Source organism: Microbacterium sp., assembly GCF_047602155.1.
GTDB lineage: Bacteria > Actinomycetota > Actinomycetes > Actinomycetales > Microbacteriaceae > Microbacterium.
The window spans coordinates 1,249,266-1,306,936 of sequence record NZ_JASGHZ010000001.1 but is presented as its reverse complement, the minus strand read 5'-3'; the positions used below and the strand labels follow the sequence as shown (position 1 = coordinate 1,306,936).

Below are 57,671 nucleotides of genomic sequence, written 5' to 3'. Positions count from 1 at the left end.
GGCCGCGGCATCCTCGGCGTCGAGGCTCGCGGCGGGCGCGACCTGCTGCGTGACGGTGAAGGTGTTCTGGCCGCTGTCGCCGAGGAAGTTGGTCTTCATGAGGGGCGCGGCGGCGATCGTGCCGCCGAGGACGAGCACGGCGAGCAGCAGCGTGACCCAGGAGTGCTTGAGGGTCCAGGTGAGGATCGGCAGATACGCGCGCTGCAGACGGCTCGGCGGCGCTGCCGGGTCTTCGGGGTCGATCGCGTCGCCCTCGGCATCGACGATCGGCATGCCCGGCCGCAGGAACCAGTACGCGAGCACCGGCACGATCGTGAGCGCCACGAACAGCGAGGCGCTCATCGCGATGGTGACGGTCATCGCGAACGGGCGGAACAGCTCGCCGGTCATGTCGCCGACGAACGCGATCGGGAGGAACACGGCGACGGTCGTGATGGTCGACGCCGTGATCGCGGCGGCGACCTCGCGCACGGCGAGGAGGATCGAACGGAGCTTGTCGGCATCCCCCACGTAGTGGCGCTTGATGTTCTCGATCACGACGATGGAGTCGTCGACGACGCGGCCGATCGCGATCGTCAGGGCGCCGAGCGTGAGGATGTTGAGCGAGTAACCGAACGCCTGGATGCCGACGAAGGTGATCAGCACGCTCGTCGGGATCGAGATCGCCGTGACGAGCGTCGAACGCACCGACAGCAGGAACACGAGGATCACGAGGACGGCGAACACGAGGCCGAGCAGGCCCTCCTGCGCGAGCGATTCGATGGACTGCTGGATGTAGGGCGCCTGGTCGAACACGACGGTGAAGGTGACGTCTTCGCCGATCGCCTTCTGCAGCTCGGGCAGCAGGGCGGTGACGCCGCGGCTGACGTCGACGGTGTTGGCGGACGGGAGCTTCGTGATCGAGAGGGTCAGGGCGGGTTCGCCGCCTACGCGTGAGATCGACGTGACGGGGTCTTGGCCGAGTGCGACGGTCGCGACGTCGGCGATCGTGAGGGCGCCGGATGCCGCCTGCTCCGGCGTCGACGGCACGAGCGGCAGCGCGGCGATCTCGTCGACCGAGGCGAGCCCCACGCCGGTCTGCACCGTGAGCGACTGGTCGCCCTCGGTCACCGATCCTCCGGGGAAGAGGATGCCGTTCTGTGTCAGCGCATCGGTGATGGCGGCCTGGGTGAAGCCGGCGGCGGCGAGTTTTCCGGCATCCGGGGTGATCGTGACGCGCTGACCCTGACCGCCGACGATCGCGACGGCGCTGACCCCGGCGACGTCCTCGAGGTCGGGTACGACGCTCGCCTCGAGCTGCGCCTGGATCGTCTGCTCGTCGGAGTAGCCGGTGACGGCGAGCGCGATCACCGGGAAGTCGTCGATCGAGAACGAGATGACGTTCGGGTCGACGCCGTCGGGCAGGGTCGACTTGATGCGGTTGATCGCCTGCAGGATCTTCTGCTCGGCCGTCGCGAGGTCGGTGCCGTACGTGAACGACGCCTGGATGATCGAGGCGTTGGTCGTGCTCGTCGCCGTCGTCGACTCGAGCCCCGGGATGCCCTGGATCGACGTCTCGATCGGCGTCGAGACGTCGTTGTTCACGACGTCGGGCGAGGCGCCCGGGTAGGTCGAGACGATCGACAGCTGCGGGAACTCGATCGAGGGGATGAGCTCCTGCTTGAGGCTCGTCAGCGCGAGGCCGCCGAAGACGGCGGCGACGATCGTGATGAGCGCGATGAGCGCACGGTTGCGCAGGCTCAGGACGGCGAGGTTCGACACGGATGACCTCTTGCTGTGTGGTGGATTCGATACAGAGCTGTATCCGGTTCATTGTCGCATGCACCCGCCGGGCCGCCGACAGGGGGATAACCCGACGGTTGCGAATAAGCGGCTCCGCCGATCGGTCGCCTCGCTGATACTCGCGAAGGCGTGCGAAAAGCAGGGCCGATCGACCGAAAGCGGCTCTTCAGAGCGGTCTCAGGCGGTTTCGCCCTGCTTTTGGCACGCGCAACGGGGCAGACGCGGTCCCGGTCGCCCCGTGAGGAGCGAAGCGACGAGACGAGATGCTCTCACGGCTCCGCGCGTTTCGTCTCGCTCCGCTCGCGGGGCGACCGTATCTATCTGCCGAACTTCTATGCTGAGAGTCCACGCGTAGAGAGGCTCGGCCATGTCAGACCCCTCCGTGCCGCCACCGGTGCCCCCGCCGCCTGCGGTACCTCCGCCGTTTGCCGCGCCGCCGCCGGTTGGCGCACCGTTGCCCTCAGCCGCGCCGCCGGCAGCCGCACCGTTGCCCTCGGCCGCACCGTTGCTGTCAGCCGCGCCGCCGTTTGCTCCGCCGAGCACCGCACCCGCCGCTGCGCCGTCGGTCGCTCCGCTGCCCGTGGCCGCACCGGCCGAGCCCCCCGCCGCACCACCGGCCGCCGCCGAACCGCCGGCTCCGCCACGCCGCCGCTCACGCGGGGGCACGGTGGCGATCGTGCTGCTGAGCCTGGCGCTGGCGGGGGCGATCGCGGCATCCATCTGGGTCTTTCTGCAGTTGCAGCAGGCCAACACGACCATCCACGATCGCGAGAGCGAGATCGAGCAGCAGCAGAAGGAGCTCGACGAACAGCGCGACCTCATCGACCGCAAAGACGCGTTCGGTGCGGCGATGGAGGGGCTGCTGGCCGAGACGGCGGCGTACGAGGGCGTGCCGCTGCCGTCGCTCGTGCCGTGGGACAGCTACGACTCGTTCGCGTGGCAGGCCTGGTCGCAGCGATGGGATGCCGACGGCCTCGATGAGACGACGGCATCCGTCATCGCGGCGCGCGATCACCTCGCCGCGCAGCGCGAGGCCGCGCAGGCCCGGGTCGCGTCGGGCGCGACGGGCGGGGTCTACGACCGGGTGATCGATGAGCTCGGCTACGGGTACGTGACGTGGCAGCTCGACGACGCCGACGCGCTCTGCCAGAACGACGTGCTGGCGTGCGTGCGCGGCGACGATCCGCTGGTCGTGCACATCGACGCCACCGACGACACCCTGCCCTACATGACCGACTGGATTCGCACCGGGATCGCGTACCACGAGTTCGCGCACGTGCTGCAGTACGCCGATCCGGTCGCGGCCGAGGAGGCGGCGGTCGTCTTCGGCGGCGACTGGGAGACGATGGCCGACTGCTTCGCCCTCACCTACCTCGACGGCTGGACGCTCGACCACCGTGTCTGGGTGAGCGACTACGAGTACTGGGACGTGAACGTCGGGTACGGCTACGCGTGCGACGACTCTCAGAAGCAGACGATCCGCGACTGGCGCGATAGCCTCGCCATCCACCAGCGCCGGCTCGGCCCGGGCGTCGACGGCTGACGTCGGGTTCAGCGCGGGAAGAGCCCGCCGAGCAGGATCCCGAGCGCGGCGGCGACGACGCACACGACGAGCGTGCCGAGCAGGTTCAGCCACGCCCACTCGCGGCGGCCACGCTGCGCGAGCAGCACCGTCTCGGCCGAGACCGTGCTGAACGTCGTGAAGCCGCCGAGCATCCCGACGCCGAGAATCGCCAGCCACTCCGGCGCGACCGTCGTGCCGAACCCGGTCAGCAGGCCGAGGAGGAACGACCCGGTCGCGTTCACGACGAGGATGCCCAGGGGAAACGCCCCGCGCCTCCCCTTCATGACGAATCCGTCGAGCAGATAGCGCCCGCCCGCGCCCAGCCCGCCGGCCACGACGAGGAGGGTCCACTCGAGCGGGCTCACTCGGCATCCTCCGCGGGTTCGACCTCGCCCTGCCGGCCGGTGAACCGTCGCCCGATGCCGAGCCCGATCGCCGCGCACAGCACCCCGCCGAACAGCGACGCCGCGATGAGCGCGAGGCCGACGAACGGCGACGCGGTCGAGACCGTCACGACGTGCACGGCGAACGCGCTGTACGTCGTGAAGCCGCCCATCATTCCCGTGCCGAGGAAGGTGCGCGCGAGCGGATGCCGGTCGTCCAGCCACCCGACGATCACCCCCAGCGCCAGCGACCCGAGCAGGTTGATGCCGACGGTCGTCGCCGGGACCACCAGCGGATGCGGGTCGGTGGCCAGCGGAAGCGTGATCGCGGCGCGGGCCGCGACGCCGGCCGCGCCGCCCAGGAACACCAGGACGAGTGCACCCGGGCTGAACCACCGCGCACGTGTCACGACGGCAGGTTAGTGCACGCCGCGCTCCGCCCGGTCCGCGAACCGCTGCGTTCCCCCCGAGCCGCCGGGTTTCGCGCGGTCGCACCAGGGCGGCTCGGGCGGAAGCCTCCCGGCCGGAGGCCGGCGAGCGCGTCGCGCACGAGTAGTGCCCCGCGAAACCTCACAGATGTCCGCTTCGTGCGGCCCTGTTGCGGCGTGTCGCATACATCTGCGAGGTCTCGCGAAACCTCGCGAATGTCCGTCTCGGCACGGCGTGTCGCGGCGTGTCGCGGACATTTGTGAGGTTTCGCGGGGAGGGGAGGGGCGAGAGGGGAAGGGAGAGGAGAGGGGAAGGGAGAGGAGAGGGGAAGGGAGAGGAGAGGGGAAGGGAGAGGAGAGGGGAAGGGAGAGGAGAGGGGCGCACTCGCGATATATCGTGTTATGGTGGTGGAACGCGATATATCTTGAGTCGCGGCATCCATCGCAAGGCACAGGCCGGGAGAAGAACAATGACCCTCGAGAAATGGCTCATCAAGCCGGGCGAGACCCGCGTGATCGACCTCGAAGACATCCGCAAGCTCAAGATCGGGCTCATCGGCGGCCAGATCGACGTCGTCGCGCACGACGAGCCGGGCGTGCGCATCGAGGTGCACGCCGTCACCATCAAAGACCTGCGCATCGAAGCCTCCGGCGACGTCGTGGAGATCGACCACCCGCAGCTGCGCTGGGACAACTTCCTCGAAGTGTTCCGCAACTTCGGCACCGCCGGCCCGAAGGCCGAGATCAGCGTCGCCGTCCCACGCGGCATCGCCCTCACCCTCGGCGTGGTCAGCGCGAGCGCGCTCGTATCGGGCCTCGTCAGCGGCGCCCGCCTGAACACCGTCTCGGGCGACATCATCGTCGACGGTCTCGCCGGCGACCTGACCGTCAACGCCGTCTCGGGCGACGTGCAGATGCGCGGCCTCGACGGCACGTTCAGCGCCAACTCGGTCTCGGGCGAGGTCGCTGCGACCGGCAGCATCCGGAAGGCGACGATCGACACCGTCTCGGGCGCCATGCTCGTCGACTCGGCCGGGCGGGTGGATGCCGTCAGCCTCAACACCGTCTCGGGCGATGCGACCGTGCGCATCGACGAGGGCCACCCCGCCAACTACGTGCTGCGCAGCGTCAGCGGGCGCATCATGGTCGACGGCGTCAAGCGGTCACAGTCGGGTCCGTCCGCCTACGTCGACTCGTTCGGCGAGCTCAGCGGCAGCTTCGTCGACGTGCGCGCCAACTCGGTCTCGGGCGACATCACGGTGCTGCGCCGCGCGGCTGCTGCGGCATCCGAGGAGTTCTGACATGGCCCCCGTCTTCTCACACGGCGACCTGCGCCTGTACCTGCTGAACCTGCTCGACGAGTCGCCGCGCCACGGCTACGACCTCATGCAGGCCCTGTCCGACCGCACCGGCGGCACCTATACGCCCAGCGCCGGCACGATCTACCCGCGTCTGGCGAAGCTCGAAGAAGAGGGGCTCGTCACCAAGGTCGTCGACGGTCGCAAGACGATCTACGAGATCACGGATGCCGGCCGAGGCGAAGTCCGTGACCGCGCCGGCGACCTGGAGGGCATCGAGGCGGGCCTCGCCGACAGCATCCGGCTCATCGCCGACGAGGTGCGCGGCAGCGTGCGCGAGGCGATGAAGAGCCTGCGCGCAGACCTCGCCGCGTCGGCGCGCGCCGACCGCGACTCGGCCGACGTGCCGGGTTCGTCGAACGCCACGACGGGATACGACGACGCCCGGGCGCTCGCCCGCGAGCAGCTGCGGCGGGCCGAGGCGCTGGTGTCGGAGTTTCGCGGCAACATCCGGGCCGACCTGCGCACGCACCTCGCCCACGGCGGAAACCTGGCGGCATCCGTCGTCGACGACCTCGGCCGCGCCCTCGACGAGGCCTCGGCCGCGCTCACCCGGGCTCTCCGCGGCTGAGCCGTTTCGTCTCGCGGCGACGCCGCTCGCTCAACGACCGGTGGCCGATCCCGGTCGTTGAGCGAGCGCAGCGAGACGAAAAAGCGCAACCCCGACCAGTGGACCGGACTGCGCTTAGCCCTCGGGGCCCTCGGGCCAGAGGGGCTCGTCGTCGGCGGCGGGCTCCTGCAGAGGGACGACGAGGATCGGCCGCGACTGGCGGTGCGCCAGTCGCGCCGCCACCGACCCGGTGAAGAACTCCCGGATCGACTCGCCGAACCCGCGCCGGCGCGTGCCGACGACGATGAGCTGGGCCTGCGCCTGCTGGGCGAGCTGCTTGATCGCGATCGCCGGGTCGCCCACGAGCTGCCGCACCGACCACGCGACGCCGCTGCCCGCGAGGGCGGCTTCGGCGGCATCCGTCACGACCTTCAGCTGGGCCTCGCCGATCGCGATGTCGATGTCGATCGGCGCGGAATGGACGTAGCCGTCGGGGTCTTCGTACGTCACGAAACGGGAGACGTCGACGTGCGTCACGATCAGCGGGGCGCCGAACAGCTTCGCGTAGCGCGCGGCCTCTCTGAGCACACGCGCCGGCTGATCGGGGACCACCCCGACGATCACCGCGTGCTGCGGAACGGGTACATCGTGGTCGTCGGCCATGGCATCCTCCCGGTCGCGGGTCACGGACCCGGCGGGGCGGCGTTACCGCGAGGCCATGAGGGCACCGTGATATCCTGAATGCTACTCTTCCCGGCTTCGGGCCGGATCGTGAATGCATCGTGAATGCACCGGGTTGGCGCTCAGGCACTGCGCCCGCCCGTGACTCAGAAATGAGGGGGTCTCGCATGGGGCGTGGCCGTCAGAAGGCGAAGCACACCAAGATCGCTCGCGAACTCAAGTACGACACGTACAACGTGAACTACTCCGCGCTCGAGAAGGAACTCGGACACCACGAAGAAGACGAGTACGTCGACAAGTGGGCCGATCAGTACGCCGACGAAGACGAGGACGAACTCGAAACGGCCTAACCGTTCGATCGTCCACGCGCTCAGGTCCGCCTGAGCGCGTTTCGCGTGGCCGGATGCCGGCTCACCACGCGCCGCGCCGGCGCTCCCACTCGTCTTCGACGGTGCGGGGGTGGGCGACGACGATGGCGGGCGCGATCGCGGCGGCGACGACGACGAGCAGCACGACCAGCGGGATCGTCCACGACCCGGTGAGGTCGTGCACGACCCCGATGCCCACCGGGAACACCGCCACCACGGCGTAGCCGACACTCTGCACGAAGCCGCTCAGCGCGACGGCGCCCTCGTGCGTACGCGCCCGGATGCCGAGGAGCACCAGACTCAGCGGGAACAGCGACCCCGACAGCCCGAACACGCCGACCCAGAGCCAGGGCGCCACGGTGGGCGCGAACAGCAGACCGCCGAGGCCGATGAAGCCGCACGTGATCGCGACGGCGAACACCGCGCGCACGGCGCCGAAGCGCACCACGATCAGCGGCACCAGCATCGAGCCGGGGAGGGAGAGGATCGCGAACAGCGACAGCATCCCGCCCGCCTCGGCGGCCGAGACCCCGGCCACGTCGGTGAGGATGACCGGCAGCCACGCGAACGACGTGTAGGCGAGGACGCCCGACACGGCGAAGCCGATCATGAGCATCCACGCCAGCGGGATGCGCCACATCCGGCCGAGGGCGCCCGCGTCGGTCTCTTCGACCTCGACCGGCGCGGCGGCGCGCTCGCGCACGGCCATGACGACCCACGGCACGATCGCCGCCACGGCGAACACCGCCCACAGGCTCAGCGAGAACCTCCAGCCCGCGGCGTCGGCGATCGGCACGGCGAACAGCGGCGGCAGGAACGTCGCGACGGCCATCGTCGTCGAGTAGAGGGTCATCATGAGCCCGAGCCGGTCGGGGAAGTACTTCTTCACGAGCGGCGGCAGCAGGATGTTGCCGGTGCCGACCGCCGCGAACACGAGGGCCGTCGCCAGCAGCAGCACGAGGGCGTCGGGGGCCAGGCTCCGCGTCAGCAACCCGATCGCGATGACGACCATCGACAGGGTGGCGAGGCGCTCCAGCCCGAAACGGCGCTCGAGCGCGGGCGTGACGATACCGAACACGGCGTAGCACAACGGCGGCGCCGTGCCGATGAGCCCGAGCACGACCGACGACACCGGGAAGTCACGGGCGATGTGGCCGATCAGCGGCGACAGCGACGCGACCGCCGAGCGCAGCGAGAAGGCCACCAGGATGACGCCCACCAGCGCCAGGGCGCGCCCGTGCCACAGCGGGCGGGATGCGGGCGTGCTCACTGGATCAGCCTAGGCCCGCCCCGCGGGCACGCGGCTCGCGCCGCGACCGCCGCGTCGTCGCCGTCGTGTCGTCGCGCCGTCGTGTCGTCGCGCTGTCGTGTCGTCGCGCTGTCGTGTCGTCGACCCGGCCCCTTACGGGCGACCCTGCCGCTTGCGAACGGTTCGTATCCGGCCTGCTCGTGCCCAACCGGCAGGTTCGACGAGACAGGCGGGGCGGGCAGGACGGGCGGGCGGGACGGGCGGGCGGGTGGGGACGGGCGGGTGGGGACGGGCGGACGGGACAAGCGGACGGGCGGGGACGGACAGCCGGAGGCGGGCAGGACGGGCGACGCCGCCGACCGGGGTTTCCACGCGCGCCTCGCGGCGCTCGCTCAACCTTGAGCCGCGGCCGCATCAACGCCGTCGCGCTGTCGACCCGACCCCTTACGGTCGACCCTGCCGCTTGCGAACGGTTCATATCCGGCCTGGTCGTGCCCAACCGGCAGGTTCGACGAGACAGGCGGGGCGGGCGGGCGGGGACGGACAGCCGGAGGCGGGCAGGACGGGCGACGCCGCCGACCGGGGTTTCCACGCGCGCCTCGCGGCGCTCGCTCAACCTTGAGCCGCGGCCGCATCAACGCCGCTGCGCGGCATTGACCCGGCCCGGCTCAACTCTCCTGATGGCCCTCGACCCAGGCGAGGTACTCCTCCGACACCGTCCCGGTGACGTAGCGGCCGTCGAAGCAGCTCATGTCGAGGTCTTCGACGTCGGGCGAGCTCTCCAGGATCGCGGCCTTCAGGTCGGCGATCTCCTGGTAGACCATGTAGTCGGCGCCGAGCTCCTTCGCGATCTCGGGGATGGTGCGTCCGTGGGCGACCAGCTCGTGCCGCGACGGCATGTTGATGCCGTACACGTGCGGATACCGCACGGGAGGCGCGGCGGAGGCGAAGGTGACCGAGAGGGCGCCGGCATCCCGCGCCATCTGGATGATCTCCTTCGAGGTCGTCCCCCGCACGATCGAGTCGTCGATGAGCAGCACGTTCTTGCCCTTGAACTCGCTCGACATGGCGTTGAGCTTCTGTCGCACGCTCTTCTTGCGCACGGCCTGCCCCGGCATGATGAAGGTGCGGCCGACGTAGCGGTTCTTGTAGAAGCCCTCGCGGTATTCCAGGCCGAGCTTGCGCGCCACCTGCATCGCCGCCGGCCGTGACGAGTCGGGAATCGGCATCACGACATCGATGGCCCCCTGCGGCGTGTACTTCGCGATCGTGTCGGCGAGGCGCTCGCCCAGGCGCAGCCGCGCCTCGTACACCGAGATGCCGTTCATGACCGAGTCGGGCCGGGCGAGGTACACGTACTCGAACGAGCACGGGATCAGCTGCGGATGCGCGGCGCACTGGCGCGTGTGCAGCCTGCCGGCGAGGTCGATGAACACGGCTTCGCCGGGTTCGACGTCGCGCACGACCTCGAAGCCGCCGTTTTCCAGCACCAACGACTCGGAGGCGACGATCCACTCGTAGCCGCCGGTGCGCTCGCCCGCGGGAGACAGCACCGGCCGCGTCCCGAGAATGAGAGGACGGATGCCGAAGGGGTCGCGGAACGCGAGCAGTCCGTAGCCGGCGATCAGGGCGATCGCGGCGTACGAGCCCTCGACGCGCTCGTGCACGCGGGTGACCGCCTGGAAGACCTGCTCGGGGTCGAGTTCGGGCCCTGAGATCGATGCCTGCAGCTCGCTCCCGAGCACGTTGACGAGCAGTTCGGTGTCGGAGCTGGTGTTCAGGTGCCGGCGGTCGGTGTGGAAGAGCTCGTCGGTCAGCTCGCGCGTGTTGGTGAGGTTGCCGTTGTGCACGAGCACGATGCCGTACGGCGCGTTGACGTAGAAGGGCTGCGCCTCTTCTTCGCTGGACGCCGTGCCCTTCGTCGCGTAGCGGACGTGCCCCAGCCCGATGTTGCCCAGGAGCGCCCGCATGTCGCGCGTGCGGAACGCCTCGCGCACCTGCCCCTTCGCCTTGAACAGGTGGAAGACGCCGTTGGGCTCGGCGGTCGCGATGCCGGTGGAATCCTGCCCGCGGTGCTGCAGCAGGAGGAGGGAGTCGTAGATCTCCTGGTTGACGGGCCCTGACCGACGACGCCGACGATTCCGCACATGAGGTGTTGCTTATTCCGTTTCTGCGTAGGTGCCCACGAGGCGCACGGCCCCGCCGTCGACGCCCTTGGCGCCCTGCACGAATTCGCCGGCCGGCCGCGTGCCGCCGCCGACGACGCCGACCTGCCAGGTCGCGATGCCCGATGCGGCGAGAACGGATGCCGCCTCCGCCGCCCGCTCGGCCGCGACGACGGCGAAGAAGCCGATGCCGAGGTTCCAGGTGCCCTCGGTCTGCTCCAGCTCGAGCGACCCGATGTCGGCGAGCACCCGGAACACGGGAGCCGGCGACCAGGTGGAGCGGTCGACCTCGACCCACGCGCCCGGCGGCAGCACGCGCGCGAGGTTGGCGGCGATGCCGCCGCCGGTGACGTGGCTGAGGGCGTGCACGGCGCTGTGCGCGCCCTCGCGCACAGCGTCGATCAGGCCCAGCAGCGGCAGGGTGTACAGGCGGGTGGGCTCGAGCAGCTCCTCGCCCCAGGTGCGGCCGAAGTCGGCGGCGTGCGCCGCGTAGTTCAGGCCGGCGCCGGCGACGATGTGGCGGATGAGGGAGTAGCCGTTGGAGTGCGGCCCGCTGGATGCCAGCGCCAGCACGACGTCGCCCGGCTGCACGCGGTCGGCGCCGAGCACGGCATCCGCCTCGACGACGCCGGTGGCCGCGCCCGCGACGTCGTAGTCGTTGATGCCGAGCAGGCCCGGGTGCTCGGCGGTCTCGCCGCCGACGAGGGCGGTGCCGGTCAGTTCGCACCCGGTCGCGATGCCGCGGACGATGTCGGCGATGCGCTCGGGGAACACCTTGCCGCACGCGATGTAGTCGGTCATGAACAGCGGCCTGGCGCCCACCACGACGATGTCGTCGACGACCATGCCGACGAGATCCTGCCCGATCGTGTCGTGCACGTCGAGAGCCTGCGCGATGGCGACCTTCGTGCCCACGCCGTCGGTGCTGGTGGCCAGCAGCGGCTTGGCGTAACGGGTCAGCGCCGAGGCGTCGAACAGGCCGGCGAAGCCGCCGACGCCGCCGAGCACCTCGGGCCCGTGGGTGCGTCGGACGGCCGACTTCATCAGTTCGACGGCGAGGTCTCCCGCCGCGGTGTCGACGCCGGCTTGGGTGTAGGGATCGGGTCGGGCTTCAGCCACGGCACCAGCCTACCCGTCGCGCACGGGGCTCACGCCCGCCCCGAGCGGGCGCGGGTTCTCTAGGATGGGCGCCATGGCAGCCGAGAAGCCGGAGTGGGTCGTGCGCGAAGACGCCGGCCTGCCCGTGCTCGTGGCGCTGTACCTGCGACAGGTGCTCGGCATCCGTGGTCCCGAGGTGCTGCCGCACCTGCGCCAGGTCGCGTCGGCGCCCGCCGAGGCGCCCGCGTCGCTCGGCGCGCAGTGGGACGACTACTGGGGCATGACGGTCGAGCCGCAGCTGCATCCGTCGGGGGTGCCGCTCGACCTGGTCGACGGCTTCGAGACGATCGTGGCGCTGCCGGTCGAGGGATGCGACGAGCTGCGTGCCGCGATTGCGCCGCACGCGAAGGATGCCGTGGCCTTCGCCCGCGCGGCGCACGCGCGCTACCGGGCCGGACTCGGAACCGGGGCGTCGTACCGCGCGTACGCGAGCGCGATCGCCGAGCACGAGCGGTCGGTCGGGCGCCGCGCGCACTCGTTCGAGTTGAACGTGCAGGTGCTGCCGCTCGCGCAGCGCGGCGTGTGGTGGATCGGCACGCTCACCGTCGCGGTGACCGACAGCCTGCGCAGCGACATCGCGGGCTTCGACTCCGCGATCGCCCCGTTCATCGCCGAGCTGGCCTGACGAGCCGGGTGGCCGGGTGACCCCCCGGCATCCGCCGCGTGAATCCGCGCGCGAAAACAGGAGATCACGCCAGAACAGGACGTGGGAACGTGCACACGTCCGGTTTTCGTGATTTCTCCGGTTTTCGCGACGGGCCGGCGGCCCACTCAACGGGCCGCCGCGGATGCCGCGGGCTACTCGGCCGGGTCGGTGACCCGCTCGTGGTCGACGAGGACGTTGCGCGCGCGGCGCGCCAGCATCCGGTCGGCGACGAGCGCCACCCCGCCGCCGAGGGCGAGTCCCACCGGGATGCAGACGAGGCACACGAAGCCGAACACCTGCGACGTGGAGTACTCGACGCCCGTGGTGGCGCTCGGCTCGGCCGTGCCGTCGAACAGGAAGGTCAGCAGCACGGCGACGAGGATGCCGAGGCCTGCGCCCACGAGCAGGAACGCCGCGTAGCGCGGGCTGCGGCGCAGCCGCGCCGTCTCGATGCGGTGCTCGGCGGTCATGCCTCCATTGTCCCACCGCGCGGGAACACCCGCCGCCACGCCCGTACGTTTTCGGACGGATGCCGCGGCTCACTCCGCGCGCACCGTCTCCTCCAGCCGCGCGTACGAGGCCTCCATGCCGTCGGTCATGCCGGTCGCGAGGATCGTGTCGCGCAGCTCGACGGACGGATACTCGATGAGGATCGTCAGCAGGGTCGCGCCGTCCTCTTCATACAGCTGCAGGTCGTTGAGGGTACCGGGGCCTTCCCCGCCGATCATCCGTTCGGTCGTGACCGCCCGGTGGGGCGGCTCGCTGACCAGCGTCTCGCCCTCGAAGCCGAAGCGCGTGGTCTCGTCGTCGCCGCGCTGCCACACGTAGCGGGAGGCGTCGCCGACCTCGCACTCGACCAGCTGCCAGCCGTCGGGGCCGAGCAGCCACTTCTTCAGAAGTTCGGGCTCGTGGTGCGCGCGCCACACGAGGTTGCGCGGGCCGTCGATGAGCCGGGTGATGCGCACGTAGGTGTCGTCGAGGATCTCGGTGCGCGTGCCCTTTCCCTGCGCGTACGCGCGCAGCTCCTGCAGCACGGTGTCGAGCTGGTCGATCGCCATCCGCATCCCCTCGGCCTGGCCCATGGCGAGCACCTGCTCGAGCGCCTCCGCCGTGGGCGATTCCGACACCGCCGTGAAGCGGGATCCCTCCGGAGTGCCCTCGAAGATCAGGCTCATCCGTCCGGTCGGGATGGAGGTGTCGACCTCACCCTGCGCGTCGGCGAACGAGTCGCGCACGACGATGCGATGCGGCTCTTCGACCTCGACGACGTCCCACCGGGCGTGGAACCGCTCGCCCTGGGGGCTCGTCATCCAGTAGTGGCAGACGCCGCCGGGGCGCAGGTCGTAGGTGTCGAACGTCGCCGGGTATCCGGGCGGACCCCAGAAGCGCTCGAGCTGACGCGGGTCGGCAAACGCCTTCCACAGGCGCTCGACCGGCACCGGGAAGTCGGCGACGAGGGTCATCGTGAGCGCCTCGGGGTCGGTGGTGACGGAGGTCACGGGCATCGCTTCTTCTCCTTCAGTCGGCGTGTCGGGCGTTCGGTGTGTCGGCCGCCGAGCTCGGGTCGGTCCCCGAGCTCGGCGAGGGATCGTCGGCAAACAGCGCATCGAGCCGGTCGATGCGGGCGCGCCAGAGTTCTTCGTAGCGGGCGAGCAGGGCGCGGGCGCGGGCGATCATCTCCGGGTCCGCCCGGACGAGGCGTTCGCGCCCCTCAGCGCGCTTGACGATGAGGCCGGCGGCTTCGAGCACGGCGACGTGCTTCTGCACCGCCGCAAACGACATGTCGTAGTCGGCGGCGAGTGCCGACACCGACTGCTCGCGCTCGATCGTGCGGCGCAAGATGTCGCGCCGCGTCGCCGCCGCGAGGGCGTGGAAGACGCGGTCGACCTCCTCGTCGCTCAACTCCATTTGTACAACCATTTGGTTGTGCGCTACGGCGATGGATGCCGTGTGTCACCCATGAATCACCGCTGCGGTGAGAGCGTCTGCACCCGGGCCGTGTCCGCGCTGCGGGAACGCCCTGCCCATCCGAGCAGCCAGATCGCGAGCACCACCTCGCCCACGAAGAGAACCTCCCCCAGCGTGAGCGGCGCGGACGGAGAGATCGCCATGCTGACGGCGTCGATCGCATAGCCCGCGCCCGAGATCAGTACGAGCACGCCCACGAGGGTCGGCAGTGCGGTCGCCCGGATGATCGCCACTCCGACCAGGATGAGGTGCAGGCCGAAGATCAGGAGCGCGGCCTCCCAGATGGCGTGGAATCGATCGACGTCGGCGGGTTCGAAGAGGAATCCCGCCGCGACCGCGAACGCCGCGGCGTACACCACGCGCGTGGCGACAGCGCACTGGGCGGATGCTCGAGCTCGCGGCGTTCTACGTCGAAGCGCCGTCGCACACGTTCGGCGACTCCTTCGAAGTGGGCTTGGACCTCGTGATCGGCGGCCTGGGCCGGCTCGTCGGGACGGACGATCCGACGAGTGAGCCCTGACGCCGCTCTGCAAAATCTCCCTCACGTACTCTGCAATCTCTCCCCTTGAACCGCTGCAGATTGTCGACGCCGTAGATCACGATCCCCGTAATTCCGCGGTTGTGGCCCGACGGCCCGCGCGAATTGCCTGAGTTACGCGGCGGCATCCGTGCGGAGCGCCGCGCGCACCTCCTCGATGGCCGCGTGCGTGCCCGCGAGGGATGCCCCGGCTCACACCCGCGACGCGCAGCCGACGCACATCGTCGCCATGGGCCGCACCTCCAGGCGCGCGGGCGCGATCGGCTCGCCGCAGGCGATGCACGTGCCGTAGGTGCCGGCATCCACCCGCGCGAGCGCTGCCGCGACCTCCGCACGCTCGGCGCGCACCGACCGGCGCAGCGCCTCGAGCCGCTGCCACTCGCCCGACAGCGTCGATCCCTCGGGGTCGTGCTCGTCGTCGGCGGTGGCGTCGGCGCGGTCGGCGCGGACGGCATCCTCGTCGGCGTCGAGGCGCGCCAGCAGGGTGTCGAGCTCGTCCGCGCACGCCCGCAACGCGGCGACGTCGTCGAGCCCGGTCATGGCCCGATCCGAGGCCGGATGCGCGGCGCCGTCAGCCCCGATACCCGATCAGCCAGGTCACCCCGAAGCGGTCGCGCACCTGGCCGTCGTGATCGCCCCACGGCTTGAGCGCGAGCGGGTCGAGGACGTCGCCCGCATCCGCGAGGGCGGCGAACCAGCGCTCGAGCTCGGCCGGCTCGGCGGTGCCGAGGAGCGAGAACAGCACGCCCTCCAGCTGCAGGGTTGCCTCGCCGGGCGCCGCGTCGGCGGCGAACAGTTCGACGGGACCCTGCAGCATGCCGTGTGCGATGCGGTCGCCGGGTCCGTCGGCGCGCCCGAAGTCGGCGTATGTGTGGAGGACGAGCTCGCCGCCGAAGACGTCGCGGTAGCAGGTGAGCGCGGCGCGTGCCGTCCCATCGAAATGCAGGTAGGGCGTGAGGCCGGTCATGTGTCGAGCCTAGGATGCCGCGGGCGCCGCGGCGACTGCGCTGAGCCGCACGGCGGCTGTGACGTCAGCGGTGCGGGCGGCATCCGGCACCGCTGCGAGCCCTACTGCTGCGAGCCCTGCGCCGATCCCGTGACGGTGACGCCTTCGCTGCCGATGACGCACGAGACGAGGCGGTCGTCGATGTTCGTCCAGCTTTCCTCGGTCGGCGAGATGTAGGTGTAGTCCAGCGTGGAGTCGTCGTAAGCACGGCCGACAAACGTCTCGAATGCCGCGTCGCACCGCTCCCACGTGATGTCGGCGACCTGGTCGTCGTCGGGGTACTCGCCGTCGGGGAGCTCGAAGTCGTAGAACACTTCGTAGACGTGCGCCTGATCGCACGGGACGGCTGTGACGGAGGAGAGGACGTCGTCGTCCGAGAGGTCGCCGAAGCAGTCGCCGACGGCGAGCGAGAAGATGTCGAGGTCGCTGCCCTCGGTGGTCGTGTCGTCGTCGAGGTCGCTGCCATCGGGGGTCGCGCTGTCGTCGAGGCGCACGGCGCCGTCGAGGCTGTTTCCGAATGCGGAGCAGCCGGACAGGGCCAGCGACAGGCCGACGACGGATGCCGCCAGCGCCAGGGATCGACGACGGTTCACGAGATGCCCTTCAGTTGAGGAACGCTGTGCGGTCGCTATGAGCGACCACTCTGGCAGTATGCCAGTTCCCCGCACTCGGCGCCGGTCGGGCCGGCCGTCACCAGGGGAAGGGTCGCGTGTCGCGCTCGCCGTCGCGACCGATCTGCTCCAGGGTGCCGCCGCCGGCCCGGACGCAGATCCAGGTGAGTGGCCCGTCGCTGTCGGCCGCGGCGTGCCATGCGCGCCACGTGTCCTGCCCGACCCGCACGAGGGTGCCCGGGCCGACGTCGACGACGTCGTCGTCGAGCGCCATCTGGCCGGTGCCGGTGAGGAAGAGGTAGATCTCCTCGTGCGTCGCGTGCCGATGCCAGAACGGCGCGCTGCCCCCGGGGTCGAGCGAGTTGGCCGACAGGCCCAGGTACTGCAGCGGCAGGGCCGCCTCGGCGAAGCGCTTGCCCGGCGCCACTCCGTCGGCCTGCCCCCACGAGTCGATCGACCCGAGCTCGAGAACGTCGTAGGTGCTCATGATGGCGAGCGTAGTCCGGCATCCGCAGTCGCCGCGATCGCCGCGATCACGCCGCGGAGCATCTCGCCCGGTTCCTACGCTGCCCGGCTCCTACGCCGCCCGACTGCTCCGCCGCCCGGCTGCCGCCCGACTGCTCCGCCGCCCGGCTGCTGCCCCTACCGGTTCCTACGCCGCCCGGCTCCTGCCCGACTGCTCCGCCGCCCGGCTGCTGCCCCTGCCCGGCACCTACGCAGCCGCGGCTGGCGACGGCGCGGCGGCGGGCGACGGTGCGGCAGGCGACGCCACACCGGCAGGCGCGACTGGCGACGGCGCGACAGGCGACGCCACACCGGCAGGCGCGACTGGCGACGGCGCGGCAGGCGGCGCGGCCTCGGGCACGCCGGGCGCGGATCGCCAGCCCACCCGCGGCGGAGGCGGATCCCACATCCACCGCAACGCCGACTTCGATCGGAGCAAGATCGGCGCCTGCACCCCCGCCGCTGCCGGTGCGTGCAGAAGGAACTGTCCGTCGGACCCGGTCGTGATCCGCCAGCCCTGGTTGTGCAGGGTCAGATGGTGGTATCGGCACAGGAGGATCCCCTGGTCGCAGTCGGTCGTGCCACCGCGGGCCCATTCGACACAGTGGTGGGCTTCGCAGTACGAGGGTGGTCGCTCGCATCCGGGCCACATGCATCCGCCGTCCCGGAGGGCGAGCGCCAGTCTCTGGGCCGGAGTGAAGAGGCGTTCTTCGCGCCCGACGTCGAGGGGCCGTCCGCAGGTGTCGACGGTGACCGCGACGGCGCCGCCGACGCACAGCGCGCGCTCCAGGGTCGCGCCGTCGACGGTCGTGGCGCCGTCTTCGGTCCATCCGGTGGCGACGAGCCGGCCGAGCGCGTCACGGTGGGTGGACGCGCCCGTGACGGCGTCCGTCATCGCGACGAGCCGCACGCCCGGTTCGCGCGCACCGAACACGTCCTTCGCCTCGGCGAGCGCCCCCGCCCGCAGCAGGTCGGCGAGGAGGTCGTACGCGAGCTGCTCGTTGCTGCGCGGATCGGCGGCCAGCTCGTCGGCGGCGGCTCGCTCCTCGTCGGTGACGAACCGCGGACCGCCACGACGGGGGCGCAGGGCTGCGTCGAACACGTTCGCGAGCCATTCGCCCATCTCGTCGTCGAAGGTGATGGTGCCGCGCCGCTGCCCGGTGTCGTCGCGCCACATCCGGAACGTCCGCGCCGCGAATCGTGCGCGCAAACGCTCCTGGGCGCCGTCTTCGTCCAGCAGATCACGCAGGGTGCGGGCGTTGTCGCGAAGCTGCTCCACGGTCCAACGGGCGGCATCCCGTGCCAGCTCGTCGGCGGCGAGGCGCCACGCCTCGGCGAACCCCGCGGCGATGGTTGCGGCCTCCGCGGACGGATCGTCGACGGTCGCATCGCCGCCGCCACCGCCGTCGCCGTCATCGTCGCCGTCGCCGTCGCCGTCGCCGTGCGGAGGCTCGCCCAGACCGCTGAAGATCGCGTCGTACTGCGCCTGCGTCAATCGGCCCGCCAGAAGCGCGGTCTGCAAGGGTGCGAACCACGGCGTCTCCTTGGCCGTGGCATCCATCCCCGCACCGCTCTCGGACCCATCGACCCCGTCCGCGGCAGTCGGCACGCTGTCAACCAGCGACGTACCGACCTTGACGGCACGCGCAGCCTCGGCCTTGGTCGTGCCGGTGACGATGCGGATCATCTCGACGGGCGAGCGGAAACCGCCCTTCGCGGCCATGCCCTCGCCGCCGAGGTCGCGACGCGATCGCTGCGCGACGACGCCGGTCAGGACGGTCTGGAGCACCGTCAGCTCATGAATCGCCGAGGACACGTCGCCGAGGAGGTTGCCGACAGAGGCATCGCTGAGCGACGTGACGGAAACGGGCAGATCAGGGGTCGGAACGGCAAGCTCAGAGAACACCGCAAGCCGGCCGACGGCTTCGCGCATATCTCCGATGAAAGTCATATATACAGTGTGACATGACCCTCCGACATGGGAATGAAGATTCCCTCGAATTGTGGACAGATCTGTAAAATCGCCGCCTGTGCAGGAGGTTATGAAGAAGCCATCGGCATCCGCTCGCCGAACCCGGATGCCGCCGCCCACGCCCTGTCAACCCCCCTGTCTTCCGTCGCGTGCCGCACACTCGCCAGACAGCGTTCCCACGAAGAACAGAAGGAGCATCATGTCCGATACCGATCCCGACCCCCGTGGTGGCATGGAGTGGCCGCTCGACCACGCCGCCGACCGCGCCGCCGAAGCCGCAGAGACCGCCCGCGCCGCCGAAGCCGGCGACCGCGACGTCGACGGTGAGATCACGCGCGAGCCGACGACCACCGAGCTCACCGAGCCCAGCACCGAGAAGGATCCCGGCGAAGAGCCGAAGGCCCCCAACCCGGAACAGCCGACGGCTCCGCACCCCGACGTGCCGAGCCACGAGGCCGTCTGTATAGAAGCGTTCACCGACGACACCGAAGCAGCCGGGGCCGCGGATGCCGCCATCCCCGCCTCGACCCTCCCTTCTCCGCGGCTGATCGAGGACACCGCCGGGCACCCATACATGCTGTAGCCAAGGCGCGCTCTTCACGTCAAACACATCAACACATCAGAGGGACTGCCGTGCGGTCACGAACCCCGCTCCACCACGATCCAGCGTCCCGACTTGGTCGATCCTTCGCGTCGCAAGAGTCCGGATGCCTTCAGGGATTGCAACGTGCGGTCGATCGTACGGCTGCTCGTCCCGAGGACATCGGCCAGCTCGACCGCCGTGAGCGTCGGGTCGCCCAGGAGCACCGCGAGAACAGCAGCGTTTCTTCCGCCATTTCTTCCGCCATCCGTGACGGAAGAAATGCTCTGCAGCTCGTACTCGTGAAGCGAGCGCAAGATGATGTCGATCATGTAGGAGATGAACGAGGCGGCGTCGATCTCGGGCACACGCGAGCGTTGCAGTGCGCTGTAGTAGCCTTCCTGACTTCTGCGCACAAGTGTCTCGGTCGGGGTCCATGCGAACAGGGGACGCCACCTGCTGAGGATGAGCGTTTGCCAGAGCCTGCCGATGCGCCCGTTGCCGTCGCGGAAGGGATGGATGTGTTCGATGAGGAAATGCACGGCGCTGGAGACGATGATCGGGTGATCATCCGCCGAGGCAACCCATTCCAGTAGTTCCGAGACGAGGCGCGGCACCTTCTCGTGACGCGACCCCGTGTGCAAAACATCGCCCGCCGGCCCGACAACGTCGACGTCAACAGTCCGGAAGGCGCCCGCCTCCGAGATGAGACCCCTCGTCAAGAGCCCGTGCGCCCGAACGAAGTCGTCGACGTTCCACGGGTCGAGCGTCTCGAGCGCGTCATAAGCAGCGAACGCATTCTCGACCTCTTGGATGTCACGCTGTGGGCCGAACACTGCGCCGCCGCTTGCGATGCGACCGACGGCCGCCAAGCTCAGCGCATTCCCTTCGATCGCCGTCGATGAATGGACCGACCCGATGCGGTTCATGCGACGAAGTTCAAGGCCCCTCTCCGAGAGCGCCTCCAGCGCCGACACTCGCCCCAGCAGCTCGACGATCTGCTCGATCAGCGCGGGCCACTCTTCGCGGTGGGTGTAGAAGTCGGGGATCACACGGACGCCTCGCTCACGTCTCGATCTTCGCACTGCGCGGTCATGGCAAGCCCCCTCGAGATCGGCGCCGCAGTGTCTCTCACCGTAGTCGGGGGCGCGGACACACACGGCGGCCCCGGCATCCGACCCACTCAGGGATTCGGCAGGCGGCATCCGCAGCATGATCGAATGGATGCCGCGACAGAGCCGACCGACCGTCCCGTCCGTCGTCGAGCGGCGACCGTAGGGTTCGTGCTCGGCGCCATCGCCGTCTGCCTCACCGCCATCGGGCTCTTCCTGCTGATGGCGTTGATCGCCGTTTTCAGCGGACCGTTTGCCAGCGTCGATCGCACGCTCGGCCGCCGGATTCTCGCCGTGGGGACCATGGGCAGCAACGCCGTACAGTGCGCGGCGATTCTCCTGGTCGCGGCGCTGGTGTCGCTGGGCATCGTGTGGGCGGGGCGGCGCTGGGGGTCGCTGCGGTGGACGATCGTCGGGGCGTTCAGCACGGTCGTCATGCTCGGGGCGTTCGCGCTGCTGACATCGGTCATGTCCGAAGCGCGATGCAGATCGACATCCGCTACAGCCCGACCCTCCCGATCGAGCGCGCCGACTTCCACGACCGATCGACCATCGACGGCCTCATCCACATCAGCATGGTCGGGCGGTGCGCGATAGCACATCATCCGACACCTGCTACAGTTGTTGCAGTTAAAGCAGATGGGAGTCACCATGACCGACGTCCTGATTCGCGACGCGGATGCGTTACACCGTGCCCTCGACGGCGCCGGCGATGAGGTCGAGGTCAGTGTCTCCCGGCAGACCGCGGAGTGGCTAGCCCGCATCGTGGATGCGCGTTCGCGCGGCCAACGGGTCGTCGTCACACATGGTCATGCTGAGGTCACTCCCTCCGAGGCTGCGGCTCTTCTCGGTGTCTCGCGTCCGCAGGTTCGCAAGTTCATGGATGAGGGCAAGTTGGGCTTCCGCATGGTCGGCACCCACCATCGCATCCCGATCGAGTCGGTCGAGGCGTTCAAGGCATGGACGCGCGGGCGCCACCACAAAGGCATGGAGGAGCTGTCCCGGCTGCAGAACGAGCTGGGCCTGTTCGAGTGACCTCCGCCGAGCGCGAAGAGCGTCCGCCGATCCGCGTCGTCCTCGCGGATGCGAACGTGCTGTACTCCCGCATCCTCCGCGACTACCTCCTCTACGCCGCAATGGGCGAGCTGATTGAGATTCGCTGGAGCTCGGCCATCCTCGCCGAAGTCGTCGAGCACCTCAGCGAGAACATCGCGGGGTTCGATGCTGCGGCTGGCGAGCGGCTTCTGGCTGCCATGAACGGTGCCTTTCCAGAGGCTGAGGTCGAGCCTGGTAGCGATGCCGCCGCTGCCGTCGCAGACATCCCGCTGCCCGACGAAGACGACCGCCACGTGCTCGCCGCCGCAGTGTCTGTCGATGCCGACATACTCTGCACCGACACCCTCAAGGACTTCCCGGCCGACACGATGGGGGAGGTCGGCATCCGGCTCATATCAGCAGACGCTCTGCTGTCGTTGTTGTGCGCGGACTTCCCGCACGGGATGGTCGCCGCTCACCGGCTCGTGGTGTCGCGACTTCCCGGCGCGACAGACGACTCGACGTTCGCCACACTCCGTCGCGCCGGAGCACCGAACGCGGCCGACTCTCTGGCGAGCCTTCTCCGCGGCTGATGGCGGCCCCGGCATTCGATCCCTCAGGGATTCGGCAGGCGGCATCCGCAGAATGATCGAATGGATGCCGCGACACAGCCGATCGACCGTCCCGCCCGTCGTCGAGCGGCGACCGTGGGGTTCGTGCTCGGCGCCATCGTCGTCTGCCTCACCGCCACCGGGCTCTTCCTGCTGACGGCGTTGATCGCCGTCTTCAGCGGACCGTTCGCCAGCGTCGATCGCACGCTCGGCCGCCGGATTCTCGCCGTGGGGACGATGGGCACCAACGCCGTACAGTGCGCGGCGATTCTCCTGGTCGCGGTGCTGGTGTCGCTGGGCATCGTGTGGGCCGGGCGGCGCTGGAAGTCGCTGCGGTGGACGATCGTCGGGGCGTTCAGCACGGTCGTCATGCTCGGGGCGTTCGCGCTGCTGACATCGGTCATGTCCGATCGCATCGGCCACGAAGCCGCCGGGGCCGCGGATGCCGCCGACGCTGCCATCGCCGCCGCGACCGGTCCTGCGGCTTCTCCCGCACCGATCGGACCGGAGCCCGCGCCGACGGCCGACGCGCTCAGCTACGACGAGGCGCGCGCCGAGTTCGACCGGATGCTCGACCTGACGCTGTCGGCCGTGCCCTCGGGGCCTGTCGACGCGGACGGGAGCGTGCTGCTGGCATCCGACATCGACGTCACGGTGGGCGCCTGCAACGAGACGGGCGCGAACAACACTGCGGTCTTCACGCTCGCCGCCCGCAACGGCGACAACGCTGCCGCGCTCACGGCGATCCTCGCCGCGTGGGATGCCGCCGGCTACCTGCCCGACCGCGCGATGCAGACCGACATCCGCTACAGCCCGACGCTCCCGATCGAGCGCGCCGACTTCGTTTCGCTGTCGGTATGTCCCAACTGAATCCGGACCCGATGCAATAGGGATTAAAATCCAGATCAGGCAGTGTGCTCCCCGCGTCCGCGGGGATGATCCCATCGTGCCGGCGATCTCCGACGTCATCGGGTGGTGCTCCCCGCGTCCGCGGGGATGATCCCGAACGCTCGACGATGTCGCAGAACCGTTGTTCGTGCTCCCCGCGTCCGCGGGGATGATCCCGTCGAGAGTGTGACGCCGAGGCTGTGCGGAAGGTGCTCCCCGCGTCCGCGGGGATGATCCCCGCACCACCATTGGCGACTGGGAGGCGGGCCGGTGCTCCCCGCGTCCGCGGGGATGATCCCGCCGCAGCCGAGGAGTCCGAAAAGCGCATCACGTGCTCCCCGCGTCCGCGGGGATGATCCGGCCTCGGCAAGTCCCAGGACGCGCTCAGCGACGTGCTCCCCGCGTCCGCGGGGATGATCCCAACCCATCGAACGTCACGGTCACGATCAGGAAGTGCTCCCCGCGTCCGCGGGGATGATCCCCCGAACTGCTGCAACTGCCCACCACCGGACGAGTGCTCCCCGCGTCCGCGGGGATGATCCCACGACACGCCGCACACAATCCACGTTTGCGTGGTGCTCCCCGCGTCCGCGGGGATGATCCCACGCGGCCCCCGGCCACACCCGACGAGACGCCGTGCTCCCCGCGTCCGCGGGGATGATCCCACGTTCTGGATGTCCATCAGGCTGGGCGGTCGGTGCTCCCCGCGTCCGCGGGGATGATCCCGTACACCTGAACGGCGGGCCGTGGCACGGCAAGTGCTCCCCGCGTCCGCGGGGATGATCCCGAGTCACGCGGCGGCGACACCGAACAGCTCGCGTGCTCCCCGCGTCCGCGGGGATGATCCCAGCGCGGCGGACTGGAACGCGCCCATGGGGACGTGCTCCCCGCGTCCGCGGGGATGATCCCGGTTGATGCTGGTTCCATCGTCACCGGCGCCTGTGCTCCCCGCGTCCGCGGGGATGATCCGGGCTGTGTCAGTTCGGACTTGACGCGTCGATCGTGCTCCCCGCGTCCGCGGGGATGATCCCCACGACGACGATGGGGACGCCCTAGTCGTGGCGTGCTCCCCGCGTCCGCGGGGATGATCCGTCTTCCGGCATATGCCAGGTGGCGTTGATCCCGTGCTCCCCGCGTCCGCGGGGATGATCCCGCTCAAGCGCGGCATGGATCTGGGTGGGACGGTGCTCCCCGCGTCCGCGGGGATGATCCCTACTGTGCGCTCGAAGGGACTCGAACCCCCAAGTGCTCCCCGCGTCCGCGGGGATGATCCCTCGGCGCGTGTCTGGTATGTCGAGGCGATGGGGTGCTCCCCGCGTCCGCGGGGATGATCCCCTCGCGGCCTTCCCGGGTGACACCGCGGAACGGTGCTCCCCGCGTCCGCGGGGATGATCCCAGCGCCGGGTCGATGGCGCCCTGGTGGGGCGCGTGCTCCCCGCGTCCGCGGGGATGATCCCCAGGCGTAGCTCCCGACAACGATGGTGCCCGCGTGCTCCCCGCGTCCGCGGGGATGATCCGCGACCCGGGGGCGCCGCGCGATGACGTGGTCTGTGCTCCCCGCGTCCGCGGGGATGATCCGGTCTGCACGGGAGTCATGCCGTACTCGACGCCGTGCTCCCCGCGTCCGCGGGGATGATCCCACCATGGCTACAGGAGACGCGGCCCTCGCCGCGTGCTCCCCGCGTCCGCGGGGATGATCCGGCGGCGACGATGGCGGGCCACTGCGGGCGCGCGTGCTCCCCGCGTCCGCGGGGATGATCCCTCCGAGCCCTCGCCACCGACCTCGACGGCGCAGTGCTCCCCGCGTCCGCGGGGATGATCCCGCTGTCCCTCGACCGCGACACGGATAGCCGCCGTGCTCCCCGCGTCCGCGGGGATGATCCCCCATCGCGTCCATGCGGCGGGCTTCGACCCTGGTGCTCCCCGCGTCCGCGGGGATGATCCCCCATCACAGACCCGACCGCGACACCGCGGCCCGTGCTCCCCGCGTCCGCGGGGATGATCCCGGCAGCAGTGGTCTACGCCGTCGACGGTGCTGGTGCTCCCCGCGTCCGCGGGGATGATCCCACGCCCCTGGTGCAGGTCGGTGGGGCCATCGCGTGCTCCCCGCGTCCGCGGGGATGATCCCAAGTACAACACTGCGGTCGACGGGGCGACCTCGTGCTCCCCGCGTCCGCGGGGATGATCCCGGGCGCGTGCACGCACCCTCGGACTACAGGGGGTGCTCCCCGCGTCCGCGGGGATGATCCCCCGACCGTGACGGCCCAGTGGTCGCCCGCACGGTGCTCCCCGCGTCCGCGGGGATGATCCCGCCTGGACCGTCACCCTCGCCTTCCGTGAGGTGTGCTCCCCGCGTCCGCGGGGATGATCCGGAGGGCGTGTTCTCGGATGCGATGACGGCGAGGGTGCTCCCCGCGTCCGCGGGGATGATCCCATAGTGCACGAGATCCCCGGGCGACCTGATCCGTGCTCCCCGCGTCCGCGGGGATGATCCCGCCTCAGTGCCCGTCACGGCGGAGTAGATCGAGTGCTCCCCGCGTCCGCGGGGATGATCCGCAGTCTGCATGCTCGCGGTCTTCATCCAAGCGGTGCTCCCCGCGTCCGCGGGGATGATCCCGTCACGGTCACGATCAGGAACCTCCACTGAGGGTGCTCCCCGCGTCCGCGGGGATGATCCCTCGGTGGCGGGTGCGGTGCCCGGCTTGAAGCTGTGCTCCCCGCGTCCGCGGGGATGATCCCTCCAGGTCGTCCACAAGCGCGTTGCGGTCGCCGTGCTCCCCGCGTCCGCGGGGATGATCCCTGGGGCGCGGCACCAGCGATGCAAGCCCGCATGTGCTCCCCGCGTCCGCGGGGATGATCCCTCGTCGATTGCTTTCGTCGCGGTTCCGGCGGCGTGCTCCCCGCGTCCGCGGGGATGATCCCAAGTTCACCGCATCCGCGTACGTGGTCACATCGTGCTCCCCGCGTCCGCGGGGATGATCCCTCGGTGGCGGGTGCGGTGCCCGGCTTGAAGCTGTGCTCCCCGCGTCCGCGGGGATGATCCCAAGTTCACCGCATCCGCGTACGTGGTCACATCGTGCTCCCCGCGTCCGCGGGGATGATCCCGTGACCAGCTCCATGGCGAGCACCGCGTCGACGTGCTCCCCGCGTCCGCGGGGATGATCCCGCGTCCAACGTGCTCATCTCGTCAACCCTCGGGTGCTCCCCGCGTCCGCGGGGATGATCCCGCCTCCAGATACACACGATCCGGCGCCGGGCGGTGCTCCCCGCGTCCGCGGGGATGATCCCACACAGAATCACCGGCTCCCACGTGCTCGCGAGTGCTCCCCGCGTCCGCGGGGATGATCCCATCGATACCATCGCGGAACAGTGGCGGCGGATGTGCTCCCCGCGTCCGCGGGGATGATCCCCTGACACTCAGTCTCCATCCGGTTTGACACTGAGTGCTCCCCGCGTCCGCGGGGATGATCCCCCGCGGAACATGCCCCACTTGTAGAACCGCTCGTGCTCCCCGCGTCCGCGGGGATGATCCCGCCGTAGAGCCAGAGGCGGGCGGAGGGTGAGGGTGCTCCCCGCGTCCGCGGGGATGATCCCTCCGTGCCGGGGTCTGCGATGAGTGCCGGGATGTGCTCCCCGCGTCCGCGGGGATGATCCCAAGGTCTACGGCCTCCAGGACAAGACCATCCGGTGCTCCCCGCGTCCGCGGGGATGATCCCCCGCCTACCACCGCGCCGCCACCACTGCCCACGTGCTCCCCGCGTCCGCGGGGATGATCCCGAGCGAATCGGCGTGCTCGCGACCCGCCTCGAGTGCTCCCCGCGTCCGCGGGGATGATCCTGGGCATGGGGTCACTCCACGGCGAGGGAGGGCGTGCTCCCCGCGTCCGCGGGGATGATCCCCCAGCGAACGCGTTGGCCGCGACCTCTTGGAAGTGCTCCCCGCGTCCGCGGGGATGATCCCGCTCGCCATCGGGCTCGCGCGCACCGCGCCGTGTGCTCCCCGCGTCCGCGGGGATGATCCCGGGACGATCACCAAGACCGGGTTCCAGACGTTGTGCTCCCCGCGTCCGCGGGGATGATCCCTCTCGCCTCGGCTCGCTTCCCTCTCTCTCGAAGTGCTCCCCGCGTCCGCGGGGATGATCCCGACACGCCGAACAACCTTGTAGAAAAGTCACAAGTGCTCCCCGCGTCCGCGGGGATGATCCCCAGGCTCGGGTTCATCGCCCCGATCAGTGATGGTGCTCCCCGCGTCCGCGGGGATGATCCCTCGGCCTGCGACAGTCCCAGTAGGTGGCGTGTGTGCTCCCCGCGTCCGCGGGGATGATCCCGCTGACCGCGTAGCTCCCGAAGACGTCGATCAGTGCTCCCCGCGTCCGCGGGGATGATCCGTTCACGCTCCCGGCGTCGGCCACCGCAGCGTTGTGCTCCCCGCGTCCGCGGGGATGATCCCAAATCAGCCCCTCGGCGCGATGACTGAGGGGCGTGCTCCCCGCGTCCGCGGGGATGATCCCGTCTTGGCGCCTCTGCGGCTCTTGTAGGTCTTGTGCTCCCCGCGTCCGCGGGGATGATCCCGCCGACGTACGCACCGTGCAGCGAGCAATCGGGTGCTCCCCGCGTCCGCGGGGATGATCCCGGGCCTTCGATGGCGTGCAGTACGAGCATGGTGTGCTCCCCGCGTCCGCGGGGATGATCCCGTTTGAATGTTTCCATGAATGCGTTACGAACCGTGCTCCCCGCGTCCGCGGGGATGATCCCAACCATCTCGCGTCGACGCTCGGGCTCTCCGAGTGCTCCCCGCGTCCGCGGGGATGATCCCGGATCGTGGCGCGCAGCGTGAACCGTGGCGAAGTGCTCCCCGCGTCCGCGGGGATGATCCCGCGAACACCGCGGCGGCATCGTTCGAGCTCCCGTGCTCCCCGCGTCCGCGGGGATGATCCCCATGTGCCACTGCCGTTGCCCACCCAAGACCCGTGCTCCCCGCGTCCGCGGGGATGATCCCGTGACCTGGATGCCGACGCGACGGAGCGACGCGTGCTCCCCGCGTCCGCGGGGATGATCCCGCGAGTACTAGCGCGGAGACCGCAACGACACCGTGCTCCCCGCGTCCGCGGGGATGATCCCGCACGATGTCCCCCTCGGATCACAGCAGCGACGTGCTCCCCGCGTCCGCGGGGATGATCCCCCGAATGGTCCGCAGCGCTCGCACAACACGCAGTGCTCCCCGCGTCCGCGGGGATGATCCCAACCTCTAAGGGGAGAACACCATGGCTACAGGGTGCTCCCCGCGTCCGCGGGGATGATCCCTGATAGGCCGAGTCGTCGTACCGGCGCTGGAGGTGCTCCCCGCGTCCGCGGGGATGATCCCTCATTATCAGCGATGAGGCGGCGGAGGCTGAGGTGCTCCCCGCGTCCGCGGGGATGATCCCGACGGGCGCGTCACCGGGATCTCGATCGCCCGGTGCTCCCCGCGTCCGCGGGGATGATCCCTTGAATGAAATGCCCATCACATACATTGATGGGTGCTCCCCGCGTCCGCGGGGATGATCCCGCTTAGGAGAACGCATGTCCACTGATGCTAAGGTGCTCCCCGCGTCCGCGGGGATGATCCCTCGGAGGGCTTCATCGCGGTGGACGACTTGCGGTGCTCCCCGCGTCCGCGGGGATGATCCCGGTGGCGGTAAGACGCTCGCGATGATCGCGACGTGCTCCCCGCGTCCGCGGGGATGATCCCCAATACGAGGCCCACACGATCAGAGCGAAGACGTGCTCCCCGCGTCCGCGGGGATGATCCCGCGCGGCGCGACGCGTTGTGCTGTTCAACGCGGTGCTCCCCGCGTCCGCGGGGATGATCCGGTGGACCCGCGGGTCATCGTGTCGGGCACGGTGTGCTCCCCGCGTCCGCGGGGATGATCCCGTGATTCGCTACCAGGTCGGCTCGGTGCCGGAGTGCTCCCCGCGTCCGCGGGGATGATCCCTGGAGCATCAATCCCGCTTTCGACGCGACCGGGTGCTCCCCGCGTCCGCGGGGATGATCCCGCCGCCAAGAACACCACCAGCGCCACCACCCAGTGCTCCCCGCGTCCGCGAGGATGATCCCTTGAATAAAATGCCCATCACATACATTGATGGCGTGCTCCCCGCGTCCGCGGGGATGATCCCAGGTTCAATCGAACCGCTAAGTTCATTGAGCGGTGCTCCCCGCGTCCGCGGGGATGATCCCGTGTGCATAGAGTTTTGTTCCATCATCTTCCAGGTGCTCCCCGCGTCCGCGGGGATGATCCTACGGTTCGGGCCGCGCCGCAACATACGTGCACGTGCTCCCCGCGTCCGCGGGGATGATCCGTTGCAAGAGGGCGACCGCCCGAAGGGCTGGGCGTGCTCCCCGCGTCCGCGGGGATGATCCCCTGGTAGCGAATGATATCCCGGATAACTCCGTGTGCTCCCCGCGTCCGCGGGGATGATCCCCGAACTCGACGGGATCAACGCCCGCCTCGCGCGTGCTCCCCGCGTCCGCGGGGATGATCCCTGCAGCGTGCCGGCGTCGATGATCACGTGTTCGTGCTCCCCGCGTCCGCGGGGATGATCCCGTTGTGAGGCGGTGCCCGACCCACGCGGTACCGTGCTCCCCGCGTCCGCGGGGATGATCCCGACAGGTTCGCGGCGACGCTGGCGCTGCCGTCGTGCTCCCCGCGTCCGCGGGGATGATCCCTCGCTGAGTCCCACGAGCGCTCCAGTGGCAGAGTGCTCCCCGCGTCCGCGGGGATGATCCCGACTGCTCGGATAGCTCCGTCTTTCTGCGACCGTGCTCCCCGCGTCCGCGGGGATGATCCGCCTTCCCGACGTGAGCGCGCGGATAAGAGCCCAGTGCTCCCCGCGTCCGCGGGGATGATCCCAAGCCCAACCGCTCCGCGCTCGTCACGACGCTGTGCTCCCCGCGTCCGCGGGGATGATCCTGGGACACTCCAGAGCAATGGCCAGCTGTCCGCGTGCTCCCCGCGTCCGCGGGGATGATCCCCCCGACGCGAAAGACGCCCCCATCCCAGAGGGGTGCTCCCCGCGTCCGCGGGGATGATCCGTCCCGGAGCCCCGTCAGCAGGTGCTGCAGGGAGTGCTCCCCGCGTCCGCGGGGATGATCCCGTCCACATTCCCCGCCTCGCGACCGGCACCGTGTGCTCCCCGCGTCCGCGGGGATGATCCCGCACCGAACTTGACCTGGCTGAAGGTCGGGTCGTGCTCCCCGCGTCCGCGGGGATGATCCCGACGTGGCGCCCGTATTCGAGTGCCACACGTCGTGCTCCCCGCGTCCGCGGGGATGATCCCTCGCTGATCCCCTGGAGGGAGCCCCCTTCCGAGTGCTCCCCGCGTCCGCGGGGATGATCCCAGTTCCCAGTCGGCGACCTCAACGACGTTCTCGTGCTCCCCGCGTCCGCGGGGATGATCCCGTGTACTCGATGCGGTGCATGCCGCGCGCGTCGTGCTCCCCGCGTCCGCGGGGATGATCCGTGGCCGTGTGTCTCGGCCCGATCAACCCGGCGGTGCTCCCCGCGTCCGCGGGGATGATCCCTCGGAGAGCCCCTGGAGGGAGCCCCCTTCCGAGTGCTCCCCGCGTCCGCGGGGATGATCCCGCAATCGGCGACCCGACGATCGGGCTGCTGAAGTGCTCCCCGCGTCCGCGGGGATGATCCCGCAATCGGCGACCCGACGATCGGGCTGCTGAAGTGCTCCCCGCGTCCGCGGGGATGATCCCGCGATCTGGTCGGATCCGAACAGCGCCTGGTCGTGCTCCCCGCGTCCGCGGGGATGATCCCACGAGCGCGGAGTACGACGCGACCCGCCTGCGGTGCTCCCCGCGTCCGCGGGGATGATCCGGGGCCGTGGGTCTACGCGTACACGACGTGGAGGTGCTCCCCGCGTCCGCGGGGATGATCCCGCCGTGAGGCGGTGCCCGACCCACGCGGTACCGTGCTCCCCGCGTCCGCGGGGATGATCCCTCTGCTGCGGTCGCCTCGTCCAGCGGGGCGTCGTGCTCCCCGCGTCCGCGGGGATGATCCGCCGCCTCCGACTCCTGCGACCAGGACGCTCGAGTGCTCCCCGCGTCCGCGGGGATGATCCCGCATCTCAACCGACACGAGAGACACGGGCGCGGTGCTCCCCGCGTCCGCGGGGATGATCCCACGGCCCGCATCGGAGCGCCCACACCCGCATCGTGCTCCCCGCGTCCGCGGGGATGATCCCTGTCCGCCACCCGCACCATCACCCGACGCATCGTGCTCCCCGCGTCCGCGGGGATGATCCCGGGAATTTGAAATCGGCGTCGGGTTCGGGGTCGTGCTCCCCGCGTCCGCGGGGATGATCCCCGTTAGACAGCAATGAAAGGAAATTCAAACATGTGCTCCCCGCGTCCGCGGGGATGATCCGGAGTACGCCGCTTGGATGAAGACCGCGAGCATGTGCTCCCCGCGTCCGCGGGGATGATCCCCGTGTCGGCCATCAACCACCGCGACGACACCGGTGCTCCCCGCGTCCGCGGGGATGATCCCAAGAAAAGGGAGGTCGGGTCATGAAGACTCGGGTGCTCCCCGCGTCCGCGGGGATGATCCCTGAGCTTCGCGCAGGATCACGAGACGGCCAGCGTGCTCCCCGCGTCCGCGGGGATGATCCCGTGAGCGCCTCCTTGGCCGCAACGATGACCTTGTGCTCCCCGCGTCCGCGGGGATGATCCAGCGGCGAGCATGAGGTCGGTGGGGTCTGCGGCGTGCTCCCCGCGTCCGCGGGGATGATCCCCGTTCGACGTCGACGACTACATCGCCGACTCGGTGCTCCCCGCGTCCGCGGGGATGATCCCGTGCCGGTCGGAGACGTGATGGTGAGCAGCTTGTGCTCCCCGCGTCCGCGGGGATGATCCCAAGTCAGCCGGATCATCCCCGCGTCACACGGGGTGCTCCCCGCGTCCGCGGGGATGATGACACCTTGTAGGTGACGGAGGCCGGCCCGTCGGGGTGCTCCCCGCGTCCGCGGGGATGATCCCGGGACGATCACCAAGACCGGGTTCCAGACGTTGTGCTCCCCGCGTCCGCGGGGATGATCCGCCCGGTCAGTGCGCCCGACCCGTACCCGTTGCGTGCTCCCCGCGTCCGCGGGGATGATCCCTGTTGCAGCTGCCCACCACCGGACGACAGCTGCGTGCTCCCCGCGTCCGCGGGGATGATCCCAAGCCCAACCGCTCGGCGTTGGTCACCACGCTGTGCTCCCCGCGTCCGCGGGGATGATCCCCCGAAATGGGGTCATGATGTCGGCATGATGAAGTGCTCCCCGCGTCCGCGGGGATGATCCCAGTCCGCGCTGATCGTGCGGGCCATCACGAAGGTGCTCCCCGCGTCCGCGGGGATGATCCCGACGCGCTCCCCGCGACGGGCACGGTGATCGCGTGCTCCCCGCGTCCGCGGGGATGATCCGTACGGGCACGTGGCACTCGCGACCGGCGACGGGTGCTCCCCGCGTCCGCGGGGATGATCCCATGATCGACGGGACCGACGTCATCAGCCGGGAGTGCTCCCCGCGTCCGCGGGGATGATCCCTAGCAAAAATCGGTGGAAACACGCTAACCAATGTGCTCCCCGCGTCCGCGGGGATGATCCCGCGTCCATCCCGCCGGCGATCCTGTCGACGAAGTGCTCCCCGCGTCCGCGGGGATGATCCCCCCCTACCAAATCGGTTATCCACAGGTAGCAGGTGCTCCCCGCGTCCGCGGGGATGATCCCATGCTTAGCTACCTCAGCACGGGAGGGGCGATGTGCTCCCCGCGTCCGCGGGGATGATCCCCACGTCATTGCTTTTCCCCCTTGGCTTGAGCGGTACTCCCCGCGTCCGCGGGGATGATCCCGCGGGCTTCAGCGCGGTGCCGAACCCTCGGAAGTGCTCCCCGCGTCCGCGGGGATGATCCCCATTCCTGAAAAGCGATTCGCTCGCCGGTAGCGTGCTCCCCGCGTCCGCGGGGATGATCCCATTATTGGACACGAGAGGGTGGTAACGGACTTGTGCTCCCCGCGTCCGCGGGGATGATCCCCATGTCATGACAATGGTCCTCCCCTTTGCGATGTGCTCCCCGCGTCCGCGGGGATGATCCCGCCTGCGCTCGAGTCTCTACGATCCGGTCAGCGTGCTCCCCGCGTCCGCGGGGATGATCCCTCGTGCCTCCAGGCCGTGGAGGGCATGCGCGAGTGCTCCCCGCGTCCGCGGGGATGATCCCACCATCTTGAGCACGGGCTCGCCGAAGTTCCTGTGCTCCCCGCGTCCGCGGGGATGATCCCCGTGCCCGGATGCCGCGGACCGCGTCGACGTTGTGCTCCCCGCGTCCGCGGGGATGATCCCAAACCCAACCGCTCGGCTCTTGTCACCACATTGTGCTCCCCGCGTCCGCGGGGATGATCCCTCGGTGAAGCCTGATCAGCAGGCGATGGGTCAGTGCTCCCCGCGTCCGCGGGGATGATTGTCGCGGTCGAGGGACAGCGTTCGGATGGGCGCAGTGCTCCCCGCGTCCGCGGGGATGATCCCCGTGCCCGGATGCCGCGGACCGCGTCGACGTTGTGCTCCCCGCGTCCGCGGGGATGATCCCCCGGATCATAAGCACACGCAGGAAGGCGTCACGTGCTCCCCGCGTCCGCGGGGATGATCCCCCGGCGAACGTGGCCATCCAGTCGGGTGCGGTGTGCTCCCCGCGTCCGCGGGGATGATCCCGTGCCGTATACGCGTCGCCTTACCTTGAGTCAGTGCTCCCCGCGTCCGCGGGGATGATCCCGTGTCGATGGGAGGGATGCCGTAGGCCCCGCAGTGCTCCCCGCGTCCGCGGGGATGATCCCTCCACATTTATCGAGGTGACTGCCTCTGCCTGGTGCTCCCCGCGTCCGCGGGGATGATCCCGACCTCGGCCGTGTGATCAGCTCCAGCACCGTGTGCTCCCCGCGTCCGCGGGGATGATCCCTCACGCGGTTCTACGGTGCAGGTATCGCCCTCGTGCTCCCCGCGTCCGCGGGGATGATCCCATGTTCACAGGTAACAAAGCCTAACGAAAGGAGTGCTCCCCGCGTCCGCGGGGATGATCCCCGTTCTGCCCGCCCACGGCAGGATCGGGAAGGGTGCTCCCCGCGTCCGCGGGGATGATCCCACGCCAGTGTCCAGACCGTTCGTCGCGTCCAGGTGCTCCCCGCGTCCGCGGGGATGATCCCCGTTCTGCCCGCCCACGGCAGGATCGGGAAGGGTGCTCCCCGCGTCCGCGGGGATGATCCCACGCCAGTGTCCAGACCGTTCGTCGCGTCCAGGTGCTCCCCGCGTCCGCGGGGATGATCCCCGTTCTGCCCGCCCACGGCAGGATCGGGAAGGGTGCTCCCCGCGTCCGCGGGGATGATCCGCCCTTGAACTGGAGCAGAGTCGCGTCCAGCGTGGTGCTCCCCGCGTCCGCGGGGATGATCCCGATTACCGGGATATTGTACGTTTCGCCACGAAGTGCTCCCCGCGTCCGCGGGAATGATCCCGCTAGAGATTAACACTAAAAATGCTAGGCGTAGTGCTCCCCGCGTCCGCGGGGATGATCCCTTGTCTACCTCGGCGTTGGCGTCGCGGTAGCCGTGCTCCCCGCGTCCGCGGGGATGATCCCGGCGCCACGCGCGAGGAAGCGCAGGACGCCGTGTGCTCCCCGCGTCCGCGGGGATGATCCCTCGCCATCGAGCGCGACGTCGAGTTCGGCGGGGTGCTCCCCGCGTCCGCGGGGATGATCCCAGGTGGCCCCACAGCGCCAGCGCGGAGAGGCTGTGCTCCCCGCGTCCGCGGGGATGATCCCACGAGCGCAGAGTACGACGCGACCCGGCGGCGGTGCTCCCCGCGTCCGCGGGGATGATCCCGACATCGGACTACCCGACGGCACAGCGAAGCGGTGCTCCCCGCGTCCGCGGGGATGATCCCGAGCGGCGACAGGTTCGATCAAGGGAACGAGCGTGCTCCCCGCGTCCGCGGGGATGATCCCACACGGCCTCCTAGATGAGTGAGTCCGTTTGGCTTGTTTGGCTCTGACGCGGCGTGGACGCTGTTAATGCGAGGCGGAGGGTGTTAACCCCGGTGTGTGAAAACTGAACTCAACACCCTCCTGATCACACTCTACGTCCACCTCGATGACCGGATCCTTCCAGCGATCGGCTTCACCCGGGATCGTTCACCGGGCCGTAAGCCCGCGCTCAACGACGTCGAGCTGTTGTGTCTGCTGGTCGCGCAGCATCTGCTCGGGATTGCGTCGGACCGTAAGTGGATCCGGCACGCACGGAAGCACTTCATCGGGATGTTCCCGAACCTGCCTGGACAGTCCGGATGGGGCAAACGCGTCCGGCAAGCCACTGGGCTGCTGTCGGCGGTGATCACCGAGCTCGCTCGCGACACCCCGTCCTGGGGTGAGATCACCCGGCTGGTCGACTCGACCCCGGTGCCCTGCGCCGCGTCGAGGGAGACCGTGAAACGCTCCGACCTGGCCGGGCATGCCGGCTACGGGTACTGTGCATCCCACTCCCGATACTTCTGGGGGTTCCGGCTCTACCTTGTCTGCACTCCCGACGGGATGCCCGTGATCTGGGGGCTCGCGAACCCGAAGATCGGAGAACGCGAGGTCACCGAGGCACTACTCCGGCACGACCAGCATCTCGTCCGCCCTGGACAGGTGATCGTCGGCGATAAGGGGTTCGCGGGCCGCGAGTTCGAGGCCTTCATCACCGACGAACTCGGCGGACACCTGATCCGTCCCGACCGGAAGGACGAGAACCCCAGGTTCGGGAAGCTCGGCGGCATCCGGCAATGGGTCGAGTCCGTGTTCGACACATTGAAAGGACAACTCACCCTCGAAGACCACGGCGGCAGAACACCCGCAGGGGTCTACTCCCGCGTCGCCGCCCGCCTCCTCGCCCTCGCCGCCGGAATCTGGCACAACTGGCTCACCGACGCCCCCAACAAACGATCCCTCATCGCCTACGACCACTGAAAACGATCGGACTCACCCATCTAGAGGACTGCGACGTCGGCGGTGCTCCCCGCGTCCGCGGGGATGATCCCGCGTTCGCTGGGTTCGGTCCCGCGGGTGCCGTGTGCTCCCCGCGTCCGCGGGGATGATCCCGAGGCCCGCGCCGCTGCCGCAGCGGTCGGCGCGTGCTCCCCGCGTCCGCGGGGATGATCCCCCAACGACGCCGCCGCCGCGGTATACGCGGACGTGCTCCCCGCGTCCGCGGGGATGATCCCTCCCAGTAGGTGTGCATCTTCTCGGCCAGGTCGTGCTCCCCGCGTCCGCGGGGATGATCCCTCCCTCGGGGGTGGTGTCGCGGGGATCTACCAGTGCTCCCCGCGTCCGCGGGGATGATCCCGCGGGATGCGCGACGCGCAGCGCCGCACCGAGGTGCTCCCCGCGTCCGCGGGGATGATCCCAGTCCGCGCTGATCGTGCGGGCCATCACGAAGGTGCTCCCCGCGTCCGCGGGGATGATCCCCCGAAATGGGGTCATGATGTCGGCATGATGAAGTGCTCCCCGCGTCCGCGGGGATGATCCCGCGAAGACAAGACCACGTTCGTGATCCGGTCCGTGCTCCCCGCGTCCGCGGGGATGATCCGGTGGTCTTCCCGCCCTGACGCATCAGCGTCACGTGCTCCCCGCGTCCGCGGGGATGATCCCGATGGGTGAACCAGATACTGGACTTCTTCGACGTGCTCCCCGCGTCCGCGGGGATGATCCCTCTTGGCCGCGGATCATGCGGGCGCACTCACGGTGCTCCCCGCGTCCGCGGGGATGATCCCATCGACGTCACTGCGCTCGCCGACCAGCTGCGGTGCTCCCCGCGTCCGCGGGGATGATCCCGCAATCGGCGACCCGACGATCGGGCTGCTGAAGTGCTCCCCGCGTCCGCGGGGATGATCCCGGTATCCCCCAGTCGTCCGTTATCGCCCATGCGTGCTCCCCGCGTCCGCGGGGATGATCCGAATCTGCAGGAGATCGCCGCCGCGTGGCCGGCGTGCTCCCCGCGTCCGCGGGGATGATCCCCCGCAGTCGGCCCCTGCGCGGTGGCCTCGTCCGTGCTCCCCGCGTCCGCGGGGATGATCCCTTGACCGTCTTGAAGTAGGTGCCGTCGTAGTGGTGCTCCCCGCGTCCGCGGGGATGATCCCGTCATCCGCAACACTTCCGGGTCGGGGGCGACGTGCTCCCCGCGTCCGCGGGGATGATCCCAACGCCATCCTTCCGATCGGCAACGAGCAGCAGTGCTCCCCGCGTCCGCGGGGATGATCCCGGAACCTCTCCATCGGGTGGGTAGTTGACGGGGTGCTCCCCGCGTCCGCGGGGATGATCCCGGCCCGTACGGGGTCGTGACGAAGGAATGGTCGTGCTCCCCGCGTCCGCGGGGATGATCCCGCGTAGCTCCCGAACCAACTTCTTGTTTGAGTGTGCTCCCCGCGTCCGCGGGGATGATCCCGATCCATGTGTTCCACACGTCGGAGATGAACGGTGCTCCCCGCGTCCGCGGGGATGATCCCTCATTGACGAGCCTGAGAGCCTTGTCGACACCGTGCTCCCCGCGTCCGCGGGGATGATCCCAGGTACACCGTAGAGGCATATGAGCCCGGCGTGTGCTCCCCGCGTCCGCGGGGATGATCCCGCATGTCGCGCCGCCGAGGAATGCCAGCCCAGGTGCTCCCCGCGTCCGCGGGGATGATCCCCACGCGCCGAAGATGAAGACCTCTTCGTGCTCGTGCTCCCCGCGTCCGCGGGGATGATCCCCGCCCGACCCTCGTCTCCCACGTGGCCCCGGTGTGCTCCCCGCGTCCGCGGGGATGATCCCACCCTCGCCGACGTGGCGAACGTCGACACGCGCGTGCTCCCCGCGTCCGCGGGGATGATCCCAGCTCGCCTGCATACTGAATGCCCTCGACACTGTGCTCCCCGCGTCCGCGGGGATGATCCCTCCGAGAGCCCCTCCAGGGCACCAGAGGCAGAGTGCTCCCCGCGTCCGCGGGGATGATCCCAGCTGCCACTTCTCGGGGAAGTCGTCCGTCGAGTGCTCCCCGCGTCCGCGGGGATGATCCCGTCGTGAGGCGGTGCCCGACCCACGCGGTACCGTGCTCCCCGCGTCCGCGGGGATGATCCCACGTGGGGTGCTCTGATCCCCATGATCGACGAGTGCTCCCCGCGTCCGCGGGGATGATCCGATCATCCGGTTCCTGACCCGATAGAGCAGGGGGTGCTCCCCGCGTCCGCGGGGATGATCCCCGCCCGACCCTCGTCTCCCACGTGGCCCCGGTGTGCTCCCCGCGTCCGCGGGGATGATCCCCGACGAGCTCGAGCAACGGCTCTGCGGTCAGCGTGCTCCCCGCGTCCGCGGGGATGATCCCTCCCCTGTGCAGAGCACCGGCAGCGACTTTATGTGCTCCCCGCGTCCGCGGGGATGATCCCCGGGCAGGCCCGCCCTCGCGCTTCATCACGCCGTGCTCCCCGCGTCCGCGGGGATGATCCCTTTCTCATGTCTTCCTCTTCCTCCCTAGGAGTGTGCTCCCCGCGTCCGCGGGGATGATCCTGGCATTCCGTTGACATCGCGGTGCTCGACCGGGTGCTCCCCGCGTCCGCGGGGATGATCCCGCCACGATCCAGTACGTCTGCGACAACGCCACGTGCTCCCCGCGTCCGCGGGGATGATCCCTCCTGCGGCGGGGGCCAGCTCCACTCGCCGGTGTGCTCCCCGCGTCCGCGGGGATGATCCCTGGACGAAGTGGTGGCTGTACGTTCATCAGGGGTGCTCCCCGCGTCCGCGGGGATGATCCCGTCGAGACGCTGCTGGGCAGCATCAGCAACGCCATCGGCGACCCGTGCTCCCCGCGTCCGCGGGGATGATCCCACCCTTGCGGCTGCCCGGTCCCGCCAGAACGAGTGCTCCCCGCGTCCGCGGGGATGATCCCCAGCTCTGGAAGCTTCGTGACTTGCTGGTGGCGTGCTCCCCGCGTCCGCGGGGATGATCCCGTGTTTCGTGTGCTTGACCGGGGCAGCCAGTAGTGCTCCCCGCGTCCGCGGGGATGATCCCTGCAAGGGCATGTCCTTGCATTCAGCCGAATAGTGCTCCCCGCGTCCGCGGGGATGATCCCGCCTTCTGCTCCAGATGGCACTCGCAGTTGCAGTGCTCCCCGCGTCCGCGGGGATGATCCCACTTTCTGGAGCTTCGCGGAGACGGCCGCGCCCGTGCTCCCCGCGTCCGCGGGGATGATCCCTGGACTTCCCCGGGCGGTGCCGGCGACGTCGCGTGCTCCCCGCGTCCGCGGGGATGATCCCGCTGCATCCATGACCGGGCCTACTTGCCGTTCGTGCTCCCCGCGTCCGCGGGGATGATCCCCCAAGTGATCCCGACCCACCCGGTTCCTCAGCGTGCTCCCCGCGTCCGCGGGGATGATCCCAGAATGCGCAACGGGGAAGATTGAACGCGGCGGTGCTCCCCGCGTCCGCGGGGATGATCCGATCGGTCGCCGTGATCGCGTACCCGTCATCGCGTGCTCCCCGCGTCCGCGGGGATGATCCGAAGATGAGCGGGTTACTCGCCGTCCCCTTCACGTGCTCCCCGCGTCCGCGGGGATGATCCCTTGCGACACGCCGCGATCAATTCGCCAATTTGGGTGCTCCCCGCGTCCGCGGGGATGATCCCCCTCCGCGTTCAACCGAAGCCGCCACCCATTGGTGCTCCCCGCGTCCGCGGGGATGATCCCGACGAAAGGGACGCGTGCTCGTCGACGCCGTCGTGCTCCCCGCGTCCGCGGGGATGATCCCGGTCACCGCCCATTGTGCACGGTGCGACACGACGTGCTCCCCGCGTCCGCGGGGATGATCCCGTGCCCGCCGACTACGAGTATCGGCAGATCGAGTGCTCCCCGCGTCCGCGGGGATGATCCCCTTGTCTCGGGGGCGGTGTTCACACCCACCGAGTGCTCCCCGCGTCCGCGGGGATGATCCCCTGAACTGCCAGGAACGCGTCACCGGACGGGTGTGCTCCCCGCGTCCGCGGGGATGATCCCGGCAACCCCGCAATCGGGGTCCACTCGTACGAGTGCTCCCCGCGTCCGCGGGGATGATCCCGTCACCGTGACCCCGATCGGCAGGACATCGTCGTGCTCCCCGCGTCCGCGGGGATGATCCCTGGCACATCGCGGTCTGCCCGGCTGTGCCGGCGGTGCTCCCCGCGTCCGCGGGGATGATCCGTTCTTCGTGCAGGAGTGGACGAAGACCGACACGTGCTCCCCGCGTCCGCGGGGATGATCCGTGGTGGCTGTTCGTCCACCAGGGCGCAATGGTGTGCTCCCCGCGTCCGCGGGGATGATCCCCCGCCGAGCGCACTTGGCCCGGCGCCTACCTCGTGCTCCCCGCGTCCGCGGGGATGATCCCCCCGTCAAGTGTTCCTGACGGGGTTCTCGTTGGTGCTCCCCGCGTCCGCGGGGATGATCCCGTCACCACGATCACATCGCCCGCCGCCACCCCGTGCTCCCCGCGTCCGCGGGGATGATCCCTTCCGGCCCGGTCCCGGTTCGCCTGGTCGGCGGTGCTCCCCGCGTCCGCGGGGATGATCCCAGCAGATCGAAGGTGGCGGCGGCGGGTGCGGGGTGCTCCCCGCGTCCGCGGGGATGATCCCCCGCCCACGAGGTTCATGCCCGCGCCACCGATGTGCTCCCCGCGTCCGCGGGGATGATCCCAGTCAGCACGCAGGCGGGCCTCTGATAGTGCTGTGCTCCCCGCGTCCGCGGGGATGATCCGTGCTCGGCACCGGGTACGGGGTAGAAGAACTCGTGCTCCCCGCGTCCGCGGGGATGATCCGGTCGAGCTCATCACCGACCCGATCCCATTCGAGTGCTCCCCGCGTCCGCGGGGATGATCCCGGGCAAGTGACCTCCATCGAATGGGGTCGAAGGTGCTCCCCGCGTCCGCGGGGATGATCCCGTCGTCCAGGGATAGGCGGGCCTCGATGGGAGGTGCTCCCCGCGTCCGCGGGGATGATCCGACCTCCAGGCCGCTACCCGGCACCTGGCACCCGTGCTCCCCGCGTCCGCGGGGATGATCCCGACCATCCCGCAGCACCAGGCCGGCATCATGCGTGCTCCCCGCATCCGCGGGGATGATCCCCGATCCCACATGTCGGACTCGGCGAGATCGTCGTGCTCCCCGCGTCCGCGGGGATGATCCTGGCAGATCACCCAGAAAGACGCCGCAACCGGTGTGCTCCCCGCGTCCGCGGGGATGATCCCACGGCCACGTCCTCGGCGCCGTTGCCCGGCACGTGCTCCCCGCGTCCGCGGGGATGATCCCAGGTACGGTGTGGCACCCAGTCCGTCATCGACGTGCTCCCCGCGTCCGCGGGGATGATCCCGTGCGCGGCCTCGTCGACCGGATCGGAGTCCTGTGCTCCCCGCGTCCGCGGGGATGATCCGTCCACGGATGTGGCGACGATCCCGAAGGCGGTGTGCTCCCCGCGTCCGCGGGGATAATCCCCGGAGGAAGAGGAAGACGACATGGGCGACTTCGTGCTCCCCGCGCCCGCGGGGATGATCCCCCGCCGGTTGGTTGGCTGTGGTCGGACTGTGAGTGCTCCCCGCATCCGCGGGGATGATCCCGCCACCGTGCAGAGCGGCGTGAGCTGGTCGCCGTGCTCCCCGCGTCCGCGGGGATGATCCCCAACCGCCGTACTCGGCCAGGAACACGCTCCGGTGCTCCCCGCGTCCGCGGGGATGATCCCTCGCCCTCCACCGTTGACGGAATTCCGGCGTCCGGTTTACCGGCATCGTGCTCCCCGCGTCCGCGGGGATGATCCCGCAACCGGGGCGTCGTCGGTGACGTCGAGCGTGTGCTCCCCGCGTCCGCGGGGATGATCCCGAGGACTCCGCGACGTTGCGCGCAGTCTGGCTGTGCTCCCCGCGTCCGCGGGGATGATCCCGGCGCGTCCTTCCCCCGGGTGACCGCCTCGAAGTGCTCCCCGCGTCCGCGAGGATGATCCCCCTCCCGCGTACCGGTCGAGGTCGGTGTCGGAGTGCTCCCCGCGTCCGCGGGGATGATCCCGGGTAGAGGCGGACGGCGTTGTCGGCGCCACCGTGCTCCCCGCGTCCGCGGGGATGATCCGTCGTCGCGGGCCTCGCGGAGCTTGTCAGCGCCGTGCTCCCCGCGTCCGCGGAGATGATCCGGACCACACCATGACCAGCCTCACCCTCCCCACGTGCTCCCCGCGTCCGCGGGGATGATCCCTGATCGCCTCGGTGTCGTCGCCGTGCTCGGCAGTGCTCCCCGCGTCCGCGGGGATGATCCCTTCGTTCTTGAGCTGTCTCACTCTCGAACAAGGTGCTCCCCGCGTCCGCGGGGATGATCCGGCCGGCAAAGCGACCGGCGGCAAGGGGCCGATGTGCTCCCCGCGTCCGCGGGGATGATCCCCAGTAGCGGGACGGGGAACGCGGCGCAGGAGCGTGCTCCCCGCGTCCGCGGGGATGATCCCCCGTTCCTCGTCCTCGGCGGTGTCGCCGTCAGGTGCTCCCCGCGTGCGCGGGGATGATCCCACGGTTGCCGGGTTGTACACGCGGAGCATGAGGTGCTCGCCGCCTCCCGTTAACAGCGCCCACGCGAAATCAAAGCCAAACAAGCCAAACGGACTCACTCATCTAGTGTCGCGTTTCTGAAGTTGGTTGACGGTTGGCTTTCGCGAGGATCTGTTCCGGGGTCTTGGTCCAGACGAAAGGATGCTTCCGGTCGTTCCAGCCAGTGATGAATTGTCTGATCTTCGCGTTGAGGTCGTTCACGCTGGTGAAGATTCCGCGGCGGATGGCCTGCTTGTCGATGATTCCGAACCAGACTTCGACGAGATTCAGCCAGGATCCTGATGTCGGTGTGAAATGGACGTGGAAGCGGGGGCGTTGCTCGAGCCAGGCCTTCACTTCCGGGGTCTTGTGGGTGGCGTAGTTGTCCATCACGAGGTGCAGTTCGACGTCGGGGTAGGCGCGGTCGATTTGCCGCAGGAACGCCAGGAACTCCTGCCGGCGGTGCTTCGGCTTGACCGCTCCGGTGACGTGCCCGGTCGCGATCTCCAGCGCGGCGAACAGTGTCGTCGTGCCGTGCCGTTTGTAGTCATGGGTGCGCTTCTCAGCGTCCCCGATGCGCATCGGCAGCATCGGCGCGGTGCGATCCAGCGCCTGGATCTGGCTCTTCTCGTCCACGCACAGCACGATCGCGTTCTCCGGCGGTGCGAGGTACAGACCGACGACGTCCGTGACTTTGCCGACCAGTTCCGGATCGGTGGAGAACTTGAACGTCTCCGACTTCCACGGCTGCACCCCGTACTCTCGCCACGCCCTGGCAACCGTTGCGTTCCCGATTTTCAGATGCCTGGCCAGCAGCCGGGATGACCAGTGCGTTACCCCGTACTTCTTCGGCGGCGAGGTCAACGTCGCAGCGACGATGTCCGCGTGGTCCAGATGACGTGGTCTTCCGGACCGATCCGCGTCGCCCAAACCCGCGATCCCGAGCTCTTCGTACCGGGCCCGCCACTTCAACACCGTCACGACCGACGCATCCGTGAGCTCAGCGATCCGCGTATTCGCGACTCCCTCCGAGGCCAGCAACACGATCCGCGCCCGCTTCGCATCACCCGCACGCACCGTTGTCGACCGGAGCCAGCCACGCAGCATGGACTCGTCGCCATCGAACAGCCGCAGCGCAGGAGCCGGAGAATTCGCCATAGCCAATTCTCCCAACCATCCAACCCTTTAGGAACTAACGACACGCGACACTAGTGTCGCGATTGAGCGAAATCTCCGATGAGCTCCCCGCCACCACGGGGGTGATCCGTTCCGCAAGACACTCCCCAAGCGTCCCGACCGGTTCTCCTTGCTTGCGCGGAGATGATCCTGCGGCGATGAACATCAGCACGATCCCCGCGATCTCCTCCCCGCGCCGCGGGGATGACTCGACCGTCGGAATCCACGGCGACTGAGAGCCAGAGTGGTCCCCGGTCCCGGGGATAAACCATCAATGAGTTCCCAACCTGCGCGTCCAATGTTCAGAGGTCATCGACTCCGGCGACGCGCTGCCTTGCTCCATCCTGTTCGTCGACTGGTGTCGGCCATCCCAGCTGTCTCCGACTCTCGACCACGCTGTTCCGCTGCAGGTCGCAGCATGAGCATGATCCCGTCAACATCCACGGGTTCCCAGTGGTGGCCGTGCACAAGGAACTCAAGGCGTTGTTCATTCCGAGCGGGAAACACCATGATTGCTCGACCCGTGCGCACCATCTCTACGATGCGTTTCCACAGGAGTTCGCGCACGCGCTTGGATACGGCGCCCACGAATACTCCCGCGGATATCTCCAGCAGCCAACGGGTCAGATACCCACGCAATCCGGGGGGACACGCCGAAAGCACGATCACCACCATCAGAACGGTATCTCGTCATAGCTGGTACCGCCGGCGACGGCCCGCCGCGAACCGTCCCAGAGGTACACGACGTTCTCAGCCAGGCCGATGTCAGCATCTTGCTCCGAATCGTCAGGGATGAGCAGCTGGCGAATGTCCCGAACACACCGCTCACGCAACGCTCCGCCATGGAACCGATCACGCAGGGCACGGCGCGCGGCCGCCCCGATGTCGAACGGCGCCTCAGCGGCGAGATCGAAGGCCAACGGAATAGTCAGTTCAGCCTTGTATAGGTCGGCGATGTCGTAGACGAATGACCGCACGTGGCCCGTGTGTACGAACCCGAGGCCCGGCGAACATCCCAACGCGACAATGACCGAGTGCACGACTCCGTAGAGACTCGTGTTCGCCGCAGAGAGCGCTTGATTGACCGGGTCGCTCGCTGCGAAATCCTCGACCTCGTAGTCGCGCCCTGCCCACGGGACGCCCGTGCGACGTGAATGCTCGCGGTACGCGCGTCGGATGCGTGCGCCCTCGCGACCCCGTAGCTGCTGCATCGTCAGGCCAGAAGTATCCTCGCCGGGGAATCGCATGGCGTACATCTCCCGAGCGACACGGAGACGGCTGCTCTGATTTGTCATCAGCTGCGCCTGCGCCTCCAAGAGACGCGAGCTGTGTGCGAGAGAACGCCCGTGCGCGTAATAGCGCACACCTTCCTCACCCACCCAGACCACGGTCGATCCGCTCTCTGCCATGAGCACCATCGCCTGTTGTGTCACGGTGGTACCGGGCCCAAGTAGCAGGGCGCCGAGAGCTGCCGCGGGGATGTGCATCACCCCTCGCTCGTCTGTCGCCGTAATCGCATTCGCGTCACGGTGGAGCTGGCACTTCTCGAGATAAATGAACGTCATTCGATCCTGAGCGCGGACAAGATCCGGCAGATCGGGCGGGCGAGCACCGGGAATCGTCATTTTGGCGGCCTTATCACGCCGGGGCGATGGTCATGAGCCCGCAGCCGTACCCTTTTGCCCGACCGATGCCATGGCAGAGTGCCGAGACGAAGGCGTCACGGTCGATGACCTGCAAAGAGCCTTCGTAGGTGGCAATCCGCAGCGTGACCCGCGTCTCACGGCGGGAGAACGACAAGGTACGCCGATCCTTGATGACGAGCGCGCGCGCTACCTCAGTCTCCTCACTCCGCTCCGCGTGGGGTGCAGCAAGCATATCGACGAGAAATCCCGCATGCTCTTGACGGTCGAGCAACCATCGCTCTTGTTGCGCCACCGTCACATGCCCAAACACCTTGCCGCGCTCGCCCTCGACCGAACGGGTTGTGTGGGTGGGATTGGCAGTCAGCCGGAATGCGTAACGCTGGCCCTTCTCTATGCGGCTCAGCAACGGCGAATACGGTCGCACCAACTGGGTGTCGTCAAGCGAAGGCCACCCAGCCTGCTCAGCGATATGCGTAGAGTCCGGCCGGGTCGGGCTCACGATGTAGACGTGGGTCGCGTGTTGCGCAACGTCAAGGCGCCAAAGAACCCGGCCCTCCGGCCGCGGAGCCGGGTCGGGAAAGGCCGCCTGCACAGCCGCATGCAGCGCGTGTGGCGAAGCAAGAAGCTGCTGAGCGTCACGGCGCGCGGGGTTCAGCTGGATACGGGACAGGTACATCAGACTTCCTCTTCGCTGACAAGCAGCATGGGGTCATGCGGTGAGACGTGTGTGGAGGTGTCGCCCGCAGTCGACAGAGCGGCGACGCCTCGTAGGTCATGAAGTCGCCTTCGCGGATCGAAGCTGCGCGGCACGTCGCGCAGCGTGAAGGCTCCCGTCTCTCCGGGTAGCGCGTCGGCCAGGATCTCTAAGGCGGGCTGCTCGACACTTCGCACGCGTTGGTACCAGGGCGACGCCCGCCACGCCGCTTCCCGGAGAGCCTCCCGCAAAGGACGATCCACGATCTCGGGCATGAGCGGTCGCGCCGGTGGAAAGGCTCGACGCCCCAAATACAGCGGAAACCGAGGGTGGGTCAACGCCTGCCGCAGGCTCTCCAGCATCGCGCGGTCTTCAGTCCCCAACGCTGCAAGGAACACGGCGTCAGCGAGATAGAAACGCTGGGACAGGGGCATCGAGGTCTTGCCATCTAGGGTCCGCGCAGTCTGGAAGTCTCGCTCGATTCGCCCGGGCTGATCGATGCGCACTCCGAACTCCAGCTTGTCGAACCGGTCCAGCGGCTCGGTGCGAGCGAGCCCCAGAGCCGCCGCGACCAGGCCGATCACGCCACTGCGTGTCGGAGCGAGCTCGGTGGCGCGAGTCGCGAAGCGGCTGCGCGAACCCCAGGCCTGCTGCGGTCCGGCGAGTTCGATCAGCAGCGTGCTCACGGTCACTCCTGCGACTGCAGTCGTTCTGCGACGGCCGCCCCGACGCCGGAGACCGCTGCGCCCAACGACACCGGTTGACCGAATACATCCAGCGCTTTCGTGGTGCCGTTGCCACGCACGATCCATGTCTCGACCGGCGTCGTGTCATAGGCGCGGTCGATACCGACTGCATAGTCGGCGAGCCTCTCTGCTGCCTGCGCCAGACGATGTTCCCCGACCACGGCCTCCTCGAACGCACCGACGAGATTCACCGGCTGAGTGTCACGCAGGCTGATCACCACTGCATCCGGCAAGGTGCGGTTCGCGAAGGTGTTCTGCTTGCCGCTCGGCATGCTGGTCACAAAGGCGCGCACGAAGGCCTCGACGGCCAAGCGAGTCGCATCCGCATCGCCCAGATTGCGTGCGAGCAGGTCGACATCGATCGTCGCGTAACGGTAGAGAGTCGAAGCGTTGAACTCGACGGTGCCGATCATTCCGGCGCCGGCGTCTTCTTCGGCGTCCGCATCCTTATGATCATCGACAGCCGTGAAGTAGTCGAACTCCGTCTCCACCGGATGCACACTGACCGCGTGTGCGACCTGGCATGCAGCGTCGACGTTCAGGTCGCTGGCATCGGCGACCATGCGACCGAACAGCGACAAGTCCACGGAATGCGAGCTGTCGAGCGCGTTCTTGACGTCTGCGCCCTTGAGGTGCGCCTTCGGGTCATCGGTATCGTGCGCTTGAGCGCAGAGCTGCGCGAGGTGGTCAAGCTGAAGCGAACTCAAGAACAGCAAGTACCCGGATTCGTGTGGTTGCGGGTTCTCCGCCGTCGAGCGACGGGGGGCCGAGAGCTTGATGCCCGCGGCTGAGAACGCGAAGACTGCCAACTCTTGCGCCCGCTCCACGGGGATGGCCGGGTCTTGCTGGACGATCCGTTCGCCGAGCAGCTCCACGACGCGCTTTGTCCGAGTGCCTAGCGTGGACGAATCCAAGACATCTTTGAAGGCAAGGCGTGTGGCGCGCTTCCATGCCTGGCTGGACACTCGAGCCCGGCGCACGCCGCCGTAGACAGCGGACTTCGGGCTGCCGGTGTCATCGCGATTGAGGTTGCTGGGTGGAACGGTCTGCAGGACGTTGACGTCCACGATGGTGCGGGTCATGTGAGTTCTCCTTGGGTTCGTTCAGGCGTCGTTTGTGGTGTCGTCGGTTTCGGCGACCGTGCCGCCGTCTGACTCGGCATCGTCTTCGGCGTGGCGCACACGATAGAAGTGGCGTCCCCAGACCAGACGAACACGATCCGCCCGATCCTGCGACTGCAGATCAAGAAGGTCACGTGCGAACCGTCCGTAGTCGAGTGGGATGCCGAATGCCCGCAGCTGCTGCACAAGTCCGCGAGCGTGGTGCATAGTCTCGTCCCAGGTGGTCGCTGTGGCCAGAGCGGTGAAGCGTCGGCGTACGGCGTCCTGAGCACCTGAGTGTCGCCCCAGGAGGCGTGCTGATCGCCCGAGCGAGTATCCCGGGCGATGCATGCTCGCACCGCGATGCGACTGCTGGTGCACGGCGAACAGCGTCAGTGCGGCATATGCGGCGCGCTCCGCGGGCTGCACCTCGTCCGGAAGAGCAGCGGGGTTCTCGTAGAGGCCGCCGAGTACCGATCCGGCGAGCGCGGCATCCTCGCCCACACGCTGAGAGACGCCCCGACGCAGGATCGCAAGCTCTGCCACAGCCGTGGAATCGTTGTTCCGATAGCGCGCCTGCAAGGAGGCGGCCTTGGCCGAGACGTGATCGACCAAGCGTTCCCCGAGAGAGGACCGGACAGAAGTGGTCATGCGGCTTCTTCCTTTCTGGCAGCAGCGCCGAAGGTTTTTGCAAGCGAGCTCAGGAACCAGCCCTCGGCGCGCGGCGTTGTGATGAGATCTGTGCGCCCTCCGCGCGACACGTCGCGACCCACCCAAGCCGCCGGTCCGGACGTCTCGATGAGCTCGGTCCCCAGTTCCCGCAAGATGCCGTATGCAGTTCGCTTCCACTCCGAGACGACTTCGACGGGGTCACTCGCGTCTGTGAGGGAGGCCAGCCAACACCGATATGGTGCATCGAAGGCCGCATAGGCGACCTCGCCGGCGCGCACCCGTGCGCCTTCTCCTGTGCCCCCGGCGGCGCGGTCGAGGTTCTCGGCAAGGTGACGCAGGGCGAGAACACCTTCATCCGCCAGCCGAACGGCTTCTTGCGCTTGAGCAGCGAGAGGCCGATTGCGATCGCGGAGCAGGGCCACGGGGATCAGTACCTCGTCATCGATCACTTCGTCCACGACGGAATTGTTGCTGCCATAGACCACACCGATCGCCCGGAGCCGGAACTGGTCTCGTGAGGGGAGTAGATCCGTCTCATCTTCGACGCGTTGCAGCCATCCGACGATGCCCGGTGGCAGACTCGCCGGAATGTCACGCTTGGGGACAGGCACGGCGAGTTCAGGAAGCAGTGCACCGATGCCGCGCCACATCGCACGCCCCTGCTGATGCTCGCGCGGCATATAGGTCGTCTGCTTCGCCGCCTTGGTCTGCGGCTCGCTGAAACGCCAGGCAGACATCGGCTCGTGGGTCTGCTGATTCTGCGGAGTGAGTCTGTCGCCGTTGGTGACGAGGCATCCGGTCACGCGGCTGCCGGATGGGAAGAGCCGGATGCGGCGCGCCTGCCAGGTGTAGAGCCGCACCGGGCCGCGAGGAACGATGCCTTCACGTTCGGCGGCGTCATCTGCTTGCTCTTCCTCCCACGGCGGGACGTCCCACTCGGCGTCGACATCGAGACCATCGTCCGTTGCGACAAGGTTCAGCAGCAGTGTGTCTCGCAGGGTCTGCCCCTGCACATACACGCCGCCGAGAAGACCCGCCCACGCCAATCCGAGTGGGTAGCCCTTGCCACCTTTCACTCGCGGGTCACCGAGAGCACCGCTCTTGATACCACTCGGATCCCAGGCCTGCGCATCGACCAGCCAGCGTGTCGCCTCTGCGAACGACAGTGATGAGGCTCCCGACCCTGCGCGGTTCGTGAATAGCCGGTTGTTGCTGGGCAAGTCCAGGATGAGCGGCGACACATCCTTGTGGTCACCCGATGCGGTTGCGAGGTCTGCGACCTGGAAGAACGGACGTTCAGGGTGGAACAGCTCGAAGCGGTCAGCGTAGAGGTCGAAGTAGTCATCGATATCCCCGTTGGGCAGCCCGTTCTCACGCCAGAATGCCCACACATCGATGGTGAGTTTGTCACCACGCAGCGTGCGATAGAGGATCGCCAGCATCAGTCGCAGGATCGCGAATGCCTGGGTGGGGAGATCACCAGTGATCTCGGCAATCTCGTCGGCCCGGTGAAAAGCGTCACGCAAAGAGACCTCGGCTGCCGATCCGTCAACGAGGCGAACTGCGATCCATGCGTCGTCGAGAACGCTGAACTGCGGATGCACTGCTCCCATGTTCCCCACTCCCCGCAGGTGGTCGGCGGCGTCGCCGATGTCCGAGGTCGATGTCACTCTTGACCCGACAGCATCACGCTACAGACGCATCATCGATACGTCAAGCAAGAAAAATCCTCTCAATTATTACTCTCCAACAATTCAGCATTCATAAAATGAGACGGACCCCTCCGGTATCGGAACAGCCCCGCCAGCGCGGGGAACACTCGAAGGTTTTGCTCTCGAACAATTCAGCGGGATCATCCCCGGAACTCGCAGGGCGACGAAATCCAACCGACTGCCAGGATACGCGCCGAGTCCAGCGTAAACCTTTCATTGACGAACGGGGTCGTACTCGATATGATGACGTTTGAGGTCGCAGATAGCGCGCGAAAGCACGGGATCGCCGACGACGACATGTTCCACGCGATCGACTATGCGGTCCGATACGTCGAGCAGGAATACGACGGGGAGTTGAGAATGCTGGTGATCGGACCGAGTCGAGCCGGCGCGCTCCTTGAGATCGTCCTCGTCCCGGTCGATGAACCGCAACGGATCATCCACGCCGACATCCTCCGACCAGGTCGACGAGGGCTGTTGTAAGAGAAGGATCCTGAATGGGCACCGTCAAAGTCGCGTCAGAGCACGGCATCGAAGACTTCCTCGGGGGCATCGACCCGTCGTCGATGAGAGACGCCGCGCATCTGCGGGAGATCGCCGCCGCTCGACGAGCCCTCGCTGAGGCCGATCAGAGGTTGCGCGACGCCGTTGCGGCAGCACGTGCCGCGGGAGACTCCTGGGCGGCGATCGGCGTCGCACTGCGGACCTCCAAGCAGAACGCCTACCGAAAGTTCGGCGCCGATCAACCGGCCCGGGCGAATGTCAGACCGTCGTCGGGCGTGTAGCGAAGATCGAACTCATTGAGGCGCGCCCTGCCGTCGCCGTCTACCACGAGTACGAGTTCCCCCCTGAGAGCAGGACTCGCGTGCCACTCGGGCAGCTCGAAACCTCGTTCCAGTGTTGCGATATGCCGGTCGATCGCGTTGCCGTGGCACATTCCCGCTGGCAGGCGAAGCGTGCACCCCAGGATGGTGCGCGTCAATGCGCCACGAGGAGCCTCATTCACCGGGATGTCGCGGGGTCCGCCTGCGAGCCACGCCGGCGTCGCGAGCCCCCCGTCAATCCTGCGCTGAAGGACGATGACTTCGAGAGTCTCATCCCCATCACGTACCGTCGCCCGTCCCGGCGGCGTGAGATCTGGATCCACGTCGGGACCGCTGATCCATCCGAGCAGCGTCGACGATCCCTCAGCGACACCCTGCAGACGAAAGCTGTGCGCCTTGTCGCGAAGCCGTTGCTGTTCCCGCTCGTGCTTCCTCGTCGCATCGTCGACCGCATCGCGCCACCCCGTTGGGATGAACGACAAGTCGTGGCTGTAGACCGTCTCCACGAGGTAGGCGATGTCATCCGGAACCGACAACACATCTCGTCCGTGCAGTGCAGCCGTGGTGCGCAGAAGGATTGCTTCGGAGTAGACCCGCGTCGATCCGCGAACGAATTGCGGCGGCTCGGCGTCCCAATTCGTTCCCGTCAACACGAGCCGAGGCTCGCGCAACGGCAAGGGCCGTCCGGCGCGCAGATGGCGATGGAGCCGACCACTGCGCTGCAGAAGCAGATCGATGGGTGCCGTGTCAGTGACCATCAGATCGAAGTCGATATCCAACGATTGCTCGATCACCTGCGTAGCGACGACGATGCTTCGCTTCGGCCGATCCCCCTTCGGGCCATATGCCGACAAGAGCTCGCGATCCTTGCGTGCCCGGTCGAGGCCGAGGAAGCGAGAGTGTGCGAGCGTCACCGGGAGGTCTCCCCCGAAGGCGTCGCGCAACAGTGCAGCCGTCTCTTGTGCTCGGCTGACCGTGTTGCGGATGACAGCAACGTTCCCCCCATCACGAAGAGCGGAGCGGAGCAGATCGATGAGCACAATATGGTCATCCGGGATGCGATCAATATGAAGCCTCCGCGTATCGCTGGCCCCGCCCGGCAAGGTCAGGGCAGGCGGTCTTCTCCACTGCGAGACGGTGATCGCCGGGTACCAGAAATCACCGTCCAGCCTCCGGTATCGAGCTTCCTTCGCCTGCGCGCTCACGGCACGCCGCTCAGCACGTTCCGCGCCCGACATCGAGGGGTCCAGCGGCGGCGCAGGTTCGAGCGCCTCGCGACCGCGATCGTATGCCTCCACAAACGCCCGCCGCTGTGACGATGCCAGAGTGGCCGAGAGCAGGATCACAGGCACTCGATACGCGCCAAGCCACTCGATCACGCGCGTCAGATACTCCTGCATATAAGCGTCGTACGCGTGCACCTCGTCGATGATGACGACCTTGCTCGCGAGAGCGAGATGTCGCAGCATCAGGTATTTGCTCCGCAGCCCGGCGAACAGCGCCTGGTCGACCGTGCCCACGACAAAGTTGGACAGCGGTCCCCTCCGAGGGTCACTGAACCATCGGTGAGCCACGACGAGCGATTCATCGGATTCGCGGCGGGCCGCGTAGTCATCGCCAATCGATCGGAAGTGGGCCTCACGAGACTTTTGCGCGAACTCGGGATTGAGCATCGACTTCCCCCGAGCCAGGAACAGGCTGGCCGGGGTATCGAGATCGAGCCGGTCAGCCCACTGCAAGACTCGCGAGAACATCCCGTCAGTGGTCGCCTGGGTCGGGAGCCCGACGAACACGCCACTCAAGCCGAAGCGGCCGGCGAGGATCTCCGCGGCCAGGAGTGCGGCCTCCGTCTTACCCGACCCCATCTCGGCTTCGAGGATCATCAACTCGGGTCGTTCAACCTGCATCGCCTGTCGTACGAAAGCTTCCTGCGCGGGTCGAGGGGCAGCACCCGCGGGAAGGTCGAACCGCGCCGTCAGCATCGCGGTGACGTCTGTCTGATCGCTTCTCGGTGCCCATGCGCGTGGGAAGTCGAGGTCGGCCCATGCACGCGCGACTCTGTCCTCCGTGGTGTCCCGCGGCGGCTCCCCCAAAGGGGCGGCATCAAACAGATCACTGCTCGCTATCCAATCGGACACGATGACAATCGCGCTGAGCATGACGAGCACAGGCTGCGTGAACTCGGCGGCTCTCCACTGCTCACCTGACCCCACAGATGCGTGATCCCGGTCGGCTGCTGCGAGCAGTTCATTTCGAACGTCGATCCAGGAACCCGATCCGACAAGGTGCGGTCGGGGTTCTGCCTCGGACACCAGTTGCCGCGAGGGCGGCTGTCCGTGATGCGCCGCTGCAACGCTAGCGAGACGACCAGCTGCCAGCTTGGAGAATCCATGGACCAACTGAAGCCAGTCACGGATGGCCAGGTAGCTCACCAACTCGTGGCGGACCTGCCTGCGTTCGTCGCCATCCTTGATCCGTGGATCGATCTCGAGATCTTCGTCTCGCATGACATCGGCAAGGAGCGGCACCTGCACTGCGAATGCGGGCGACGCTTTCCCGACATCATGTGTCCCTGCGAGCCAAACGACGAGGTCGCGTGCGGCGCTCCTTGTGCCGACGGCATCCGTGAGCATCGATTTCAGCGATTCGGGAACCCACTCCTCCCATAACAGCGCGGCCACCGCTGCGGTGTCAGCCAGATGCTGGACCAGTGGCAGCCAGCCTTGCAATGCAAAATCGGGTCCGGGTCCGGTGCGCGTCTTTGCCCAGACGGATCGGGCGCGTCGGCTGAACTCACCGGAAGCCAGGTGTTGGGTCACGGCACCATCCTGCCGCTCCCCGCCGCCACGAACGCACGACGAGCCGCATCCGTTGTCAGCAGTGCGGTTTGACCGGCGCTTCTTACCCGGGATGCCGGCAACCAACCCCCGCCACAGCAACCCCACCCCGCCGATAGACTGATCCCCATCCCCGGCACCCAATTCCAGGAGCTCAGCCGCGTGACCACTCCCGTCGCCGACACCGTCGCGAACGCCATCGCCACCCCGACCAAGGATCAGCCGTACGCGGCGCTGGGCCTCAAGCCCGACGAGTACGAGCAGATCAAGACGATCCTCGGCCGCCGGCCGACCAGCGGCGAGCTGGCGATGTACTCCGTCATGTGGAGCGAGCATTGCTCCTACAAGTCGTCGAAGATCTACCTGCGCAAGTTCGGCACCAAGACGAACGACGAGATGAAGAAGCGCCTCATGGTCGGCATGGGCCAGAACGCCGGCGTCGTCGATGTCGGCGAGGGCTGGGCGGTGACCTTCAAGGTCGAGTCGCACAACCACCCGAGCTACATCGAGCCGTTCCAGGGCGCCGCGACCGGCGTCGGCGGCATCGTGCGCGACATCATCTCGATGGGCGCGCGCCCGGTCGCCGTCATGGACCAGCTGCGCTTCGGCGCGATCGACAACCCCGACACGGCGCGCGTCGTGCACGGCGTGGTGTCGGGCATCAGCTTCTACGGCAACTGCCTGGGCCTGCCCAACATCGGCGGCGAGACGGTGTTCGACGCCGTCTACCAGGGCAACCCCCTCGTCAACGCGCTCGCGGTCGGCGTGCTGCGCCACGAAGACCTCAAGCTCGCCAACGCCTCCGGCGCCGGCAACAAGGTCGTGCTGTTCGGCGCGCGCACGGGCGGCGACGGCATCGGCGGGGCATCCATCCTCGCCTCCGACACGTTCGCCGACGGCGGACCGACCAAGCGCCCCGCCGTGCAGGTCGGCGACCCGTTCGCCGAGAAGGTGCTCATCGAGTGCTGCCTCGAGCTCTACAAGAGCGACCTCGTCGAAGCCATCCAGGACCTCGGCGCCGCCGGCATCTCCTGCGCGACGAGCGAGCTCGCCGCCAACGGCGACAGCGGCATGCGCGTCGACCTCGAAAACGTGCTCCTGCGCGACCCCACGCTCACGCCCGAGGAGATCCTCATGAGCGAGTCGCAGGAGCGGATGATGGCCATCGTCGCGCCCGACAAGCTGGATGCCTTCCTGGAAGTCACCGGCAAGTGGGATGTCGAGACCAGCGTCCTCGGCGAGGTCACCGGCGACGGCCGCCTGCAGATCTTCTGGCACGGCGAGCAGATCGTCGACGTCGACCCGTCGACCGTCGCCGTCGACGGCCCGGTCTACGAGCGGCCGGTCGCCTACCCGACCTGGATCGACGCCCTCCGCGACGACTCGGCATCCGCCCTCCCCCGCAGCAGCGACCCGGCCGACCTCCGTGACCAGTTCCTGCAGCTGCTGACGAGCCCGAACCTCGCCGACACGTCGTGGGTCACCAACCAGTACGACTACTTCGTCTTGGGCAACACGGCCCTGTCGTTCCCCGACGATGCCGGCATGATCCGCGTCGACGAGGAATCGGGCCTGGGCTTTGCGATCGCCACCGACTGCAACGGCCGCTTCTGCCAGCTTGACCCCTACGCCGGCGCACAGCTCGCCCTCGCCGAGGCCTACCGCAACGTCGCCGTCACCGGCGCCGTGCCGACCGCCGTCACCGACTGCCTCAACTTCGGCAGCCCGGAGAACCCCGAGGTCATGTGGCAGTTCGGCCAGGCGGTCGACGGCCTCGCCGAGGCGTGCCTCGAGCTCGGCGTGCCGGTCACCGGCGGCAACGTCAGCTTCTACAACCAGACCGGCGACGTCCCGATCTTCCCGACCCCGGTCGTGGGCGTGCTCGGCATCATCGACGACGTCGCCCGCCGCATTCCGAGCGGGTGGCAGGATGCCGGGGAGAACATCTACCTCCTCGGTGTCACCGCGACCGAGCTCAGCGGCTCGGCGTGGGCCGGCACCGTGCACGGCCACCTCGGCGGGCGGCCGCCGGCGGTCGACCTGGCGCAGGAGAAGCGGCTCGCCGAGCTCATCCACGCGGCATCCCAGCAGGAGCTCGTCTCGTCCGCCCACGACCTCTCGGCCGGCGGGCTCGGCCAGGCCCTCGCCGAGGCGACGGAGCGGTTCGGCGTCGGCGCCCGCGTGTGGCTGCGCGAGATCATGGAGCGCGACGGCGTCGATGCCGCCACCGCCCTGTTCAGCGAGTCGACCGGCCGCGTCATCGTCTCGGTGCCGCGCGAAGAGGACGTCAAGTTCCGTGGACTGTGCGAAGGCCGCGGATACCCGGTGCTCCGCATCGGCGTCACCGACACCGAGCCCACGCTCGAAGTGCAGGACGTCTTCACGATCCCGGTCGCCGAGTTGCGCGCCCTGTCGCAGGCGACGCTGCCGGCCGTTTTCGGGGACACCGTCGCCGAGCCCGTAGGGTTGACCTCATGAGCGACCCGGACGAGTACGAGGGCATGAATGCCGCGCGCACGCGCCGTACCCGCATCGTCGCGTGGGTGACGATCATCGCGCTGATCCTCGTCGGCGGCGGTGCGACCGTGCTCGCGCTGCTCTTCGGCTGACAGTCGCTGCGTTTCGTCTCGGCCCTGCGGGCCTCGCTCAACGACCGGAGGGCTGGCGTTCCGTTGCGGCGTTTCGTCTCGGCCCTGCGGGCCTCGCTCAACGACCGGGGGGCTGCGGCGCGGGGACTCCGGGGGCACGCCGGACGGCGCCCCTCCTCCGGACGTTGAGCGAGCGGCGCAGCCGCGAGACGAAACGCAGCAAGCCGGATGCCGGGAGACAAACCCCGGCGGCTCTCAGGCATGCTGGATAGCATGACGCTGTGGACCTGGCATGGGCAGTCGAGTTCTGGTGGATCGGGCCGATCGTGATCGGCACGGGCACCCTCGGCTGGCTCGGCCTGCGCCACGAACGCGCCGAGCGCCTGCGCCGCGTCGAGCTCGAAGCCGCACGGCAGGAGCTCAAAGCCGCCCGCCGTGACGCGGCGAGCGCCCGCGCCGCCGTGCGCGTCGCACGCACCGAGCTCGTCCGGCTCCAGGCCGAGCGCGCCGCGCACCGCGCCACCCCGGCCGACGTCGCCGGAGCGAGACACGCCCTCGACACCGCCCAGCGCGAGACGCGGGCCGCGAGCGCCACCGTCCGCGCACACCGCGCCCGGGTCTCCGCCGCGCGGGCCGCCCTGCCCGCCGGCGCCGCCGATCCGGCCGCCCTGCCGCTGGCCCGCCTGATGTCCGGCCACGACGCCGTGACGGCCCGCTGGATGGCGTACGAGACCGACCCGGCCCGGCTCATCGCGTTCCCGGCGATGACCGATGCCCGCGTTCCGGCGACGGCGACGTTCCTCGCCGAGCAGCGCACGACGTGGCAGCTGCGCCCGGCATCCGCCCGCGTGCGACTGACGACGGCGCAGTTCGCGGCCTACCGCGACAGCGTCGCGCGTCTCGGCCGCGCGTTCG

The 57,671-nt window shown here is 68.8% G+C and carries 42 protein-coding genes, 1 pseudogene and 2 CRISPR repeat arrays (2 of these 45 cut by a window edge); of the genes and pseudogenes, 16 read left to right on the top strand and 27 right to left on the bottom strand.

All coding sequences use genetic code 11. The features are described 5' to 3' along the window. A protein-coding gene (locus QM720_RS06145; RefSeq protein ID WP_415125261.1) for an efflux RND transporter permease subunit crosses the window boundary here: on the bottom strand, positions 1-1,761 show its 5' portion. 1,437 nt of this gene lie to the left of the window's left edge; the window shows 1,761 of its 3,198 coding nt (coding positions 1-1,761); the start codon lies at positions 1,759-1,761; its stop codon lies off the left edge, out of view. A gap of 688 nt (positions 1,762-2,449) precedes the next feature. Between QM720_RS06145 and QM720_RS06140 the strand changes: the two genes are divergently transcribed. Beyond that, a complete protein-coding gene (locus QM720_RS06140) occupies positions 2,450-3,325 on the top strand; it encodes a hypothetical protein (protein WP_415125260.1) in 876 nt (291 codons plus the stop codon). Between the two features lie 8 nt (positions 3,326-3,333). Here QM720_RS06140 and crcB read toward each other — a convergent pair whose 3' ends face one another. After that, positions 3,334-3,711 (bottom strand): fluoride efflux transporter CrcB, encoded by a 378-nt coding sequence (gene crcB / locus QM720_RS06135; RefSeq protein WP_415125259.1) that lies wholly within the window; start codon positions 3,709-3,711, stop codon positions 3,334-3,336. Further along, positions 3,708-4,139 (bottom strand): fluoride efflux transporter FluC, encoded by a 432-nt coding sequence (locus QM720_RS06130; protein ID WP_415125258.1) that lies wholly within the window; start codon positions 4,137-4,139, stop codon positions 3,708-3,710. The genes crcB and QM720_RS06130 overlap by 4 nt, the downstream gene beginning before the upstream one ends. A 488-nt stretch (positions 4,140-4,627) precedes the next feature. Here QM720_RS06130 and QM720_RS06125 point away from each other — a divergent pair, with 488 nt between their 5' ends. Both QM720_RS06125 and QM720_RS06120 read left to right on the top strand, forming a co-directional pair. Further along, positions 4,628-5,458, top strand: coding sequence for a DUF4097 family beta strand repeat-containing protein (locus QM720_RS06125; RefSeq protein ID WP_415125257.1), 831 nt, complete (start codon positions 4,628-4,630; stop codon positions 5,456-5,458). A gap of 1 nt (position 5,459) precedes the next feature. Next, complete coding sequence (locus QM720_RS06120) at positions 5,460-6,086, top strand: PadR family transcriptional regulator (protein ID WP_415125256.1); 627 nt, start codon at positions 5,460-5,462, stop codon at positions 6,084-6,086. Between the two features lie 114 nt (positions 6,087-6,200). On the opposite strand, the gene QM720_RS06115 is transcribed toward QM720_RS06120, so the two are convergent. Continuing rightward, positions 6,201-6,728, bottom strand: a complete 528-nt coding sequence (locus tag QM720_RS06115; protein WP_415125255.1) for a universal stress protein — start codon at positions 6,726-6,728, stop codon at positions 6,201-6,203. A 185-nt stretch (positions 6,729-6,913) separates the two neighbouring features. Here QM720_RS06115 and QM720_RS06110 point away from each other — a divergent pair, with 185 nt between their 5' ends. Further along, entirely contained in the window at positions 6,914-7,096 is a 183-nt protein-coding gene (locus QM720_RS06110) for a DUF3073 domain-containing protein (RefSeq protein WP_415125254.1), read from the top strand. Positions 7,097-7,157: 61 nt separating this feature from the next. On the opposite strand, the gene QM720_RS06105 is transcribed toward QM720_RS06110, so the two are convergent. The 3 genes and pseudogenes from QM720_RS06105 to purM all read right to left on the bottom strand — a co-directional run bounded on the left by QM720_RS06105 (position 7,158) and on the right by purM (position 11,647). Then, positions 7,158-8,384 carry a CynX/NimT family MFS transporter gene (locus QM720_RS06105; RefSeq protein WP_415125253.1) on the bottom strand — a complete coding sequence of 409 codons (1,227 nt, stop codon included), beginning with the start codon at positions 8,382-8,384 and terminating at the stop codon, positions 7,158-7,160. Positions 8,385-9,031: 647 nt separating this feature from the next. After that, a pseudogene (gene purF, locus QM720_RS06100) lies at positions 9,032-10,512 on the bottom strand (amidophosphoribosyltransferase). Between the two features lie 10 nt (positions 10,513-10,522). Then, entirely contained in the window at positions 10,523-11,647 is a 1,125-nt protein-coding gene (purM, locus tag QM720_RS06095) for a phosphoribosylformylglycinamidine cyclo-ligase (protein ID WP_415125252.1), read from the bottom strand. Positions 11,648-11,720: 73 nt separating this feature from the next. Here purM and QM720_RS06090 point away from each other — a divergent pair, with 73 nt between their 5' ends. Beyond that, positions 11,721-12,311 (top strand): zinc-binding alcohol dehydrogenase, encoded by a 591-nt coding sequence (locus QM720_RS06090; protein WP_415125251.1) that lies wholly within the window; start codon positions 11,721-11,723, stop codon positions 12,309-12,311. A 173-nt stretch (positions 12,312-12,484) separates the two neighbouring features. On the opposite strand, the gene QM720_RS06085 is transcribed toward QM720_RS06090, so the two are convergent. The 4 genes from QM720_RS06085 to QM720_RS06070 all read right to left on the bottom strand — a co-directional run bounded on the left by QM720_RS06085 (position 12,485) and on the right by QM720_RS06070 (position 14,659). Further along, a complete protein-coding gene (locus QM720_RS06085; protein WP_415125250.1) occupies positions 12,485-12,802 on the bottom strand; it encodes a potassium transporter Trk in 318 nt (105 codons plus the stop codon). A gap of 69 nt (positions 12,803-12,871) precedes the next feature. After that, positions 12,872-13,837 (bottom strand): SRPBCC family protein, encoded by a 966-nt coding sequence (locus tag QM720_RS06080; RefSeq protein WP_415125249.1) that lies wholly within the window; start codon positions 13,835-13,837, stop codon positions 12,872-12,874. A gap of 13 nt (positions 13,838-13,850) precedes the next feature. Then, positions 13,851-14,252 carry an ArsR/SmtB family transcription factor gene (locus QM720_RS06075; protein ID WP_415125248.1) on the bottom strand — a complete coding sequence of 134 codons (402 nt, stop codon included), beginning with the start codon at positions 14,250-14,252 and terminating at the stop codon, positions 13,851-13,853. 44 nt (positions 14,253-14,296) lie between these two features. Then, the gene (locus tag QM720_RS06070) at positions 14,297-14,659 is read right to left on the bottom strand and encodes a DUF4386 family protein (protein WP_415125247.1); all 363 of its coding nucleotides are present in this window, start codon (positions 14,657-14,659) and stop codon (positions 14,297-14,299) included. 26 nt (positions 14,660-14,685) lie between these two features. Here QM720_RS06070 and QM720_RS06065 point away from each other — a divergent pair, with 26 nt between their 5' ends. Then, positions 14,686-14,820, top strand: a complete 135-nt coding sequence (locus QM720_RS06065; RefSeq protein ID WP_415125246.1) for a hypothetical protein — start codon at positions 14,686-14,688, stop codon at positions 14,818-14,820. 210 nt (positions 14,821-15,030) lie between these two features. Here QM720_RS06065 and QM720_RS06060 read toward each other — a convergent pair whose 3' ends face one another. From QM720_RS06060 to QM720_RS06040, 5 genes are all read right to left on the bottom strand, one after another. Next, positions 15,031-15,378, bottom strand: coding sequence for a TraR/DksA family transcriptional regulator (locus QM720_RS06060; RefSeq protein WP_415125245.1), 348 nt, complete (start codon positions 15,376-15,378; stop codon positions 15,031-15,033). Between the two features lie 31 nt (positions 15,379-15,409). Further along, on the bottom strand, positions 15,410-15,805 hold the full coding sequence (locus tag QM720_RS06055; RefSeq protein ID WP_415125244.1) for a VOC family protein: 396 nt from the start codon (positions 15,803-15,805) through the stop codon (positions 15,410-15,412). 101 nt (positions 15,806-15,906) lie between these two features. Further along, on the bottom strand, positions 15,907-16,437 hold the full coding sequence (locus QM720_RS06050; protein WP_415125243.1) for a septum formation family protein: 531 nt from the start codon (positions 16,435-16,437) through the stop codon (positions 15,907-15,909). Positions 16,438-16,534: 97 nt separating this feature from the next. Beyond that, positions 16,535-16,942, bottom strand: coding sequence for a cupin domain-containing protein (locus QM720_RS06045; protein WP_415125242.1), 408 nt, complete (start codon positions 16,940-16,942; stop codon positions 16,535-16,537). Between the two features lie 225 nt (positions 16,943-17,167). Continuing rightward, positions 17,168-19,051 (bottom strand): DUF222 domain-containing protein, encoded by a 1,884-nt coding sequence (locus QM720_RS06040; RefSeq protein ID WP_415125241.1) that lies wholly within the window; start codon positions 19,049-19,051, stop codon positions 17,168-17,170. Positions 19,052-19,130: 79 nt separating this feature from the next. Here QM720_RS06040 and QM720_RS06035 point away from each other — a divergent pair, with 79 nt between their 5' ends. After that, a complete protein-coding gene (locus QM720_RS06035) occupies positions 19,131-19,514 on the top strand; it encodes a hypothetical protein (RefSeq protein WP_415125240.1) in 384 nt (127 codons plus the stop codon). Between the two features lie 56 nt (positions 19,515-19,570). On the opposite strand, the gene QM720_RS06030 is transcribed toward QM720_RS06035, so the two are convergent. Then, positions 19,571-20,563 (bottom strand): Fic family protein, encoded by a 993-nt coding sequence (locus QM720_RS06030; RefSeq protein WP_415125239.1) that lies wholly within the window; start codon positions 20,561-20,563, stop codon positions 19,571-19,573. Between the two features lie 231 nt (positions 20,564-20,794). On the opposite strand from QM720_RS06030, the gene QM720_RS06025 reads away from it, so the two are divergent. From QM720_RS06025 to QM720_RS06005, 5 genes are all read left to right on the top strand, one after another. Continuing rightward, positions 20,795-21,220, top strand: a complete 426-nt coding sequence (locus tag QM720_RS06025; protein WP_415125238.1) for a hypothetical protein — start codon at positions 20,795-20,797, stop codon at positions 21,218-21,220. A 54-nt stretch (positions 21,221-21,274) separates the two neighbouring features. Further along, a complete protein-coding gene (locus QM720_RS06020) occupies positions 21,275-21,658 on the top strand; it encodes an excisionase family DNA-binding protein (RefSeq protein ID WP_415125237.1) in 384 nt (127 codons plus the stop codon). Then, positions 21,583-22,251 carry a PIN domain-containing protein gene (locus tag QM720_RS06015; protein WP_415125236.1) on the top strand — a complete coding sequence of 223 codons (669 nt, stop codon included), beginning with the start codon at positions 21,583-21,585 and terminating at the stop codon, positions 22,249-22,251. The genes QM720_RS06020 and QM720_RS06015 overlap by 76 nt, the downstream gene beginning before the upstream one ends. A 60-nt stretch (positions 22,252-22,311) precedes the next feature. Beyond that, positions 22,312-23,139 carry a hypothetical protein gene (locus QM720_RS06010; RefSeq protein WP_415125235.1) on the top strand — a complete coding sequence of 276 codons (828 nt, stop codon included), beginning with the start codon at positions 22,312-22,314 and terminating at the stop codon, positions 23,137-23,139. Positions 23,140-23,183: 44 nt separating this feature from the next. After that, a CRISPR array of direct repeats spans positions 23,184-35,175; the repeat unit is 29 nt; unit sequence GTGCTCCCCGCGTCCGCGGGGATGATCCC. A 96-nt stretch (positions 35,176-35,271) separates the two neighbouring features. Next, positions 35,272-36,174 (top strand): IS982 family transposase, encoded by a 903-nt coding sequence (locus tag QM720_RS06005; protein ID WP_415124060.1) that lies wholly within the window; start codon positions 35,272-35,274, stop codon positions 36,172-36,174. Between the two features lie 41 nt (positions 36,175-36,215). After that, positions 36,216-42,743: a CRISPR direct-repeat array (repeat unit 29 nt; unit sequence GTGCTCCCCGCGTCCGCGGGGATGATCCC). Between the two features lie 102 nt (positions 42,744-42,845). Here the strand turns inward: QM720_RS06005 and QM720_RS06000 are convergent. From QM720_RS06000 to QM720_RS05960, 9 genes are all read right to left on the bottom strand, one after another. Continuing rightward, on the bottom strand, positions 42,846-43,919 hold the full coding sequence (locus tag QM720_RS06000; RefSeq protein ID WP_415125234.1) for an IS630 family transposase: 1,074 nt from the start codon (positions 43,917-43,919) through the stop codon (positions 42,846-42,848). Positions 43,920-44,246: 327 nt separating this feature from the next. Next, a complete protein-coding gene (cas2e, locus tag QM720_RS05995) occupies positions 44,247-44,612 on the bottom strand; it encodes a type I-E CRISPR-associated endoribonuclease Cas2e (protein ID WP_415125233.1) in 366 nt (121 codons plus the stop codon). After that, complete coding sequence (gene cas1e / locus QM720_RS05990) at positions 44,612-45,562, bottom strand: type I-E CRISPR-associated endonuclease Cas1e (protein ID WP_415125232.1); 951 nt, start codon at positions 45,560-45,562, stop codon at positions 44,612-44,614. Before cas1e ends, cas2e begins: the two co-directional genes overlap by 1 nt. Positions 45,563-45,575: 13 nt before the next feature. Then, positions 45,576-46,259, bottom strand: coding sequence for a type I-E CRISPR-associated protein Cas6/Cse3/CasE (cas6e, locus tag QM720_RS05985; protein WP_415125231.1), 684 nt, complete (start codon positions 46,257-46,259; stop codon positions 45,576-45,578). Further along, on the bottom strand, positions 46,259-46,963 hold the full coding sequence (gene cas5e / locus QM720_RS05980) for a type I-E CRISPR-associated protein Cas5/CasD (RefSeq protein ID WP_415125230.1): 705 nt from the start codon (positions 46,961-46,963) through the stop codon (positions 46,259-46,261). Before cas5e ends, cas6e begins: the two co-directional genes overlap by 1 nt. 2 nt (positions 46,964-46,965) lie before the next feature. Then, positions 46,966-48,105 carry a type I-E CRISPR-associated protein Cas7/Cse4/CasC gene (gene cas7e, locus QM720_RS05975; RefSeq protein ID WP_415125229.1) on the bottom strand — a complete coding sequence of 380 codons (1,140 nt, stop codon included), beginning with the start codon at positions 48,103-48,105 and terminating at the stop codon, positions 46,966-46,968. A 21-nt stretch (positions 48,106-48,126) separates the two neighbouring features. Continuing rightward, positions 48,127-48,774 carry a type I-E CRISPR-associated protein Cse2/CasB gene (gene casB / locus QM720_RS05970; protein WP_415125228.1) on the bottom strand — a complete coding sequence of 216 codons (648 nt, stop codon included), beginning with the start codon at positions 48,772-48,774 and terminating at the stop codon, positions 48,127-48,129. After that, positions 48,771-50,465 (bottom strand): type I-E CRISPR-associated protein Cse1/CasA, encoded by a 1,695-nt coding sequence (casA, locus tag QM720_RS05965; protein WP_415125227.1) that lies wholly within the window; start codon positions 50,463-50,465, stop codon positions 48,771-48,773. Before casA ends, casB begins: the two co-directional genes overlap by 4 nt. Before the next feature lie 255 nt (positions 50,466-50,720). Next, positions 50,721-50,951, bottom strand: a complete 231-nt coding sequence (locus QM720_RS05960; RefSeq protein ID WP_415125226.1) for a hypothetical protein — start codon at positions 50,949-50,951, stop codon at positions 50,721-50,723. A gap of 53 nt (positions 50,952-51,004) precedes the next feature. Here QM720_RS05960 and QM720_RS05955 point away from each other — a divergent pair, with 53 nt between their 5' ends. Continuing rightward, positions 51,005-51,292, top strand: a complete 288-nt coding sequence (locus QM720_RS05955; RefSeq protein ID WP_415125225.1) for a hypothetical protein — start codon at positions 51,005-51,007, stop codon at positions 51,290-51,292. Here the strand turns inward: QM720_RS05955 and cas3 are convergent. Next, entirely contained in the window at positions 51,250-54,150 is a 2,901-nt protein-coding gene (gene cas3, locus QM720_RS05950; protein WP_415125224.1) for a CRISPR-associated helicase Cas3', read from the bottom strand. The two genes, QM720_RS05955 and cas3, sit on opposite strands and share 43 nt — an antisense overlap. Before the next feature lie 180 nt (positions 54,151-54,330). Between cas3 and purL the strand changes: the two genes are divergently transcribed. The 3 genes from purL to QM720_RS05935 all read left to right on the top strand — a co-directional run. Further along, the gene (gene purL / locus QM720_RS05945) at positions 54,331-56,646 is read left to right on the top strand and encodes a phosphoribosylformylglycinamidine synthase subunit PurL (protein ID WP_415125223.1); all 2,316 of its coding nucleotides are present in this window, start codon (positions 54,331-54,333) and stop codon (positions 56,644-56,646) included. Continuing rightward, complete coding sequence (locus tag QM720_RS05940; RefSeq protein ID WP_415125222.1) at positions 56,643-56,777, top strand: hypothetical protein; 135 nt, start codon at positions 56,643-56,645, stop codon at positions 56,775-56,777. Before purL ends, QM720_RS05940 begins: the two co-directional genes overlap by 4 nt. A gap of 260 nt (positions 56,778-57,037) precedes the next feature. Then, on the top strand, positions 57,038-57,671 hold the 5' portion of the coding sequence (locus tag QM720_RS05935) for a hypothetical protein (RefSeq protein ID WP_415125221.1). Its footprint extends 311 nt past the window's final position; the window shows 634 of its 945 coding nt (coding positions 1-634); it begins with the start codon at positions 57,038-57,040; the stop codon falls past the right edge of the window.

What these genes read in the sequence shown, in the direction of transcription:
- QM720_RS06035 (WP_415125240.1), top strand. Translation starts at nt 19,131, where the DNA reads ATGTCCGATACCGATCCCGACCCCCGTGGTGGCATGGAGTGGCCGCTC.
- QM720_RS06080 (WP_415125249.1), bottom strand. Translation starts at nt 13,837, where the DNA reads ATGCCCGTGACCTCCGTCACCACCGACCCCGAGGCGCTCACGATGACC.
- casB (WP_415125228.1), bottom strand. Translation starts at nt 48,774, where the DNA reads ATGACCACTTCTGTCCGGTCCTCTCTCGGGGAACGCTTGGTCGATCAC.
- QM720_RS06085 (WP_415125250.1), bottom strand. Translation starts at nt 12,802, where the DNA reads ATGACCGCCGAGCACCGCATCGAGACGGCGCGGCTGCGCCGCAGCCCG.
- QM720_RS06075 (WP_415125248.1), bottom strand. Translation starts at nt 14,252, where the DNA reads ATGGTTGTACAAATGGAGTTGAGCGACGAGGAGGTCGACCGCGTCTTC.
- QM720_RS06090 (WP_415125251.1), top strand. Translation starts at nt 11,721, where the DNA reads ATGGCAGCCGAGAAGCCGGAGTGGGTCGTGCGCGAAGACGCCGGCCTG.
- QM720_RS06120 (WP_415125256.1), top strand. Translation starts at nt 5,460, where the DNA reads ATGGCCCCCGTCTTCTCACACGGCGACCTGCGCCTGTACCTGCTGAAC.
- QM720_RS06045 (WP_415125242.1), bottom strand. Translation starts at nt 16,942, where the DNA reads ATGAGCACCTACGACGTTCTCGAGCTCGGGTCGATCGACTCGTGGGGG.
- QM720_RS06115 (WP_415125255.1), bottom strand. Translation starts at nt 6,728, where the DNA reads ATGGCCGACGACCACGATGTACCCGTTCCGCAGCACGCGGTGATCGTC.
- QM720_RS05940 (WP_415125222.1), top strand. Translation starts at nt 56,643, where the DNA reads ATGAGCGACCCGGACGAGTACGAGGGCATGAATGCCGCGCGCACGCGC.
- QM720_RS06125 (WP_415125257.1), top strand. Translation starts at nt 4,628, where the DNA reads ATGACCCTCGAGAAATGGCTCATCAAGCCGGGCGAGACCCGCGTGATC.
- QM720_RS06020 (WP_415125237.1), top strand. Translation starts at nt 21,275, where the DNA reads ATGACCGACGTCCTGATTCGCGACGCGGATGCGTTACACCGTGCCCTC.
- cas2e (WP_415125233.1), bottom strand. Translation starts at nt 44,612, where the DNA reads ATGGTGGTGATCGTGCTTTCGGCGTGTCCCCCCGGATTGCGTGGGTAT.
- QM720_RS06055 (WP_415125244.1), bottom strand. Translation starts at nt 15,805, where the DNA reads ATGACCGGCCTCACGCCCTACCTGCATTTCGATGGGACGGCACGCGCC.
- cas1e (WP_415125232.1), bottom strand. Translation starts at nt 45,562, where the DNA reads ATGACGATTCCCGGTGCTCGCCCGCCCGATCTGCCGGATCTTGTCCGC.
- QM720_RS06015 (WP_415125236.1), top strand. Translation starts at nt 21,583, where the DNA reads ATGGACGCGCGGGCGCCACCACAAAGGCATGGAGGAGCTGTCCCGGCT.
- QM720_RS06110 (WP_415125254.1), top strand. Translation starts at nt 6,914, where the DNA reads ATGGGGCGTGGCCGTCAGAAGGCGAAGCACACCAAGATCGCTCGCGAA.
- cas6e (WP_415125231.1), bottom strand. Translation starts at nt 46,259, where the DNA reads ATGTACCTGTCCCGTATCCAGCTGAACCCCGCGCGCCGTGACGCTCAG.
- QM720_RS06060 (WP_415125245.1), bottom strand. Translation starts at nt 15,378, where the DNA reads ATGACCGGGCTCGACGACGTCGCCGCGTTGCGGGCGTGCGCGGACGAG.
- QM720_RS06000 (WP_415125234.1), bottom strand. Translation starts at nt 43,919, where the DNA reads ATGGCGAATTCTCCGGCTCCTGCGCTGCGGCTGTTCGATGGCGACGAG.
- QM720_RS06065 (WP_415125246.1), top strand. Translation starts at nt 14,686, where the DNA reads ATGCTCGAGCTCGCGGCGTTCTACGTCGAAGCGCCGTCGCACACGTTC.
- cas7e (WP_415125229.1), bottom strand. Translation starts at nt 48,105, where the DNA reads ATGACCCGCACCATCGTGGACGTCAACGTCCTGCAGACCGTTCCACCC.
- QM720_RS05955 (WP_415125225.1), top strand. Translation starts at nt 51,005, where the DNA reads ATGGGCACCGTCAAAGTCGCGTCAGAGCACGGCATCGAAGACTTCCTC.
- QM720_RS06010 (WP_415125235.1), top strand. Translation starts at nt 22,312, where the DNA reads ATGGATGCCGCGACACAGCCGATCGACCGTCCCGCCCGTCGTCGAGCG.